Source organism: Facklamia sp. P13055, from assembly GCF_050409445.1.
Lineage (GTDB): Bacteria > Bacillota > Bacilli > Lactobacillales > Aerococcaceae > Facklamia.
This window is the reverse complement of the sequence record NZ_JBNUPL010000011.1, coordinates 1-57,671: the sequence shown is the minus strand read 5'-3', so window position 1 is coordinate 57,671 and position 57,671 is coordinate 1. Positions and strand designations below refer to the sequence as shown.

At 36.7% G+C, this 57,671-nt stretch carries 56 protein-coding genes and 1 pseudogene (1 of these 57 running past the window's edge); 44 read left to right on the top strand and 13 right to left on the bottom strand.

The window, feature by feature from the left end:
* The 10 genes from purK to ACQV2O_RS05670 form a co-directional block, all read left to right on the top strand.
* A protein-coding gene (gene purK, locus ACQV2O_RS05715; RefSeq protein WP_428875219.1) for a 5-(carboxyamino)imidazole ribonucleotide synthase crosses the window boundary here: on the top strand, positions 1-388 show its final stretch. It extends 743 nt beyond the left edge of the window; the window shows 388 of its 1,131 coding nt (coding positions 744-1,131); its start codon lies off the left edge, out of view; its stop codon occupies positions 386-388.
* A gap of 27 nt (positions 389-415) precedes the next feature.
* The gene (purS, locus tag ACQV2O_RS05710) at positions 416-664 is read left to right on the top strand and encodes a phosphoribosylformylglycinamidine synthase subunit PurS (protein WP_428873447.1); all 249 of its coding nucleotides are present in this window, start codon (positions 416-418) and stop codon (positions 662-664) included.
* 1 nt (position 665) lies between these two features.
* A complete protein-coding gene (gene purQ / locus ACQV2O_RS05705; RefSeq protein ID WP_428873445.1) occupies positions 666-1,352 on the top strand; it encodes a phosphoribosylformylglycinamidine synthase subunit PurQ in 687 nt (228 codons plus the stop codon).
* Positions 1,345-3,570, top strand: a complete 2,226-nt coding sequence (gene purL / locus ACQV2O_RS05700; RefSeq protein ID WP_428873443.1) for a phosphoribosylformylglycinamidine synthase subunit PurL — start codon at positions 1,345-1,347, stop codon at positions 3,568-3,570. Before purQ ends, purL begins: the two co-directional genes overlap by 8 nt.
* Positions 3,549-5,039, top strand: coding sequence for an amidophosphoribosyltransferase (gene purF, locus ACQV2O_RS05695; RefSeq protein ID WP_428873442.1), 1,491 nt, complete (start codon positions 3,549-3,551; stop codon positions 5,037-5,039). Before purL ends, purF begins: the two co-directional genes overlap by 22 nt.
* 18 nt (positions 5,040-5,057) lie before the next feature.
* A complete protein-coding gene (gene purM, locus ACQV2O_RS05690) occupies positions 5,058-6,098 on the top strand; it encodes a phosphoribosylformylglycinamidine cyclo-ligase (protein WP_428873441.1) in 1,041 nt (346 codons plus the stop codon).
* Positions 6,099-6,112: 14 nt separating this feature from the next.
* Complete coding sequence (gene purN / locus ACQV2O_RS05685) at positions 6,113-6,679, top strand: phosphoribosylglycinamide formyltransferase (RefSeq protein ID WP_428873440.1); 567 nt, start codon at positions 6,113-6,115, stop codon at positions 6,677-6,679.
* A 1-nt stretch (position 6,680) separates the two neighbouring features.
* Positions 6,681-8,246 (top strand): bifunctional phosphoribosylaminoimidazolecarboxamide formyltransferase/IMP cyclohydrolase, encoded by a 1,566-nt coding sequence (gene purH / locus ACQV2O_RS05680; protein ID WP_428875218.1) that lies wholly within the window; start codon positions 6,681-6,683, stop codon positions 8,244-8,246.
* 15 nt (positions 8,247-8,261) lie between these two features.
* Entirely contained in the window at positions 8,262-9,515 is a 1,254-nt protein-coding gene (gene purD, locus ACQV2O_RS05675) for a phosphoribosylamine--glycine ligase (RefSeq protein WP_428875217.1), read from the top strand.
* 71 nt (positions 9,516-9,586) lie between these two features.
* Positions 9,587-10,480 (top strand): mechanosensitive ion channel family protein, encoded by an 894-nt coding sequence (locus ACQV2O_RS05670; RefSeq protein ID WP_428873436.1) that lies wholly within the window; start codon positions 9,587-9,589, stop codon positions 10,478-10,480.
* A gap of 62 nt (positions 10,481-10,542) precedes the next feature.
* On the opposite strand, the gene ACQV2O_RS05665 is transcribed toward ACQV2O_RS05670, so the two are convergent.
* The gene (locus ACQV2O_RS05665; RefSeq protein ID WP_428875216.1) at positions 10,543-11,436 is read right to left on the bottom strand and encodes a fructose bisphosphate aldolase; all 894 of its coding nucleotides are present in this window, start codon (positions 11,434-11,436) and stop codon (positions 10,543-10,545) included.
* A gap of 69 nt (positions 11,437-11,505) precedes the next feature.
* Positions 11,506-12,069: a 5-formyltetrahydrofolate cyclo-ligase gene (locus ACQV2O_RS05660; protein WP_428875215.1), complete on the bottom strand. Its 564-nt coding sequence runs from the start codon at positions 12,067-12,069 to the stop codon at positions 11,506-11,508.
* 120 nt (positions 12,070-12,189) lie between these two features.
* On the opposite strand from ACQV2O_RS05660, the gene ACQV2O_RS05655 reads away from it, so the two are divergent.
* Positions 12,190-12,867, top strand: coding sequence for a uracil-DNA glycosylase (locus tag ACQV2O_RS05655; RefSeq protein ID WP_428875214.1), 678 nt, complete (start codon positions 12,190-12,192; stop codon positions 12,865-12,867).
* Positions 12,868-12,879: 12 nt separating this feature from the next.
* Here ACQV2O_RS05655 and ACQV2O_RS05650 read toward each other — a convergent pair whose 3' ends face one another.
* Entirely contained in the window at positions 12,880-13,539 is a 660-nt protein-coding gene (locus tag ACQV2O_RS05650; protein ID WP_428873432.1) for a lysostaphin resistance A-like protein, read from the bottom strand.
* 145 nt (positions 13,540-13,684) lie between these two features.
* On the opposite strand from ACQV2O_RS05650, the gene ACQV2O_RS05645 reads away from it, so the two are divergent.
* From ACQV2O_RS05645 to proC, 4 genes are read left to right on the top strand one after another with little or no spacing between them, the layout of a single operon-like run.
* Positions 13,685-15,577, top strand: a complete 1,893-nt coding sequence (locus ACQV2O_RS05645; protein WP_428875213.1) for an ABC-F family ATP-binding cassette domain-containing protein — start codon at positions 13,685-13,687, stop codon at positions 15,575-15,577.
* A gap of 11 nt (positions 15,578-15,588) precedes the next feature.
* Positions 15,589-16,527, top strand: coding sequence for a thymidylate synthase (locus ACQV2O_RS05640; protein WP_428875212.1), 939 nt, complete (start codon positions 15,589-15,591; stop codon positions 16,525-16,527).
* Positions 16,528-16,545: 18 nt separating this feature from the next.
* Positions 16,546-17,034 carry a dihydrofolate reductase gene (locus ACQV2O_RS05635; RefSeq protein ID WP_428875211.1) on the top strand — a complete coding sequence of 163 codons (489 nt, stop codon included), beginning with the start codon at positions 16,546-16,548 and terminating at the stop codon, positions 17,032-17,034.
* Positions 17,035-17,847: a pyrroline-5-carboxylate reductase gene (gene proC, locus ACQV2O_RS05630; protein ID WP_428875210.1), complete on the top strand. Its 813-nt coding sequence runs from the start codon at positions 17,035-17,037 to the stop codon at positions 17,845-17,847.
* 57 nt (positions 17,848-17,904) lie between these two features.
* On the opposite strand, the gene trhA is transcribed toward proC, so the two are convergent.
* Complete coding sequence (gene trhA, locus ACQV2O_RS05625; protein ID WP_428875208.1) at positions 17,905-18,576, bottom strand: PAQR family membrane homeostasis protein TrhA; 672 nt, start codon at positions 18,574-18,576, stop codon at positions 17,905-17,907.
* Positions 18,577-18,763: 187 nt separating this feature from the next.
* Here trhA and ACQV2O_RS05620 point away from each other — a divergent pair, with 187 nt between their 5' ends.
* From ACQV2O_RS05620 to ACQV2O_RS05565, 12 genes are all read left to right on the top strand, one after another.
* Positions 18,764-18,982, top strand: coding sequence for a YozE family protein (locus ACQV2O_RS05620; RefSeq protein ID WP_428873423.1), 219 nt, complete (start codon positions 18,764-18,766; stop codon positions 18,980-18,982).
* A gap of 12 nt (positions 18,983-18,994) precedes the next feature.
* A complete protein-coding gene (deoD, locus tag ACQV2O_RS05615; RefSeq protein ID WP_428873422.1) occupies positions 18,995-19,708 on the top strand; it encodes a purine-nucleoside phosphorylase in 714 nt (237 codons plus the stop codon).
* Positions 19,709-19,731: 23 nt separating this feature from the next.
* On the top strand, positions 19,732-21,213 hold the full coding sequence (locus ACQV2O_RS05610) for a S41 family peptidase (RefSeq protein WP_428875206.1): 1,482 nt from the start codon (positions 19,732-19,734) through the stop codon (positions 21,211-21,213).
* Position 21,214: 1 nt separating this feature from the next.
* Positions 21,215-21,787, top strand: a complete 573-nt coding sequence (gene lepB / locus ACQV2O_RS05605; protein WP_428873419.1) for a signal peptidase I — start codon at positions 21,215-21,217, stop codon at positions 21,785-21,787.
* 26 nt (positions 21,788-21,813) lie between these two features.
* Entirely contained in the window at positions 21,814-22,680 is an 867-nt protein-coding gene (gene ylqF / locus ACQV2O_RS05600; protein WP_428873418.1) for a ribosome biogenesis GTPase YlqF, read from the top strand.
* Positions 22,664-23,449, top strand: coding sequence for a ribonuclease HII (locus ACQV2O_RS05595; RefSeq protein WP_428875205.1), 786 nt, complete (start codon positions 22,664-22,666; stop codon positions 23,447-23,449). Before ylqF ends, ACQV2O_RS05595 begins: the two co-directional genes overlap by 17 nt.
* 138 nt (positions 23,450-23,587) lie before the next feature.
* A complete protein-coding gene (gene dprA / locus ACQV2O_RS05590) occupies positions 23,588-24,454 on the top strand; it encodes a DNA-processing protein DprA (RefSeq protein ID WP_428875204.1) in 867 nt (288 codons plus the stop codon).
* 90 nt (positions 24,455-24,544) lie between these two features.
* Positions 24,545-26,605: a type I DNA topoisomerase gene (gene topA / locus ACQV2O_RS05585; protein WP_428875203.1), complete on the top strand. Its 2,061-nt coding sequence runs from the start codon at positions 24,545-24,547 to the stop codon at positions 26,603-26,605.
* Positions 26,606-26,814: 209 nt separating this feature from the next.
* Positions 26,815-27,747 carry a tyrosine recombinase XerC gene (gene xerC, locus ACQV2O_RS05580; protein WP_428873414.1) on the top strand — a complete coding sequence of 311 codons (933 nt, stop codon included), beginning with the start codon at positions 26,815-26,817 and terminating at the stop codon, positions 27,745-27,747.
* Complete coding sequence (gene hslV, locus ACQV2O_RS05575; RefSeq protein ID WP_428873413.1) at positions 27,748-28,278, top strand: ATP-dependent protease subunit HslV; 531 nt, start codon at positions 27,748-27,750, stop codon at positions 28,276-28,278.
* A 20-nt stretch (positions 28,279-28,298) separates the two neighbouring features.
* Positions 28,299-29,705 (top strand): ATP-dependent protease ATPase subunit HslU, encoded by a 1,407-nt coding sequence (hslU, locus tag ACQV2O_RS05570; protein WP_428873412.1) that lies wholly within the window; start codon positions 28,299-28,301, stop codon positions 29,703-29,705.
* 17 nt (positions 29,706-29,722) lie between these two features.
* Positions 29,723-30,616 (top strand): aldose 1-epimerase family protein, encoded by an 894-nt coding sequence (locus ACQV2O_RS05565; RefSeq protein ID WP_428873411.1) that lies wholly within the window; start codon positions 29,723-29,725, stop codon positions 30,614-30,616.
* A 48-nt stretch (positions 30,617-30,664) separates the two neighbouring features.
* On the opposite strand, the gene plsY is transcribed toward ACQV2O_RS05565, so the two are convergent.
* Positions 30,665-31,273 (bottom strand): glycerol-3-phosphate 1-O-acyltransferase PlsY, encoded by a 609-nt coding sequence (gene plsY, locus ACQV2O_RS05560; protein ID WP_428873410.1) that lies wholly within the window; start codon positions 31,271-31,273, stop codon positions 30,665-30,667.
* 267 nt (positions 31,274-31,540) lie between these two features.
* Here plsY and parE point away from each other — a divergent pair, with 267 nt between their 5' ends.
* The 4 genes from parE to pflA all read left to right on the top strand — a co-directional run bounded on the left by parE (position 31,541) and on the right by pflA (position 39,567).
* Positions 31,541-33,694, top strand: a complete 2,154-nt coding sequence (gene parE, locus ACQV2O_RS05555; RefSeq protein WP_428875202.1) for a DNA topoisomerase IV subunit B — start codon at positions 31,541-31,543, stop codon at positions 33,692-33,694.
* A complete protein-coding gene (gene parC / locus ACQV2O_RS05550) occupies positions 33,694-36,168 on the top strand; it encodes a DNA topoisomerase IV subunit A (protein WP_428875201.1) in 2,475 nt (824 codons plus the stop codon). The genes parE and parC overlap by 1 nt, the downstream gene beginning before the upstream one ends.
* 285 nt (positions 36,169-36,453) lie before the next feature.
* Positions 36,454-38,709: a formate C-acetyltransferase gene (gene pflB / locus ACQV2O_RS05545; RefSeq protein WP_428873407.1), complete on the top strand. Its 2,256-nt coding sequence runs from the start codon at positions 36,454-36,456 to the stop codon at positions 38,707-38,709.
* A gap of 87 nt (positions 38,710-38,796) precedes the next feature.
* A complete protein-coding gene (gene pflA, locus ACQV2O_RS05540; protein ID WP_428873406.1) occupies positions 38,797-39,567 on the top strand; it encodes a pyruvate formate-lyase-activating protein in 771 nt (256 codons plus the stop codon).
* A gap of 83 nt (positions 39,568-39,650) precedes the next feature.
* On the opposite strand, the gene ACQV2O_RS05535 is transcribed toward pflA, so the two are convergent.
* A complete protein-coding gene (locus ACQV2O_RS05535) occupies positions 39,651-39,986 on the bottom strand; it encodes a DUF819 family protein (RefSeq protein WP_428875222.1) in 336 nt (111 codons plus the stop codon).
* Positions 39,987-40,150: 164 nt separating this feature from the next.
* A complete protein-coding gene (locus tag ACQV2O_RS05530) occupies positions 40,151-40,426 on the bottom strand; it encodes a hypothetical protein (RefSeq protein WP_428875200.1) in 276 nt (91 codons plus the stop codon).
* 626 nt (positions 40,427-41,052) lie between these two features.
* Between ACQV2O_RS05530 and ACQV2O_RS05525 the strand changes: the two genes are divergently transcribed.
* Positions 41,053-41,982, top strand: a complete 930-nt coding sequence (locus ACQV2O_RS05525; RefSeq protein ID WP_428873403.1) for a manganese-dependent inorganic pyrophosphatase — start codon at positions 41,053-41,055, stop codon at positions 41,980-41,982.
* Between the two features lie 49 nt (positions 41,983-42,031).
* Here ACQV2O_RS05525 and ACQV2O_RS05520 read toward each other — a convergent pair whose 3' ends face one another.
* Complete coding sequence (locus ACQV2O_RS05520) at positions 42,032-43,744, bottom strand: Rqc2 family fibronectin-binding protein (RefSeq protein WP_428875199.1); 1,713 nt, start codon at positions 43,742-43,744, stop codon at positions 42,032-42,034.
* Between the two features lie 99 nt (positions 43,745-43,843).
* Positions 43,844-45,013 carry a helix-turn-helix domain-containing protein gene (locus ACQV2O_RS05515; protein ID WP_428875198.1) on the bottom strand — a complete coding sequence of 390 codons (1,170 nt, stop codon included), beginning with the start codon at positions 45,011-45,013 and terminating at the stop codon, positions 43,844-43,846.
* 200 nt (positions 45,014-45,213) lie between these two features.
* On the opposite strand from ACQV2O_RS05515, the gene ACQV2O_RS05510 reads away from it, so the two are divergent.
* From ACQV2O_RS05510 to ACQV2O_RS05495, 4 genes are all read left to right on the top strand, one after another.
* A complete protein-coding gene (locus ACQV2O_RS05510) occupies positions 45,214-46,359 on the top strand; it encodes a CapA family protein (protein WP_428875197.1) in 1,146 nt (381 codons plus the stop codon).
* Between the two features lie 80 nt (positions 46,360-46,439).
* Positions 46,440-48,104 carry an LPXTG cell wall anchor domain-containing protein gene (locus tag ACQV2O_RS05505; protein ID WP_428875196.1) on the top strand — a complete coding sequence of 555 codons (1,665 nt, stop codon included), beginning with the start codon at positions 46,440-46,442 and terminating at the stop codon, positions 48,102-48,104.
* 55 nt (positions 48,105-48,159) lie between these two features.
* Positions 48,160-48,516, top strand: coding sequence for a thiol reductase thioredoxin (locus ACQV2O_RS05500; protein WP_428875195.1), 357 nt, complete (start codon positions 48,160-48,162; stop codon positions 48,514-48,516).
* 24 nt (positions 48,517-48,540) lie between these two features.
* Complete coding sequence (locus ACQV2O_RS05495; protein ID WP_428875194.1) at positions 48,541-49,167, top strand: hypothetical protein; 627 nt, start codon at positions 48,541-48,543, stop codon at positions 49,165-49,167.
* Between the two features lie 143 nt (positions 49,168-49,310).
* Here the strand turns inward: ACQV2O_RS05495 and ACQV2O_RS05490 are convergent, their stop codons facing one another.
* Positions 49,311-49,616: an N-acetyltransferase family protein gene (locus tag ACQV2O_RS05490; protein WP_428875193.1), complete on the bottom strand. Its 306-nt coding sequence runs from the start codon at positions 49,614-49,616 to the stop codon at positions 49,311-49,313.
* A gap of 210 nt (positions 49,617-49,826) precedes the next feature.
* On the opposite strand from ACQV2O_RS05490, the gene ACQV2O_RS05485 reads away from it, so the two are divergent.
* Positions 49,827-50,276 carry a hypothetical protein gene (locus ACQV2O_RS05485; RefSeq protein WP_428873394.1) on the top strand — a complete coding sequence of 150 codons (450 nt, stop codon included), beginning with the start codon at positions 49,827-49,829 and terminating at the stop codon, positions 50,274-50,276.
* A gap of 43 nt (positions 50,277-50,319) precedes the next feature.
* On the opposite strand, the gene ACQV2O_RS05480 is transcribed toward ACQV2O_RS05485, so the two are convergent.
* Entirely contained in the window at positions 50,320-51,675 is a 1,356-nt protein-coding gene (locus tag ACQV2O_RS05480) for a putative glycoside hydrolase (RefSeq protein WP_428875192.1), read from the bottom strand.
* A 19-nt stretch (positions 51,676-51,694) separates the two neighbouring features.
* Positions 51,695-52,327, bottom strand: a complete 633-nt coding sequence (locus ACQV2O_RS05475) for a YkyA family protein (protein ID WP_428875191.1) — start codon at positions 52,325-52,327, stop codon at positions 51,695-51,697.
* 128 nt (positions 52,328-52,455) lie between these two features.
* Here ACQV2O_RS05475 and lspA point away from each other — a divergent pair, with 128 nt between their 5' ends.
* The 5 genes and pseudogenes from lspA (at position 52,456) to ACQV2O_RS05450 (ending at position 55,476) form a co-directional block, all read left to right on the top strand.
* Positions 52,456-52,914, top strand: coding sequence for a signal peptidase II (gene lspA / locus ACQV2O_RS05470; RefSeq protein ID WP_428875190.1), 459 nt, complete (start codon positions 52,456-52,458; stop codon positions 52,912-52,914).
* Positions 52,911-53,849: an RluA family pseudouridine synthase gene (locus tag ACQV2O_RS05465; RefSeq protein ID WP_428875189.1), complete on the top strand. Its 939-nt coding sequence runs from the start codon at positions 52,911-52,913 to the stop codon at positions 53,847-53,849. Before lspA ends, ACQV2O_RS05465 begins: the two co-directional genes overlap by 4 nt.
* 22 nt (positions 53,850-53,871) lie before the next feature.
* Positions 53,872-54,600 (top strand): DUF2786 domain-containing protein, encoded by a 729-nt coding sequence (locus ACQV2O_RS05460; protein ID WP_428875188.1) that lies wholly within the window; start codon positions 53,872-53,874, stop codon positions 54,598-54,600.
* A gap of 313 nt (positions 54,601-54,913) precedes the next feature.
* Positions 54,914-55,126 (top strand): annotated as a pseudogene (locus ACQV2O_RS05455) (hypothetical protein); the annotation flags it as partial.
* Positions 55,126-55,476, top strand: coding sequence for a pyruvate kinase (locus tag ACQV2O_RS05450; RefSeq protein ID WP_428875187.1), 351 nt, complete (start codon positions 55,126-55,128; stop codon positions 55,474-55,476). The pseudogene ACQV2O_RS05455 and the gene ACQV2O_RS05450, both read left to right, overlap by 1 nt.
* Here the strand turns inward: ACQV2O_RS05450 and nth are convergent.
* Positions 55,454-56,086 (bottom strand): endonuclease III, encoded by a 633-nt coding sequence (gene nth / locus ACQV2O_RS05445; protein WP_428875221.1) that lies wholly within the window; start codon positions 56,084-56,086, stop codon positions 55,454-55,456. The two genes, ACQV2O_RS05450 and nth, sit on opposite strands and share 23 nt — an antisense overlap.
* A 175-nt stretch (positions 56,087-56,261) precedes the next feature.
* Here nth and ACQV2O_RS05440 point away from each other — a divergent pair, with 175 nt between their 5' ends.
* A complete protein-coding gene (locus ACQV2O_RS05440) occupies positions 56,262-56,939 on the top strand; it encodes a deoxynucleoside kinase (protein WP_428873385.1) in 678 nt (225 codons plus the stop codon).
* Positions 56,920-57,582 (top strand): HD domain-containing protein, encoded by a 663-nt coding sequence (locus tag ACQV2O_RS05435; RefSeq protein WP_428875186.1) that lies wholly within the window; start codon positions 56,920-56,922, stop codon positions 57,580-57,582. The genes ACQV2O_RS05440 and ACQV2O_RS05435 overlap by 20 nt, the downstream gene beginning before the upstream one ends.
* Positions 57,583-57,671: the final 89 nt, after the last annotated feature.

The following is a 57,671-nucleotide window of genomic DNA, read 5'->3' as shown; positions in this document are numbered from 1 at the left end:
CTTAATTGGAATTGTTTGTATTGAAATGTTTCTAGCCGACAATAAAATTCTAGTGAATGAATTGGCACCTCGACCACATAATTCAGGTCACTATACCATTGAAGCATGTCAGTATTCACAATTTGATTTACATATTCGCTCAATTTGCGGTATGACACTTCCACAAAATAAACTATTATCTCCTGTTGTAATGACAAATATTTTAGGACAAGATCAAGAGATGGTGATTGACCAATGGCCAAATCATCCCGATTGGCACCTCCATCTATATAGTAAGGGGGAAGCGCGTCAAGATCGTAAGATGGGACACATCACTCAGCTTGCTCAAAATCCTGAGAGTATTTTAAAAACATTAAAAAAGATTGACAATTGGTCTTATAAATCATAAAAATCTAAAATTTAAGGAGTTGTTCTTATGTATAAAGTAGAGGTATTCGTAACTTATAAGGAATCAATTTTAGACCCTCAAGGTGAAGCAATTAAAGGTTCTGTTCATCGTATGGGAGTTAACCAGGTTAAAGAAATTCGTCAAGGAAAATACTTTGAATTAAAAATTGAAAAAGGACAAGAAAAAATTGAGACTTTAGTTGAGGAAATCTGTGATAAAATTTTAGCTAATCCGGTAATGGAATCTTATCGTTACACAATTACGGAGGTGGAATAGGATGAAGTTTGCAGTCATTCAATTCCCAGGCTCTAACTGTGATTTAGATGCCTTTCATGCTATCAAAGATGTCATGGGGCAAGAAGTAGAATATGTTAGTCATAAGGCTGATTCCTTAGAAGGTTTTGATGCAGTCCTAGTACCTGGCGGGTTCTCATTTGGTGATTATTTACGCTGTGGTGCGATTGCTTCTCATTCTAACGTGATGCAAGCTGTTAAAGCGTTTGCTAATGAAGGCAAATTAGTCATTGGTATCTGTAATGGGTTTCAAATATTAACAGAAGCAGGACTTCTGCCAGGTGCTTTGATTCGTAACACTTCTTTAAAATTTGTGTCAAAAAAACAGCCTCTAGAGGTTGTAAATGCAGGTTCTGCCTTTACAAATGCCTATGAAGAAGGACAGATTATTACCGTTCCAATCGCTCATGGTGAGGGGAATTATGTCGTTTCAGAAGATGAACTTAAATTATTAGAAGAAAACAACCAAATTCTTTTCCGTTATGCAGGAGAAAACCCGAATGGCTCGATTGCAAATATTGCTGGGATTTCTAATAAAGAAGGCAATGTGATGGCCATGATGCCACACCCAGAACGGGCAGTTGAAGAAATAATTAATGGTACAGATGGTATTGGAGTCTTTCAATCAATGATTAATCACTATCAAACAAAGGCGGTGCAACATGGCTAAATTAAAGGAACTTTCTCCTCAAGAAGTAGAAACAAGTAAAATTTACCGTGATTGGGGATTAAAGGATGAAGAATACTTACATATCAAAGAAGATATTTTAGGACGTCAACCAAATTTTACTGAAACAGGCCTTTATGCCGTGATGTGGTCTGAACACTGTTCTTATAAAAACTCTAAGCAAGTACTTAAGAAGTTTCCAATAGATGGTCCACAAGTTCTTCAAGGACCCGGTGAAGGGGCAGGTATTGTCGATATTGGTGACCAACAAGCTGTTGTTTTTAAGGCTGAGAGTCATAATCACCCGTCTGCTATTGAACCTTATGAAGGAGCAGCAACTGGTGTCGGCGGTATCTTAAGAGATATCTTCTCTATGGGAGCTCGTCCCATCGCATCATTGAACTCCTTACGATTTGGGGAGTTAGATAATGACCGTATGCGCTATTTATTCGAAGAAGTAGTCGCCGGAATTGCTGGATATGGAAATTCAATCGGGATTCCAACAGTAGGCGGTGAAATTGCTTTTGATGATTGTTATAAAGGAAACCCTTTAGTAAATGCGATGTCTGTAGGTCTAATTGACCATGCAGATATGCAAGTAGGTCAAGCCCAAGGAATTGGAAACTCTATTGTTTACGTAGGAGCAAAGACAGGGCGCGATGGTATTCATGGAGCAACTTTTGCTTCAGTAGAATTTGACGATGAAGTGGAATCTGAACGCTCAGCTATTCAAGTAGGAGATCCATTTATGGAAAAACTCCTGATGGAAGCCTGTTTAGAAGTTATCTACAACCATAAAGAAGCTTTAGTGGGTATTCAAGATATGGGTGCGGCTGGTTTAGTTTCTTCGTCTTCAGAAATGGCTGAAAAAGCTGGCACAGGTGTAACTTTAAACCTTGACCTAGTTCCTCAAAGAGAAACGGGCATGATTCCTTATGAAATGATGCTTTCTGAATCGCAAGAACGGATGCTTTTATGTGTCAAGCGTGGTATGGAAGAAGAAATTATCAATGTCTTTAAAGAATATGATCTAGACGCTGTAGTGATTGGTGAAGTTACTGGGGATGGTCAATACCGCTTGATGCATCAAGGTAAAGAAGTAGCCAACTTACCAGTTAATTCGCTAGGAGATGGACCGGTGTATAACAATCAAGGTCAAGTACCAGAGCGTATTCGTGAATGGGCAGATAAGGGACAATTCCAACCACAAATTGATAATGCGACCCAAACATTAAAAGATATCTTACAACAGCCAACAGTCGCTTCTAAAAAAGTAGCTTACGATACTTTCGACTCGCAAGTTCGAACCTCTACTTTAGTCTGGCCAGGCTCAGACGCAGCAGTGGTTAGAATTCGTGGCACTAAAAAAGCGATTGCTATGACTGCTGATTATAATTCACGTTACATCTATCTCAATCCGGAAATTGGTAGCCAAATGGCTGTAGCAGAAGCAGCTAGAAATATCGTAGCTTCAGGTGGAAAACCTTTAGCAATTACTGACTGTTTAAACTTTGGAAGCCCAGAAAAGCCAGAAGTCTTTTATGAATTAGATAAATCAGCTGATGGTATTGCAGCAGCCTGCCGTCAATTAGATACACCAGTTATTTCTGGTAACGTATCACTTTATAATGAGACAAATGGTCAAGCAATCTATCCTTCTCCAATGATTGGTATGGTTGGACTAATAAAAGATATCGAAAAAGTAACTACTCAATTCTTTAAAGCAGCTGGAGATGCTATTTACATGATTGGTCATACGACAGATGCCTTTAATGGATCTGAATTACAAAAAATGATGCTAGGTAAGATCGAAGGTCCTTTATTTGACTATGATTTAGCAGCTGAAAAGGCCAACCAGGAGACTGTTGCCGCGGCTATCCAAAAAGGATATCTTGCTTCTGCGCATGACCTTTCTGAAGGTGGATTAGCTGTTGCTTTAGCGGAATCAGCATTTAATACGGACTTAGGTCTAGAAGTAAAAGTGGACCTACCAGCTAGTCATTTATTCGCAGAGAACGGTTCACGCTTTATTGTTTCTGTAAGAGCTGATCAAAAAGCAGCGTTTGAAGCTGAATTTAAAGACCAATTCACTTTAATCGGTCAAGTAACCGATAAAGATCGAATTCGAATTCAAGCCAAAGACCAATTTATTGATGCCAAACGCTCAGACTTGCAACAACTATGGGAGGAAGCTATACCATGTCTTTTAAGAGGGAAGTAATCCGAGGCCAAGAAGTCGTCTCTACTGAAATCACCGATGATATATTCGATTTACCCTATGAAGAATGTGGTCTAATAGGTTTATGGAATCAAAAAGATGCCGCATTTGATGCTTACTATGGTCTACATGCCCTTCAACATCGTGGTCAAGAAGGGGCGGGAATTGCTGTCCTTAATGGCGATGAAATGCTAGCTCATCGTGACTTTGGTTTAGTGAATCAAGTTTTTAATCGCCGTCAAAAATTAGAAGAATTACCTGGAGATGCTGCCTTAGGTCATGTACGTTATGCAACTGCCGGTCTTAATGATATTAATAATATCCAACCCCTTGTCTTTCATTTCAATGATGGACCGGTTGCCATGGCTCATAACGGAAACTTAGTCAATGCTCACACTTTAAAAGTGGAACTTGAGAAAAAAGGCTCTATTTTTAATACCACTTCTGATAGTGAAGTAATTATGCATTTGATTCGTCGCTCTCAAAAAGAAAGCTTCATTGAAAAGTTAAAAGAATCTTTAAAGCAAGTGGTAGGAGGCTTTACTTATCTGTTCCTTACTGAAGAAGAATTAATTGGAGTGTGTGATCCCAATGGGTTTAGACCGTTGATTGTAGGAAGAATGCCTAATGGTGGGTATGTAATGGCTTCTGAGTCGTGCGCTTTAGACCAAATTGGTGCTTCTTATCTATTTGATGTGGAACCAGGTCAAGTGGTTTCCATTAATAATGAAGGTATCCAAAAAGAATATTATACAGAAAGCCGTCAACAAGCTATTTGCTCGATGGAGTTTATCTATTTTGCTCGACCGGATTCGAACATACATGGTATCAACGTACATACAGCTCGCAAGAATTCAGGAAAAAAACTAGCCCAAGAACAGCCGGTCGAAGCTGATATTGTAATTGGTGTTCCCAATTCATCACTTTCGGCTGCCTCAGGTTATGCAGAGGAAGCTGGTATTCCTTATGAAATGGGTCTTATTAAGAACCAGTATATTGCACGAACTTTTATCCAACCAACCCAAGAACTAAGAGAGCGGGGTGTAAGGATGAAGCTTTCAGCAGTCCGCAAAGTTGTCGAAGGAAAACGTATTGTGATGGTAGATGATTCCATCGTTCGAGGGACAACGTCTAAAAGAATTGTTGGCTTATTAAAAGCCGCAGGTGCTAAGGAAGTTCATGTACGCATTGCGTCACCCGCACTTAAACATCCTTGTTTTTACGGTATTGATATTTCGAATACGCGCGATTTAATTGCGGCCAACCATACACTAAAAGAAATTGAAAAGATTATCGATGCTGATTCATTAGCCTATCTCAGTGAAGAGGGTTTAGTTTCGGCTATTGACCTTCAATCAGATGCTCCTTATAAAGGATTATGTATGGCATACTTTAATGGAGATTATCCGACAGCTCTACATGATTTTGAAAAAGAATATCTTGCAGAATTAGAACGCATTGTTGAAGATTAATGATTAGGAGGAAATAAGTTGACGAAGGAAAATGCTTATAGTCGTGCAGGAGTAGACGTGCACGCTGGATATGAAGCGGTTAAAAGAATGAAAAAGCATGTCGAAAGAACCATACGTCCTGAAGTGTTAACTCATTTAGGTGGCTTTGGTGGAGCGTTTGATCTTTCAAAATTTTCATATCAAGAACCGGTTTTAGTAAGTGGAACAGACGGGGTCGGTACCAAATTAATGGTCGCTATTCAAGCAGGAAAATACGATACAATTGGTATCGATTGTGTAGCCATGTGCGTCAACGATGTGGTGGCTCAGGGTGCAGAACCTTTATTTTTCCTTGACTACATTGCGGTGGGTAAAAATGATCCGCAAGTAGTCGAGCAAATAGTAGCAGGGGTTGCTGAAGGTTGTGTTCAAGCAGGAGCCGCTTTAGTGGGTGGAGAAACAGCTGAAATGCCTGGTATGTATGATGAGAAAGATTTTGATGTGGCAGGATTTACTGTCGGAATAGCCGAGAAAAAAGAATTGCTTACGGGTAATCAGGTCAAGGCAGGAGATGTTCTAATTGGTTTAGCTTCATCAGGCATTCATTCCAATGGTTTCTCTTTAGTCCGTGACATCTTCTTCAATCAACATGATTATCAATTATCGGAGCCAGTTTTAGAAGGCGCTGACCAAAGCTTAGCTGAAGCTTTATTAGTTCCAACAAAAATCTATGTCAAAACGGTCATGCCATTGGTTAAGGCCGGTTTAATTAACGGAATAGCCCATATTACAGGTGGAGGGTTTGTCGAAAACTTACCACGGATGATGCAAGAGGATTTAGCTTGTGAGATTAATTTAGGCTCTTGGCCAGTGTTACCAATCTTTAATCAAATGCAAGCTTTAGGAAAAATTGAATCCTTAGAAATGTATGAAATTTTTAACATGGGGATTGGTATGGTCCTAGCAGTAGATGTTGAAAAAGTAGTGGAAGTAAAACAAAGATTAGACCAACTTGGAGAAAACGCCTATGAAATTGGTCAAGTGGTTGAGAAAAGAGATAAAGAAGTTATTTTCAACTAGTAAGGAGGGGAAGGATGAAAGTTGCAGTATTTGCATCAGGGTCAGGTTCTAATTTTCAGGCTTTAGTGGAATCATGCCAGGATCGACCTGACATTGAATTTGTCTTATTATTTTCAGACTATCATCAAGCTTATGCATTGGAAAGAGCAAACAAATTGGGCATAACTACTTTAGTGGCCAGTCCAAAAGACTTTAATACTCGAGAAGACTATGAAAATTTTCTATTAATACAAATGCAGGATTATCAGATTGATTACATTCTATTAGCAGGTTACATGCGTGTCATTGGTCCACCTTTATTAGAAGCTTATCCTGATCGAATACTCAATATTCATCCTTCACTACTTCCTGCTTTTCCTGGTCGGCACGGCATCGCTGATGCCTACCGAGCTGGGGTTAAAGAAACAGGAGTGACTGTTCATTTAGTGGACCAAGGAATCGATACAGGCAGAATTTTAGGTCAGAAGAAAGTTTTGATTGAAGAAGGCGAAAAATTAGTGGATCTTGAGGAAAAAATCCATCAAGTAGAACATCAATTATATCCTCAAGTTGTAAAAGAATTTCTTAAAGGAGTGGAGTAAATTGTCACGTGCATTAATAAGTGTTTCGGATAAAACAGGTCTGCTACCAATGGCGAAAGCCTTAATTGCTCAAGGAGTTGAGATTATCTCAACAGGAGGGACCAAACGTTTTCTTGATGAAGCTGGACTTAAGACAACGGCTGTTGAGGAAGTGACTAATTTTCCTGAAATGATGGATGGCAGAGTGAAGACCTTGCATCCAAAAATTCACGGAGCTTTACTGGCTTTAAGAGATAATAAAGACCATCAACTAGCGGTTAAGAATCACGAAATTGAGTACATCGATTTTGTTATTGTTAATCTTTATCCATTTAAGCAAACAATTAAAAAAGCAGAAGTGACTTTAGCAGAAGCAATTGAACAGATTGATATTGGAGGACCGAGTATGATCCGTTCTGCAGCTAAAAATTATCAATCTGTCACCGTTGTTGTAGATCCAAGAGACTATGCTGTTGTCATTGAAGAATTAGAAAGTCAAGGTCAGACTAAGGCTGTTACTCGTCAACAATTGGCTCAAAAAGTGTTTGCTCACACGGCAGCTTATGATGCTTTGATTGCCAGTTATTTGGCTAATCAAATTGCTGAAGTGGAAGAAGAAGGTCAAATTGCACCAGTTGAATCACTTACCTTAACTTATGATCGGATGTATGATTTAAGATATGGTGAGAATGCTCATCAAAAAGCAGCTGTCTACCAAAAACCAATCACATCTTCTTATGCTATTACTCATGCCAAAGTTTTAAATGGTAAGCCTTTATCTTATAATAATCTACGCGATGCAGATGCCGCTATCAAAATGATCCGCGAATTTCCAGATCAAGCATGTGCAGTGGCAGTTAAACACATGAATCCTTGTGGTATAGCGGTTGCTGAAACAATAGAGATAGCTTTTAATCGATGCCGTCAAGCAGATCCAATTTCTATTTTTGGAGGCATTGTGGTTGTGAATCGGACCTTAACAATTAAATTAGCTGAAACGCTTCATTCCATGTTTCTTGATGTTATTATTGCGCCTTCTTTTGAAGAGGGAGCTTTAGAAATCCTCAAGCAAAAAGTGAATGTGCGTGTACTTCAATTAGACATGGATGACCTTTCAATGGATGCTGAAGAAATAACTTCGATAAGTGGAGGACTTTTAGTTCAAGAAGCTGATAGTTTAGTAGAAGATTCTGAACAATGGCAGCAAATGGGGACAGTTTCAATTTCTAATGAAAAAAGAGCGGCTTTATCATTTGCCTGGAGAGTGGTTAAGCATGTTAAATCAAATGCCATTGTTGTGGCTGATGGTCAGCAGACTTATGGTGTAGGTGCAGGTCAGACTAACCGTGTAGGAGCTGCTAAAATTGCTTTGGATCATGCTAAAGAATTAGGTGCCGACTTTTCTAAGATGGTATTAGCTTCAGATGCCTTTATACCAATGACAGATACAATTGAGTTAGCCCATCAATATGGTGTTCAGGCAATTGTGCAACCAGGTGGTTCCATTGGTGATAAGGAAGTAATTGCCAAAGCCGATGAATACGGTATTGCTATGTTAGCGACCAAAGTCCGTCATTTCCGTCATTAAGAGAAAGAGGTAATCATGAAATTATTAGTTATTGGTAGTGGAGGACGCGAACATGCGATTGCCTATCATTTGTTAAAAAGTCCCCTAGTCGAATCGGTTTTTTGTGCTCCTGGCAATCCAGGTATGAAAGTAGATGGCATAAATTGTGTAGACATCGCTGAGAATGCTTTTGAAGACTTAATCAATTTTGCCAAACAAGAACAAATTGATTGGACTTTTGTAGGTCCGGAAGGTCCTTTATTTGAAGGAATTGTTGACCATTTTACCCAAGCAGGTCAAATTGCTTTTGGGCCAAGTAAAGCTGCTGCTCAAATCGAAGGTTCTAAATTGTTTGCCAAAAAATTAATGCAAAAATATAAGATTCCAACTGCCCAGTATGCTAGTTTTACTGAGCAAGAGGCTGCACTCGCTTATTTGAATAACCAGTCGACTCCGATTGTAGTTAAAGTCGATGGGCCAGCTGCAGGTAAAGGAGTTACCGTTGCTTTAAGTAAAGAAGAGGCAGAGAATGCGATTAAATTAGCTTTTGAAAAAGATCCAGCAAAGCAAAGAATCGTAATTGAAGAATGTTTGCTTGGACCAGAGTTTTCAATCTTTTCAATGGTTTATAAAGGTAAAGTTTGCCACTCTTTGCCAGCTAGAGATCATAAACGTTTATTAGATGGTAATCTGGGGCCTAATACAGGCGGTATGGGAGCATTTGCCCCCGTTGAAGATATCTCAGAAGAACTATATCAAGAAACCCTTCGAACGATTGTAGAGCCTACTTTAGTGGCTATGGATAAAGAGGGGACTCCTTTTAATGGTGTTTTATACACAGGGCTAATGAACACAGCTGAAGGACCAAAAGTGATTGAGTTTAACGCACGTTTCGGTGATCCAGAAACCCAGGTCGTCTTGCCTTTATTGAAAACAGATTTTGCAGAATTGATCAATGACTTGCTGCATGGTCGTGAGACCCAAGTGGAGTGGAGGGAAGAAAAAGCATGCATGGGAGTTATCTTAGCGGCTGAAGGTTACCCACAAAATCCTACACGTGGGATTGAGTTTTCATTAAAGTCTTCTATGGATGAGACTATGAAAATCTACTATGCAGGAATTTCTTCTTACCGCCCACTTGTTTCTAGCGGGGGAAGAATTGCCATGGTTACTTGTTTAGCTGACACAAAGCAATTAGCACAAGACAAAATTTATGAGTATCTATCAAAACAAGCACTCGATCAAATTTATTACCGTAAAGACATAGGGGTCAACTTGCTTAAGCCATAGCATTCCTTTAGAATGAAAATATCGGTTTTCAATCGATTTTCATTTTAAGGATATAAATTAGGAGGTTGGCTATGGACTTTATTTCAGATATCGTCACACAATTCCGAACGGAAATTGATATTATTCAGCTATCACAAGATATTTTGATTAGCTTATTTAAAATCATTTTCTCAGTCATTCTACTTTACACTTTAAAAAAAGTTTTAATTAAAATGATTGAGAGTTACTTTCTGGGTAAAAGGTCTTCACGTATTCGCTTTGCTAAAAAAGCACGCAATCATACAATTAGTCGTTTATTGACTAACTTGGTTCAATATCTTTTTTATTTCTTTTTAGCCTATACGGTCTTAAGTATCATGGGTGTTCCAGTTGGTACTTTAGTAGCTGGGGCTGGAATTGTCAGTTTAGCCATTGGTTTGGGTGCTAAAGATTTAGTCTCAGATGTTGTTAATGGTTTCTTCATTCTCTTGGAACACCAATTTGATGTTGGGGATGCGGTAGATATTAATGGCTACAGTGGAACCGTTTATTCCATTGGTTTAAGAAATACGGTCGTCCGTGATTACAATGGAATTCATCATTTCATTCCCAACGGCAGTATTACTCAAATGTCCAATCTCTCACTCAATAGTATCCGTGTGGATATTGATTTGTTCATTTATCCTGAACAAAATATAGATCAGCTTGAAGCTCGGCTTCAAGAAATCTATTTAAAAGTGCCACAAGATGATCAGTTGATTTTACGTGCTCCAGAATTTTTAGGAGTCTTTCGTGACTCACAAGGACGTTTGATTTATAAAATAAGGATATGGTCCAAGAGTGTTGATGACATGTTAGTCGTTCAAGCTAGATACTATAAAGCTTTTATCCAAGGCTTATCTGAAGCTAAGGTGAAATTAGCCATGGGTAATCAAGAGCGAGTTCAAGTAGCATTAAATGAAGAACAGTTCATGGAAGCAGAATAAATAATAGCCAAATAAAAAGCTGACCTCATTTGAGGTTAGCTTTTTATGTATAAACCTAATATTTAAGCTTTGTTAACTGAAGCATCGTAAATACCATCGATGGCTTCTTTAATAGTTTGATTGAACTCTTCATCACTTTGACTGGCTCTTAAATCTTGTGAAAGAGCACGGGAGAATGAAGCGATGCAGTTAGGTGTTTTCTTCAAGCGGGCATTAGCTTCCTCGGTAGGATATCCACCTGATAAAGCAACGACTCTTACCATATTTGGATGGTTGGCAATTTCTTCATAGGTAGAAGGCTTAGTAGGGATAGTAATTTTAAGCATCACTAATTCATTTTCTTCCAATTTGTTTAAGTGAGCCAGAATCTCTTCAGCTAATTTTGCTTCGATCTTTTCTTTATCTTCTGCATGAATATTTACTTCAGGTTCGATAATTGGAACGAGTCCTGCAGCAATAATTTGTTTAGCAATTTCAAATTGTTGATCAACAACTGCTTTGATTCCGACTTCAGAATATGAATTAATAGTAGAACGCATTTTTGTTCCAAAAATATGACGCTCATTAGCTCTTTCTAACAATTCATCAAGAAGGGTGATAGGTTTCATTAGTTGAACACCATCTGCTTCTTCCATGAGTCCTAAGTCCACTTTAAGGAAAGGAACTACTTTTTTCTCTTCCCAAAGATAGTCAGCTGTTTTTTTGCCTTCAACTTCACGATCGATTGTTTGTTCAAATAAAATAGCGCCTAAGATTTTTTCGTTGCTAAAAGAAGGGGCAGTCATGATACGTCTACGCATTTCATGAACTTTATCAAACATTTCATCTTCATTTGAATATTCGTCCTCGTTTACTCCGTATGCCTTTAAAGCTTTTGGTGTGGATCCACCAGATTGATCAAGCGCAGCGATAAAACCTTTGCCGTTTTTAATTTGTTCAAATTGTTGTGAATTCATTCCATTACTCCTTTACGTTTACTATGCTTATGATAGCTTTAAATCTTAAAATATGCAATCTATTTCATTTTAATCGATAAGGTAAGTGCCTTCTTCAGTCATCACCATATCAACTTGTTTGTCATGGTCTTCTGTAGGAATGTCATCGTATTGTAATTGGGCATAATAAGGTAGAACTAAATAGGCATTTTTAGCTCTAAGTAAGTAACGATCATAGTAGCCTCCGCCATAACCAAGGCGTTCGCCACGGTTATTGCAAGTTACGCATGGCATAATGATAAGGTCGATGTCTTCTGGTTCAAGTCTTTGACTGATTTTTTCTGGCTCTAAGATTCCAAAAGCGGATCTTTCTAGAGGAGAATTTTCTTTATATACTAAGGCTTCCATGACACGACCAGGGAAAACTCGAGGAATACCCACTGTTTTTCCGTCTTTCCATGCTCTTTGAATGATGGGATGAGTGTTCATTTCTTCATCAGTAGAATAATAAACCATCATCTTTTTTGCTTTTTTATATTCATCCAGTTGGAAAAGCTGTTGATAAATTTTTTCTTCGGCAAAGCGACGATATTCACTTGTAAGTTGGGCTCTTTTTGCAAAAATTTCTTTTCTTAATTCTGTCTTACTCTTCATTTTGAACCTCCTAATAAAATGCTTATTATAATTATACCATTAGTTTATAAAAGATAAATCAACTGCTTTTTACTTGTATACTTTTAAATTACAATGATAATAAAAGAAAGAGGTGTTTTTATGTATCAATTAGCTGATTTAAAAGAAATCGCAGCCGATTGGACAGCTTGTTTAGACAAGGTAGAACAATCGCTTGTCCTGAATCAATTAAACAATTATTTAAACCAGGAAGAGGCTGTCATATATCCACCAGCAGTAGAAGTTTTTAAAGCTTTAGAGCTGTGTCCATATTTTGATACTAAGGTAGTTATTATTGGACAAGATCCTTACCATGGTCCTAACCAAGCCAACGGCTTGGCTTTTTCAGTGAATGAGGGCCAGTCAGTGCCTCCTTCTTTGAAAAATATTTTTAAAGAATTATCAGATGATCTCAAAGTCCCTATCCGAAAAGAAACAGACCTGTCAGACTGGGCGAGACAAGGAGTGCTGTTATTAAATCGCGTGTTAACCGTCAGAGCAGGTGAAGCGAACTCTCACCAAGGAATCGGATGGGAATTCGTCACCAACCAAATCATTCAATGCCTTAATCATCATCCAAACTCTCTTATATTTATTCTCTGGGGTAAAAAAGCACAATCACTTGAAAAGTTGATAGATCGTTCCAAGCATCGAGTGATCAAGTCCAGTCACCCGAGCCCCCTAGCAGCCTATCGTGGCTTTTTTGGATCCAAGCCTTTTTCGAAAGCCAATTCCTTTTTAATTGAAAAAGGCTATCAGCCTATCAAGTGGGCACCTTAGCTAAAACTATAACTAGGTGAAAAAAGTAAGCGTAATCCAAGCAATCAAATTATTGATAAAATGAAAACTCATGGATGCCGCTACATTGGCTTGATACTTCCAATAAAAATAAGTGAGACCTAAAGTCAACGGAAGATAGATGACAGCATCTGCTAAAGTAGCCATGTGCGCTCCTGTAAATAGTAAAATCGATAAGATTGTCATTGACCATTTGAACGATTTGCCTTTGTGGACTGAGGGACCGATGATGGCTTGACGAAAGATTAGTTCTTCCACAAAAGGAGCAAAAATAACTAACATAAAGAAAGTAAAATAACTAGGAACGTTCCCAATTAAATCTTGGATGGCTTGTTGATTAGCCCCCATACCCTCCAAGTCTATATAAGGCTCAATTAGACTAAGTAGGATAATACGTACAATGCCAATAATTAAGAAGCAAAGGATAGTTTTACCTAAAAGACTCTTCCAACTAGTTTGCTGGAGTAATCGCTGCCATTGATCCATTGTATATTTTCCATACAAGTACCAAGCAACAAAGCAAATAATTAGCATACTGACTAGTAAAACCCATGGTATCGACTCTTCTGCCACACCTAAGGCAAGAGCAATAGCGGGGGTGATAAGATAGAAAAGGATATAAGTAAAAAGTAATTTCCAAGCTCTATTTTTCATAATAACCTCCTAAAATTTTGATAATATTATTATATCTTATCCTACTAAAAAGACTAGTCTATCTAATGCTGAATGATTTTGATATTTTTCAAGATAAGTTGCTTGTATGCTATAATAAGTTGATTGTAAAAAAGGGGTAGAGACTATGAAAGAACTAAGTATACAAAATCTATCAAAATCATATGGTGTGAAGCAATTGATCGACCAAGTCGATTTTTCAATCCGAACAGGTGATCGAGTGGGGCTTATTGGACCGAATGGAACTGGAAAATCTTCTTTTTTAAGAGTAATTGCAGGAATCGATAGTTATGATAATGGTCAAATTAAAGCCCCTAATCAATACGAAATTGCCTATCTGGAGCAAAACCCTCGTTTAGATCCAGATAAAACCATCCTAGAAACGGTTTATGATTCAAAAGCAGCGGATATTCAATTGTTATTAACTTATGAAAAATGTCGCATGGAGTTAGAGGCTGACCCAACCAATCATTTCTTACAAGATCAATTCACCAAATTATCAGATGAAATGACCTTGAAATCTGCTTGGGAAGTTGAGATATCGGCTAAGTCTATTCTGACCCAATTAAAAATCTATAATCTAAATAAAAGGGTTGGAGAATGTTCAGGGGGCCAGCAAAAACGGATTGGGATCGCTCAAGTCTTAATTGCTGAACCGGATCTTTTAATTTTAGATGAGCCGACCAATCATTTAGACGTAGAGTCAATCCAATGGTTGGAAAAATATTTAGCTTCTTACAAAGGTGCTTTATTACTAGTCACTCATGATCGCTACTTCTTAGAACGCTCGGTCAATAAAATTATTGAATTACAATATGGACGCATTACTGAGTTTGAAGGCAATTATCAGACTTATTTAACTAAAAAGGCTGAATTGATCGAAATGCAAGCCAAACAAGCCCAAAAACAAGATCGGCTCTACTTACAAGAACTCGCCTGGATGCGTCAAGGCGCTCAGGCCAGATCAACCAAACAACAAGCTAGGATTGATCGCTTTAACCAATTGAAGGATTCGATCGGCCTAAGAGACCAATCTCAAGATGCTATTGATTTTAATTTTTCACAACAGCGGATGGGTAATCAAATTATTGAATTAGAAGACCTTACAGTCGAAATTGCTGATAAGATTATCATTAACGGTCTAACTAAGACATTTGTTAAGGGCGATCGTTTGGGAGTTGTGGGTCCTAACGGAGTGGGGAAATCAACTTTCTTAAATTGCTTGGCAGGCTTGCATCCACTTAAAAAGGGTATATGTCGGTTAGGACAAACAGTCAATATCGCTTATTATCGTCAATTAGATGAAGATTTGCCACAAGCTATGCGTATCTTAAGCTATTTAACCCAAGTAGCGGATCAGTTCAAACGTCCAGACGGTTCAAGAGTTTCGGCTGCGCAAATGTTAGAGCGTTTCAATTTTCCCAAAGAGAGTCATGGTTCACTGATACAGTCACTTTCTGGTGGAGAAAAAAGAAGACTTTACTTATTAACCCTCTTAATCCAAGAACCCAATGTTCTTTTATTGGATGAGCCAACCAATGACTTAGATATTGAGACTTTAAATACTTTAGAAGACTATATAGAATCTTTTGAAGGCGTAGTGATTATTGTTTCTCATGATCGTTATTTTTTAGATAAGACAGTCGATCAATTACTGGTCTTAAAAGGAGAAGGGAAGTTTGACTTATACTGGGGAAGCTTTTCAGAATACTTAGAAACTAAGGATAATCATATTGAGAATGAAGCAAAACCAAGTAAGCAAGCCAACAAAGAAAACGCTCAAAAGTCTCAATTAAATAAAAAAAAGCGAATGACCTATCATGAAAAACAAGAATGGCAAGGTCTTGAAGAACGGATAGTCGAGTTAGAAAGCCAAATAGAGCAAAAGCAAAAACTGATGGAAGAACATTCAGAAGATGCTGGTAAGCTAATGGATCTTCATACTGAAATTGAGTTTCTAGAAGCTAACTTACTAGAACTTTATGAACGCTATGACTATTTAAGTGATTTGGACCAATAGGAGGTAGACGGATGAAACAATATCAAGAACTGATCAGTCATATTCTAGACCATGGTGACAAAAAGTCCGATCGCACAGGAACTGGTACGCTATCAACTTTCGGTTATCAAATGCGATTTGATCTCAGTAAAGACTTTCCTCTTTTGACTACTAAACGGGTGCCTTTTGGTCTAGTTAAATCGGAATTAATGTGGTTTTTAAAGGGGGATACCAATATTAAATATTTATTAATCCATAACAATCATATTTGGGATGAATGGGCCTTTGAAAACTATACGCAATCAGCTGACTACAAAGGAGTGGACATGACTGATTTTGGTCGACGTATCCTAGAAGATAAAGAATTTGCAGAAAACTACCAGATGGAGATGTCTAGTTTTCAAGCTAATATTATAGCTAGCAATCAGTTTGCGGCTAAGCATGGTGACTTAGGTCCTATCTATGGCAAACAATGGCGATCTTGGGAGGCGAATGGTGAAACCATTGATCAAATTCAGCAGGTCATTGAATCTCTTAAAGATAATCCAGATTCTAGAAGGCATATCGTAACGGCATGGAACCCTGCAGCTATTGATAAAGCGGTCTTACCACCTTGTCATTGCTTCTTTCAATTCTATGTTAGTAAAGGCCGTTTATCCTGTCAGCTTTATCAACGCTCAGCAGATGTGTTCTTAGGCGTTCCTTTTAATATTGCTTCTTATGCTTTATTAACCCATTTAATCGCCAAAGAAACTCATTTACAGCCGGGTGAATTTGTTCATGTTTTAGGGGATGCCCATTTGTATTTAACCCATTTAAAGGCAGCACGGACACTTTTAGAGCGTTCTCCACGTTCGCTTCCCCAGCTTAACATTTCAGATTTTCAATCCATCGATCAATTGAATTTGAATCAGATTCAGATTGAAAACTACCATCCACATCCAACAATTAAAGCAGCTATCTCAGTTTAGTAAATAGGAGGAGAAATGATGATTACATATGTTTATGCCCAAGATTTAAAAGGCGCAATTGGTTATCAAAAGGACTTACCATGGCATTTACCTAACGACCTCAATTTTTTTAAAGAAGTTACCATGGGACATACTATGTTGATGGGGAGAACGACTTTCGAATCAATGGACCGTAGAGTTTTACCAGGTCGCAAGACGGTTGTATTAACCAGTCAAGAAGATTATGGTCAAGATATTGCACAGCTGAACTTGGTACATAGTGTAGAAGATGTCTTAGAGCTAGCAAAAGATCAAGAATTAATGGTTATTGGAGGAGCAGGTGTTTTCAAAACTTTGATGGACCACGTCGATAAGATTGTGCGTACCGTCATCGAAGGAGAGTTTCCTGCAGATACCTATATGGCGGATATTGATCAAGAAAAGTTCCGTTTGGATAAGCTGGTTGAAGTTCCTGCAGATGCAGATAATGAATACCCTCATCGTTTTGAGTGGTGGGTGAGAAAATAAATGACTGATTTTACCACTTTTAAAGCAATTGGCTGCATTGGTTGTGGCAATATGGGATCAGCGATTATAAAGTCTCTTTCGACTAACTTTTCCAATTTAGACTTTTACTTATATGATAAAGACAATTATAAAAGTCAAAGCTTGGCTAAGGACTGTGGTGAGAGTGTTGAAGCAGTAAATAGTCTTGAAAAACTTTTAGCTTCTGCTCAAATCTTTTTTATCGGAGTCAAACCGAAAGACTTAAATATCTTGTTGGACTCCCTTAATTCTATTGAATTACTTGATTCTAAATTATGGATATCGATGGTAGTGGGTAGGTCATTAAGTAGTATTCAAAAGCTACTTCCTCAAGGGCATCATCTTATCCGCATAATGCCTAATACCCCTGTTGCCATCGGACAGGGTTATGTTTCTTATTGTTACCAGAAAGAAAATTTCAATGACCAAGTAATTAATGAATTTAAGAACTTATTACAACCCTTGGGACATCTTCAGTTGATCGAAGAAAGCTTATTTGATGTTGCTTCTGCTATTGCAGGATCAGGTCCTGCCTTTATCTACCAGTTGATTGAAGCTATCAGTGATGCCGGCGTTTATTATGGCTTGAACCGTCAGCAAGCCATCGATATGGCGGCTAAAACAGTGGCTGGTGCCGGTCAGATGGTCCTGGAAAGTCATCAACATCCTGCTCAATTAAAAGACGCTGTGACCAGTCCTAAGGGTACGACCATTGCCGGTGTTAGAAGTTTAGAAGCGAATGGATTTCGATCGGCTATATTTGAAGCTGTTTCAGCAACCGTAGAGAGAACATAAGAATAAATCCATCTCCTATTCTTTTTAGAATGAGAGATGGATTTTATTGATTGAAGTTTATAGGTATTGAAAAATTGAGTAAAACATTAAACCTGCTCCTAAAATAACAAAGAGGTGCCAAACAACGTGCATCCAGCGATTAGATTTCATAGAATAAAATATCGTACCAAGAGAATAGGCGATCCCACCTAGAGCCAGATAAATTATTCCCCAAAGGTCTATTGATTTAAAGAGGGGATAAATAATTAATAGGCACAGCCATCCTAATGCTAAATAAAGATAGGTCGATAACTTTGGAAAACAGTCGATAGCAAAGACTTCAAATACAATCCCTGCTATTGCCAACATCCAGATGAGAGCAAGAAAGAGATAAGCCAAGTGATTATTAAGAGCTATCATGAGATAGGGAGTATAAGTTCCGGCAATTAATAAATAGATCGCTGAATGGTCCAGTTTTTGTAAAACACGTCGATATTTACTGTGGGAAAAAGAATGGTAGAGGGTTGAATTAGTAAAAAGGGCCACCAAAGAAAAGCCATAAACGATATAGGCAATCATATCGATGCTGGATCTTTGAGCTAATCCTTTTTTAATGAGTATATAAGTCCCAAGCAAAGATAAAGCAGCAGCGATTCCATGAGTGATAGCATTCCAAGTTTCGACTTGTTTGAATGAATGACTACTTCTAGATGGTGTCATTGTCGGATTGGACGAAGATGAATTAAACATTTAATCGGCTCCTTCTTTTATACTAATTCAATTATACTTAAGTTAGGGTTTAGATGAAAGAAAAGTCGGTTTATGGAATAATTGATTTATTTATTAGGATTACAAATGCTATAATAAAAATAATTCCACGAAACCCAGAGTATTTAACTTTATCAAAGAATGATCTTTAAAGAATAGGAGGTCTAGGATGGGACCTAGTTTTTATGAATTTATAATGCGATATGCTGATGAAGCTGCCAATGATCCCATGAGTCGCTTAGCTAATGCAGTCAGTAACGACATTGCTTTTCCCAAGCAAAGTCATGATTTTCAAGAAATATCTGATTATTTAGAAAAAAATAGTCACTATTCAAGACTATTAAGTATTTTTGATGATGCCTGGCACCAATATCAATATGCAATTTAAAGGAGAGATTTAATGAGTACACATATTCAAGCCCACTATGGGCAAATAGCCCCGATAGTTCTGTTTCCCGGTGATCCCTTAAGAGCAAAATATATTGCTGACCAATTTTTAGAAAATGTTATTCAATATAACGAAGTGCGCAATATGTTTGGCTACACAGGAGATTACCACGGTATAAAAGTATCGGTTCAAGGATCTGGAATGGGGATGCCATCAGCTATGATCTATGCAGAGGAACTTTACCGTGACTATGATGTGCAAACAATTATTCGGGTAGGATCTGCCGGTGGTATGCAAGAAAATGTTAAAGTTAGAGACATAGTCTTAGCCCAAGGAGCTACAACCGATTCTTCAGCTTTAAGTAATATTTTTAAAGGACAAGTTTCCTATGCTGCACTTGCTGATTTTCAAAGTCTTGATCACGCTTATCATTTGGCACAAACAAAAGTAGGAGACCGGGTTCATGTAGGGAATGTACTTTCTAGCGATCGTTTTTATAATGATGAGTTAGATAAAGAAAAATTAGCTCAATATGGTGTTCTAGCAGTTGAAATGGAAGCAGCCGGACTTTATGCCGTGGCAGCAAAATATCAGCGCAGAGCTTTAGCTATTTGTACGATTTCTGACCATCTATTAACTGGTGAAGAGACAACCGCTCAAGAGCGTGAACAAACCTTTACAGACATGATGGAAATAGCTTTAGAAACAGCTTTAAAATTGGATTAAACAATAGAAAGAAGGGAGATGAAATGATTTTTAAATGCAAATTTATCAAGAAGCAAAAAAACAACCTTCTTCAGTGGACTCAAGATAAATGGCTTTGCCTTTTTTTAATCTTTTCGCTTTTTGCTTTGGTTATGAATTATAAAGCGCTACCGATTTCAGCTATGGGAAAGCTATTTGGCAGTCCTTCAGTTGAAAAAGAAGATCAATTAACCAAAGAAGATTTAGCGATTATCCAAGAAGTTTATAATTCTTTACAAATCAATTATATTGAGGAATTAGATAAAGAAAAGCTTTTAGAAGGAGCTCTAAAAGGCATGGTGGATGCGGTGGATGATCCCTATTCTGAATTTTTAAACCCTACTGAAATAACGCCTTTTGATGATTCTCTGGAAGGATCCTTCACCGGTATAGGGGTTCAATTTATGTTAAAAGATAGTTTGCCTACGGTTATAGCTCCGATTGACGGAACTCCCGCTGCAAAAGCAGGTATCAAAGCCAATGATATTATTCTAAAAGCCGATGATGTGGATCTTCAGGGATTAGACACCAGTGAAATCGTGCAAAAGATTCGTGGACCCTTGGGGTCTGAGATCACTTTAACGATCAAGAGAGGTCAATCAACCTTTGAAGTAACTATGATTCGAGAAGAAATTCCTCTTACTACGGTCGACTATGAACAAGATGATAAATATGACCAAGTGGGAGTCGTTAAAGTGAGCCAATTTGCTTCATCAACTTATGAGGAAATGGTATCGGCCGTTAAAGACTTACGGTCAAAAGGTGTCGATCGCTTTATTTTTGATTTCCGCTATAATCCTGGAGGAATGTTGGAAACAGCTTTACAAGTTAGTAATATGTTCTTAGATGATGATCAAGTCATTATGCAAACAGATGATCGTCTGAGTGAGCCGTTTGAGTATGTGGCTTCTGACGAGCGCTATGGTGATTTTCAAATTACAGAGCCTTATGTATTATTAATCGATGAAGGCTCGGCTTCAGCTAGTGAAATATTAGCTGCTGCCATTAAAGAAAATACGGATGCCCCTGTGATCGGGGTGACTTCTTTCGGAAAAGGGACGGTTCAAAGAATGATTTCAGAATCCTCATATGGGGAATTAAAATTAACCGTAGCAAAATGGCTTACACCTAGTGGGGGGTGGATTCATGAGAAAGGAATCGAACCTGATCAAGTGGTAGAAGCACCAGAAGTCGCTAATACGATTGTGTTAAATCAAGAAGAAGATTTAAAAATAGGCGATGCTTCCGAATACGTTCAATCAGCTAGTTTAATGTTACAAGCATTGGGTTATCAAGAGGAAAAAACGGCTTATTTTAGTCCTGAAATGGAAGAAGCTGTAAGGAACTTTCAAAAGGACTTTAAGCTAGAAGTAAACGGTGTTATTGACTCAGCAACCAGTGACAAATTGGTTGAAGAAACGCGAGCTTATTTAGAAGCAGAAGACCCACAATATCAAGCAGCTATCGAGGTCTTATTAGGAGAATAAGATGGGGAAATTTTTTAAAACAATTCTAATAGAGTTCGTAAATATCATTTTTGTGATTCTTGCTGCTTTGTTTCTCTTTTTAGCTGTACGTAACTATCTTGCACAGCCCTTTCAAGTTGAAGGTAAATCAATGAATCCCACTCTTTATCAAGCAGACCATTTGATAATGTGGAAACAATTTGATTTAGACCGTTTTGACATTGTTGTCTTTCCTGATCCTATGGGTTCTGGCAGAACCTATGTGAAGCGTTTAATTGGCCTTCCAGGAGATTCGATTGTAGTAAGAGAAGATCAGTTATTCATCAATGATCAGTTGATTGAAGAACCTTATTTGGAGCCGGCCAAATCTAATATGGAGACAAATTATACTGAAGACTTCACTCTGTGGGAAATAACAGGTGATTCGCTTATTCCAGAAGGTAAAGTTTTTGTGATGGGTGATAACCGACCTGGTTCAGGAGACAGTCGCCAATTTGGTTATGTCGATATTGATGAAATTGAAGGAGAAGCTAACTTTATTTATTATCCTCTTGATCGAATAGGAAAAGTAGGTAAACTGCAAGCTATAGAATAAAGAGTCTATTAAAAAGGAGGGATAAATTGAATCAGATTCAGTGGTTTCCAGGCCATATGGCAAAGGCTAAAAGGGAAGCAAAGGAAAAACTTAATTTAGTGGATTTAGTAATTGAATTGGCAGATGCTCGCATACCTGAATCCAGCCGTAATCCTGTGATTACAGAAATTATTAATCAGAAACCTTCAATTCTGGCTTTAAATAAAGCAGATTTAGCTGACCCCAATTTAACTAAACATTGGATTCAACACTATCAAGAACAAGGTCAAATTGCTTTAGCAATTGATGCTCAGCATCAATTGGGTTTGAATGAACTTAAGAAGGCCTGCAAAGACTTAATGGTAGATTTTTTTGCCAAACAAAAAGCTAAAGGGGTAAAACCTAGAGCGATTCGTCTGATGATTTTAGGCATCCCCAATGTCGGCAAGTCAACGCTCATTAACCGCTTTGTCGGAAAAAATCAAGCACAAACTGGCAATAAACCAGGGGTTACTAAAGCGCAGCGGTGGCTAAAAATTGGGAAAGAGTTTGAATTACTAGATACGCCTGGTATCTTATGGCCTAAGTTTGAAGATCCCTTGACGGGTTATCACTTAGCCTTAACTGGAGCCATTAAAGACCAATTAGTCGAAATGCAGGAGCTATCTTTAGTGTTGATCGGTCATTTAGAACAATTTTACCCTGGTTTATTAAAAGAATTTTATCATTTAGAAGACTATCATCAAGAGATGGCTGCGGCTGAAATTTTAACTAGTTTGACACAGACATTAAAACTGGATCAAGACTATACCCAAGCAGCTGAGCGATTAATATTTGATTTTCGTCAACATAAACTGGGTTCGATTACACTCGATCGTCCGATTGAGAGGGTTAACATTGAAACAAACCATTAAAGAAATCAAAGCGCAGCTAAAAACAATTGAAGACCTTGAAGATGTTTACCTCAATCAATTAAAAGAAGATCCTAGAAAAGGAGTTCAAGAGCTAGTAAGACGTCATAAAAGAGTGTTAATTGCTTATAACCAACGTTATCAAGCTTATCAAAAACGCCTAGACTTTGATCGCCAATTATTGGATGCTAACCAGTCTTTTGTGCTTGCAGGAGTTGATGAAGTGGGGAGAGGTCCGATAGCTGGTCCAGTAGTAGCAGCGGCAGTTATTTTACCTCAAGATACCAGTGATTGGGTGGACGTCAATGATTCGAAAACCTTAACGCATCAAAAGCGTTCAGACTTAGCTGAAATGATAAAACAACAAGCTAAAGCTTATGCCATCACAAGCATATCTCCTCAAGCGATTGATCGCATTAATATTTATGAGGCCAGTCGTATGGCCATGAAAGAAGCTGTTCTAAAGCTCAACAAAGCAGTGGATTTTGTTGTCGTAGACGCCATGAAATTAGATTTACAGATTCAACAAAAAGCAGTGGTGAAAGGTGATCAACGCTCACTTTCCATAGCTGCTGCTTCTATTATTGCCAAGGTCCATCGTGACCAGCTGATGGTGGATTATGCAAGATGGTATCCAGAATATGGTTTTGACCAGCACATGGGCTATCCAACTAAGAAACATCTGGTTGCGTTAGAACAATACGGCTACACGGCTATTCATAGACAATCCTTTAGTCCTGTTCAAAAAATTAATAAATTCTATGGTTCGTAAGTTGGCCAAAATTTTAAAGAGCAAGTATTGAAAAATATTTGCTCTTTTGTATGTCTTAAAGCTTTTAATGAGGATCGCAGAGCACTTATGGCCTAATTACTTTGTATCTTAAGGGTAAAAGCTTAAGGAGTGTAGGCCATGATAAAAAGAGAGTTAATCTATTTACAGATGAAAGGCGTTAAATACCGTCATTTGTGGCATTATTTTAAAGTTAGACAAAATCTCTCTCGTCAAGCAAGTGTTCATTCTTTACTTATTAATAACATGTGGTCATTTAAGGAAGAGGCACTCTTCAAGGATTGGGAAAGTTGTCAAGAGATTCTAACTAATTTAGAAAAGCAAGCGATTCTCTTTGGTGAAAAATCCTATCCCTATCGCTGGCTTCAGCTTCCCCAACCACCTATTTTGTTTTTTTATAGAGGAGATCTTAACCTTTTAAATCGACCTTTAGTTGCGATTGTTGGATCTAGAAAACTATCGGCTTATGGAAAAAAAAGCGCACAAAAAATTAGCAAGGCACTAACTAAAGCGAGCTTTGTGATTGTTTCAGGTTTGGCTAAAGGAGCGGATTTTATTTCGCATAAGGCTTGTATGAGTGAAAAAGAAGGGAGAACCATCGCTATTGTTGCCAATGGCTTTGAGCATTATTATCCCAAAGAACATCATCAGCTCCAAGAACAAATAGCAAGCAGTCATTTGTTATTAAGTGAGTACCTACCCCATCAAGCTATTCGAAAGTATCAATTTATTGCAAGAAATCGTTTGGTGGCTGGACTATGCCCCGTAGTGATTGTCATTCAAGCAGCCAAGAAATCGGGCTCATTAATTACTGCTAATTATGCCTTGGAATATAATAGTCAAATTTATGCTTTACCTGGACCCATCGATGACCCGCAATCTTATGGATGCAATCACTTAATACAAGCAGGGGCAAGACCGATTGTCGATTTGGACCAATTAATAGAAGAGATAGCTCTAGATTATCAACGGCAAAAGATAAAATAAAGAGTATTCATTGACATAATTGAAAGTTTAGCATAAGATTGTTACGATTTTGCATGTGAGCAAAGGAATAAGAAAGGGAGTGATTGTTACTTGGCCTATAAATATCTCGTCATAGTCGAATCACCAACCAAAGCCAAAACTATTGATAAATATTTAGGCAAAAATTATAAAGTCGTTGCTTCAAAAGGTCATCTCAGAGATCTACCGAAATCACGAATGGGCATTGACTTAGAAAATAATTTTGAACCGCATTATATTTCAATTAGGGGCAGAGGCGATACCATTAAGGAGCTTAGAAAATTAGCCAATAAGGCTGAAAAAGTCTATTTAGCAAGTGACCCGGACCGTGAAGGAGAAGCAATTGCTTGGCATCTTTCCTATCTATTAAAATTAGATCCGCAAGCGGCTAACCGTGTAGTATTTAATGAGATTACTAAAGAATCGGTTAAAGAAGCATTTAAGCAACCACGACAAATCGATCAAGACTTAGTGGATTCTCAACAAGCAAGAAGAATTTTAGACCGAATAGTGGGTTATTCTATCTCACCTTTATTATGGAAGAAGATTAAAGGTGGTTTATCAGCAGGGCGTGTTCAATCGACCACTTTAAAACTAATTATTGACCGTGAAAAGAAAATCCGCCAATTTAAACCAGAAGAATATTGGAAAATTCCAGCGAACTTTAAAAAAGGACGGTCGAAATTTGAAGCAGAATTCTATGGACTAGACGGTAAAAAAACTGAGCTCAAGAATAAAGAGCAAGTTGATCAAGTTATGAAACATCTTGACCTTAAAGGTGAATTTAATATTCAATCAATTACTGAAAAAGAACGTTTTCGTAAGCCCAATGCACCGTTTACTACCTCTACCTTGCAGCAAGATGCTGCCAATCGTTTGAATTTCCGTACCGGCAAAACCATGATGATTGCTCAGCAGCTTTATGAAGGCATATCTATTCGTCGTAACACCATCGGCTTGATTACTTATATGCGTACCGATTCGACTCGAATTTCACCAACAGCCAAAAAGATGGCAGGAGATTTTATTAAAGATACCTATGGTGAGCAGTATTTGGGAGCAGGACATAAGGTCAATAATAAAGCAGGGGCTCAGGATGCTCATGAAGCTATACGTCCCTCAAATGTCAGTTTAACACCCGAATCGATTAAAGATTCATTAACTAAGGACCAATTCCGTCTCTATGCTTTAATATGGGCACGGTTTGTGGCTTCACAAATGTCAAATGCCGTCTATGATACAATTAAAGCGGATATCATTCAAAATGATGTTCTCTTTCGTGCGAATGGTTCACGCATTAAATTTGAAGGCTTCTTGAAAGTTTATCCAAGTAAATCAGATAAAGATAACTATCTGCCAGCTTTGAAAGAAGGAGATGCAGTTACAGCTGAAAAGATTGATCCAAGTCAGCATTTTACTCAACCACCAGCACGCTATAATGAAGCCAGCCTAGTTAAAATGCTTGAAGAGTTGGGGATTGGGCGACCTTCCACTTACGCACCAACCTTAGAAACCTTGCGCAAACGCTACTATGTTAAAATGGAAGCTAAACGTTTTACGCCGACAGAACTAGGAGAAATTGTCAATGACATGATGGAAATTTACTTTCCAGATATTGTTGATTCTGAATTTACAGCTGGGATGGAAAATAAACTTGACCAAATCGAGGAAAATAAAGTAGAATGGCAGAAAGTTCTGAATGACTTTTATCAGATTTTCGCTAAAGATTTAGACAAGGCAGAAGAAGAGATGGAAAAAATTGAGATAAAAAATGAACCAGCTGGTTTTGACTGCCCAGAGTGTGGCAATCCAATGGTCATCAAAATTGGTCGCTATGGTAAGTTTTATGCCTGCTCCAATTTTCCAGAATGCCGTCATACTGAAGCCATCGTCAAAGAAATTGGTGTAAAATGTCCTACATGCAAAGAGGGCGAAATTATCGAAAGAAAATCGAAGAAGAACCGAATATTTTATGGGTGTTCAAGATATCCAGAATGTGAATTCGTTTCTTGGGACAAACCAATCGGTCGTAATTGTCCAAAATGTAATGAGTATCTTATCGAAAAGAAATCTCGTAAAGGCAAGCAAGTTCAATGTTCTTCTTGTGATTATACTGAAGCCATAGAAAGCTAAGCGAATTTTAAAAAAACTTCTTTAATTCAATCAATTTAGCTAAAACCGAATGCTTCACAGTTTTGTGAGTGTTCGGTTTTTTATCTATTTAGCAATATTAACTGAACTATAAAATTTACTTTTAGCCTGCATTTTGAATATGGCGCTTAATTGGCTATGAATTCAAAGAAAAGGTATAATAAAAAAAGAGGAAATTGAGGTGATAAATGATGCAGGATAAGATTATTAATTTTTTGAATTATTTATTGAACGAACGTCGTTATTCTCAACATACAGTCATTGCCTACCAAAGAGATCTGAACCAATTCTGGCTTTTTATTAAAAGTTCAGGAGAAGTTAGCTTAGAGCAAATTTCCTATCAAGATTTAAGGCTTTATTTAGCCTATCTAAACGAACGCTCGCTTAATCCCAAAACGATTGCCAGAAAATTATCCTCTTTACGTTCTTTTTTTAATTATTGTTTGCGTCGGCATTGGATTGACCAAGATCCAATGGAGTTAATTACTTATAAAGCAAAAGAGACTCATTTACCCTCTTTTTTCTATGAAAATGAAATTGAAAGTCTCATTAAAGTAGCTAAAACTAGTCTTTTAGATTATCCCAAGCGAAACCTCGCCATCCTTGAATTGATGTATGCAACGGGTATCCGCGTTTCAGAATGCTGTCAGATAAGACTAGACCAACTTGATTTTTCCTTGCAAATTCTACGTGTGTTCGGCAAGGGGAATAAGGAACGAATTGTCCCTTTTGGAGATCCAGCTATGCGAGCTTTAAAAGATTATATTGAAACGGAGCGTAAAGAGTTATTAAGTAAATGGTCCATGCAGAATCAAAGAAATAATGATATATTATTCTTATCGGAAAAAGGGAAAGCAATTAACCCTGATCAAGTGCGCCATATTTTGCAAAAAATAGTAGAAGAAAGTCAGCTTAATTTAAAGATTAATCCCCATAAATTGAGACATTCTTATGCGACCCATCTATTAAATCGTGGGGCAGATTTACGTTCCGTCCAAGAACTCCTAGGCCATGAGAATTTATCTTCTACACAAATATATACCCATATAACCGGCGATAAAATGCGATCAGAATACTTAAAAGCTCATCCGAGAGCTCGTAGAAAGAAGCAGGAGGAAGAATAAATGACAACAATATGTGCAGTTAAAAAAGATAATAAATTAGCAATGGCGGGAGATGGTCAAGTCACAATGGGAGAAACGGTCATTATGAAAGGTGGTGCCCGCAAGCTTCGTAGAATTTTTAACGATCAAGTGGTTATTGGATTTGCCGGAGGAGTTGCTGATGCTATTACCTTGTCAGAAATGTTTGAAACGAAGTTACAAGCCCATCAAGGCCAATTAACTCGAGCAGCTGTAGAAGTAGCCAAACAATGGCGGACAGATCGCTCTTTACAAAAGTTAGAAGCCCTTTTAATCGTTATGAATAAAGAAAGTCTCTTATTAGTATCCGGCACGGGAGAAGTTATCGAACCGGATGACGGTATTTTAACCATCGGTTCGGGGGGCAATTATGCCTTGGCAGCAGCTAGAGCCATGCTTAGAACAAGTGAGCAATTAAGTGCAAAAGAGATCGTTTCTCAAGCCCTAGAAATTGCTGCTGAAATTGATGTTTATACTAATAAACAAATCATGGTCGAAAGTTTTGAATCCTAGATTTAAAGGAGAATGTAAGAATGGAATTAAGTCCCAGACAATTAGTTGCAGAATTAGATAAATATATCATTGGTCAAGCAGAAGCCAAACGTTCAATAGCCGTTGCTATTCGAAATAGACAAAGACGGTTACGCCTTGAAGCTGAAATGCAAGATGAAGTAAAACCTAAAAATTTATTAATGATTGGTCCAACCGGAGTTGGAAAAACAGAAATTGCTAGACGTCTAGCCAAGATTATTAAGGCCCCTTTTTTAAAGGTGGAGGCCACTAAGTATACCGAAGTTGGTTATGTTGGTCGTGATGTAGAATCAATGGTCAGAGACTTGGTAGAGCAAGCAATTCGTATCGTTCGTGATGAAATGCGCCAAGAGGTTGAAGATGAAGCACGTGAAAAAGCAATTGATCGAATTGCTAAAGCACTAGTCCCTGGTAAGAAGAAAAAGAAGGAAGTAAAAAAAGATCCTAACAATGCCGGTGGCTTCGTCTTGCCAGATATGGAAGCTTTTATGCGCCAAATGCGTGGTGAAGTAGAAGCAGAAAAAGAAGAAGTGACGGAAGAAGTGGCTTCCAACCGTCGTCATATTCGCCAGCAAATTCGTGAGGGTGTGTTGGATAAACAAGAAGTGACTATTGAAATGGAAGAAAAGAAACTACAGTTAAACTCACTTAATCCTGCTATGGAGCAAATGATGGATATGCAAGAATCCCTCAACGCTTTAAGACCGAAGAAAATGATTCAGCGTACAGTGACTGTCAAAGAAGCGCTTAAGTTATTAACAGTAGACGAAGCAGACAAATTGGTAAACGAAGAGGATATTCATCAAAAAGGCTTAAAACTAGCTGAGAAAAACGGTATTATTTTTATTGATGAGTTAGATAAAATTGCCTCTTCAAGTAATCAATCGGGAGAAGTTTCAAGACAGGGTGTTCAGCGTGATATTTTACCAATCGTTGAAGGTAGTCAAATTCAAACCAAATACGGTATTATAAAGTCTGATCATATTCTCTTTGTGGGATCAGGTGCTTTCCATGTTGCTAAACCTTCTGATTTAATTCCAGAGTTACAAGGACGCTTTCCCATTCGAGTCAATCTTCAGGACTTAACCGCTGACGATTTTGTTAAAATTCTAACCGAACCTAAAAATGCCTTACTTATCCAATATCAGGCCCTTTTAGCTACTGAAGAGGTGACCGTTAACTTTAGCGATGAAGCAGTTCAGAAAATGGCCTACTATGCGGAAACCTTAAACCGCAATACAGATAATATTGGAGCAAGACGCCTACATACGATTATTGAGACAGTTTTAGAAGAATTATTATTTGAAGCAGCAGACACACCAATGGTAATTGAAATTACTGAAAAATACGTCGATGATAAATTAGCAGATAAGGTTGAGAATCAAGATCTTAGCCACTATATCTTATAAAGAAATGGGTGAAGCCTATGGTAACCATTCAAAATAGTTTTTTAAAAGTGGAGATAACTGAGAATGGGGCAGAAGTCCAGTCAATTACTGATCTAAAGACAGACTATGAATTTCTCTGGCAAGCAGACCCTTTCTATTGGTCTCGCAGTGCCCCCATCCTTTTTCCCATCGTTGGGCGCCTACAGGATGATCAGTATCTTTATGGTGGAAAATTCTACCAAATGAGTCGCCATGGGTTTGCTAGAGATTATACCTTTACTGTTCAAAGTCAAACCGAATCTTCTGCAAGTTTTTACTTAAAAAACAATAAAAACACGCTAGAATCCTATCCCTTTGAATTTTCGCTTCAGGTTAATTATGTTTTATATGATCATAAGTTAACAATTACTTTTGAAGTTTATAATCCTTCACTTGAAAAACCTTTATATTATTCAGTGGGTTATCATCCGGCCTTTAATCTCCCACATACAGTAGGAAGAAATTATCCGGAATTCAATCAAGTAAGTTACCAATTAAATCCAGAAGGGTATTATTATCTCTTACAAACTAATAATGATGGCCTAGTCAACTTAGAAAGAGCTAAGTATACAGAAGTGATTAATCAAAAGCTGCGTCACAAACAATTTAGAAATGATGCCTTAATCTATCAAGTGAGTGAAAAAGCTGAACTTATCTTAATGGATGCTATCAATGATGTTGAAATTAAATTTCGTTCTATTGGCTTTGACTATGTTGCTTTATGGTCTCCTTATCCTAAGCGAGCTCCTTTCTTAGCCGTAGAAGCATGGTCTGGCTTACCGGATATTGCCAATGAGCCTGAGCTATTTAAGCATAAACGGGGAATTCATAGTTTAGCCCCCCAATCCATCAGTACTCATGATTTGACGATGGAATTTTTCAAGGGTGAATAAAATTAAAAAGATAAAAATAGCTAAGGAAAATGCCTTAGCTATTTTAATTTATTTTTTTCTAGGATTTAAACCGAAGGTCACTCGACTTTCTTCTCCTTTAAGCAGTCTTTGAATATTCTCTCGATGACGATAGACCATCAAAACAGCCATAAAGGCAAAGCCCCAAGAATATACTAAAGGTTCTCGTAGAATAATCCAAATAGCGACCAGCAAAAAAGAGGTCATGGCAGCAATACTCACAATTGATGTCAATAAGAGAATGGTTATAAAGAGAGCGACCATGGCTAAAGCAATATAAAAGTTAAATGCCAATAGTACACCTACCGATGTCGCAACGATTTTTCCGCCACGGAATTGACTGAAAATTGGATAGGCATGTCCCAGAACAGCAGCAATAGCCGTTAGCATAATAGCTAAATCACTATCCGAGCCTAAGAGCTGTTGGGCCATTAAAACTGGAAGATAGCCCTTTAAAATATCCACAATAATAACCACAATGGCTGCAATCGGTCCAAAATTTCTGCCGATATTCGTACCACCAGAATTGCCTGAACCGAGGGTCCGAACATCGATATTGTGGATATATTTTGAATACCAGACACCTGAGGGAATCGATCCCGCCAAGTATCCGACAATAATCATTAAGATAGCTAACATTTATTAACCTCCTAGTTTACTATCTTCATTCTAACATGATTGAATAATTTTCACCAAGCGAATTTCTTAATTATAAAAATGCAATATTTTTGACTTTTAGGCATCAAAACAACTTTAAGTAAATCAAAAGTGTCAAAGCGGGATTTATTCTGCTATGATAATAGAGTTGGGAAATAGAGCCTTTATACTGAATAGATACTATCGTTAAAAGATTATTCAAAAAACGCATGACTATTTCTTATTAAATAACATTAAAAGGGTGAGAAAATGGCAAACAAAAATTCTAAAGTGAATTTAAGCAATTATAATGATGATGCCATTCAGATATTAGAAGGTCTAGAAGCCGTAAGAAAAAGACCGGGTATGTATATCGGATCGACTGATCAAAAGGGCCTTCACCATCTTATTTATGAAATTGTTGATAATTCTGTAGATGAAGCTCTATCAGGTTTTGCAAATCGAATTGTTGTGTCTTTAGAAGCAGATGGCTCGATTCGCATTACTGATAATGGCCGGGGCATGCCGATTGGTAGGCATGCTTCAGGGGTTCCTACGGTTCAAGTTATTTTCACTGTATTACATGCTGGTGGAAAGTTTGGCCAAGGTGGATATAAATCCGCTGGAGGGCTTCATGGAGTAGGAGCCTCGGTCGTAAATGCTTTATCTTCATGGTTGGAAGTGACGGTTATTCGAGAGGGATACCAATACCATATGCGGTTTGAAGAGGGCGGACGTCCTGCCAGCTCTTTAAAAAAGACTAAGCACAATAATCAATCAGACACTGGTACAAGTGTTCATTTTATGCCGGATGAAAAAATATTTGGATCTTCTGCCATTAACTATGAAACCATTTCCGAAAGGCTGAGAGAGTCAGCCTTCCTTTTAAAAGGAATTACCATTGAAATTCATGATCAAAGAAAAGACATTTCAGAGACTTTTCATTATGAAGATGGTTTACAAGATTTTATTCAATATCTTAATGAAGATAAAGAAGTCATGGGAAATGTGGTGGCTTTTTCAAGCCAATCAGAAGATTTTGAGATTGATTTTGCCATGCAGTATAATGATGGTTATTCAGAAACCATTCTTTCTTTTGCTAATAATGTTCGTACCAATGGTGGAGGCACGCATGAAACGGCCATGAAGACAGCTATTACCAAGGTATTTAATGACTACGGTCGTAAAATGAGTTTGATTAAAGAAAAGGATAAAAATTTAGAAGGGTCCGATATCCGGGAAGGACTGGCAGCCATTGTATCGGTTCGTATTCCTGAGCAATATCTACAATTTGAAGGACAGACGAAGGACAAATTAGGAAGTCCAAAGGCACGTACCATTGTTGAATCTTTTGTAACAGAGCACTTAGGTTATTATTTAGCAGAAAACGGTAATTGGGCGCAAACTATTTTAAGAAAAGCTTTAAAGGCTAGACAAACACGAGAAGCTGCTCGCAAAGCGCGTGAGGCTTCACGTTCTTCTAACTCTAATAAACAACAAGAACGCTTAATTTCAGGTAAGCTTACTAAGGCCCAGTCAAAAGATGCTTCAAAGAATGAACTTTATATCGTGGAGGGAGATTCGGCCGGTGGCTCAGCTAAATTAGGGCGTGATCGTAAATTTCAAGCCATATTGCCTTTAAGAGGTAAGGTCATCAACACTGAAAAAGCATCTTTAAGCGATATTATGAAAAATGAAGAAATTAATACCCTCATCTACACAATTGGTGCAGGGGTAGGGGCTGATTTTGATATTAAAGCTGTTAACTATGATAAAGTGGTCATTATGACGGATGCGGATACGGATGGTGCTCACATTCAAGTACTGCTTTTAACTTTCTTCTACCGCTATATGAAGCCATTGATTGAAGCAGGCAAGGTCTATTTGGCCATGCCGCCTCTATATAAGGTATCAAAGGGAAAAGGTAAGAATGAAAGAATCGAATACGCTTGGACAGATGAAGAACTACAAGCAAAAATTAAAGCAGTGGGACCAGGCTACATCTTACAACGTTATAAGGGGCTCGGAGAGATGAATGCGGATCAATTATGGCATACGACTATGAATCCTTCCTCACGCTTATTGATAAGAGTAACTCTTGACGATGATTCGTTATCCGAAAAGCGTTTATCGACTTTAATGGGTAGTAAAGTAGATCCTCGCCGTAAATGGATTGAAAAAAATGTTCAATTTACCATGGATGAAGAAGATTCTCTATTAAAAGAAAACACCCAAACCAACCACTCTCTAGCACAAGAAGACAAGGAAGCCTTGTTAGTGGCTAAAAACCCAGCTTCAAAAGCATCTGCGAAAACACAAAATACGCTATCAAAAAAAGAGCCGTCTACTGACCTTAATGAAAATCCAAGTAAGGATTTAGTGGATGAAAATGGACAAATTGATTTATTTGGAGGTGATTTATAATGACTGAACTAGAAAATAAAGGAGTCCAAGAATTAAATTTTTCATCGGTTATCGGTGATCGATTTGGTCGCTATTCCAAGTATATTATTCAAGATAGAGCGTTACCCGATATTCGCGATGGTTTAAAACCCGTTCAAAGACGTATTTTATATGCTATGTTTGCCGAAGGAAATACTGCTGAAAAAGCTTATCGCAAATCAGCCAAAACAGTGGGGAATGTGATCGGTAATTATCATCCACATGGAGATTCATCGGTTTATGAGGCCATGGTTCGTATGTCTCAAAGTTGGAAAAACCGCCAACCTTTGATCGACATGCACGGTAATAATGGTTCCATGGATGGCGACCCAGCTGCGGCAATGCGTTATACAGAAGCTAGGCTTTCAAGTATCGCCATGGAACTCTTAAGAGATATCCATTCTCAAACAGTCGATTGGATTCTGAACTTTGATGATACCATTGAAGAACCTCGTGTTTTACCCGCTCGCTTTCCTAATCTACTAGTGAATGGCGCAACCGGTATTTCAGCAGGTTATGCAACCGATATTCCTCCACACAACTTAGGGGAAGTCATTGACGCTTTAATTTATATGATTAAGCATCCCGATAAAATCAGTGTCGACCAGTTAATGAAGTATTTACCAGGACCAGATTTTCCAACGGGTGGTATTATCCAAGGTAAAGCGGGCATTAAAGAAGCCTATCAAACGGGTCAAGGCAAAGTTGTTATTCGATCTAAATTAGAAGTTGAAAAATTAAAGGGTGGTAAGTCTCAAATTGTTGTGAGTGAAGTACCCTATGACGTTAATAAAGGCAAACTTATTCAAAAATTAGATGAAATACGTCTTTCTAAAAAGCTAGAAGGGATTGCTGATGTTCGCGATGATTCAGATATTAATGGTGTTTCATTAGTCATTGAACTAAAAAGAGATGTAGAGGTCGAACCAATTCTTGCTTACCTCTATAAAAACACCGATTTACAAGTAAATTATCACTTCAATATGATAGCCATTCACGATCGTCGACCAGTCCTTTGTTCCTTAGAAAAAATGTTACAAGCTTACCTTGACCATCAAAAAGACATTATTCGTCGAAGAACTCAATTTCTTCTTAAGAAAGATCAAGACCGTCTTCATATTGTTGATGGCTTAATCCGAGTTATTTCTATTTTAGATGAAGTAATTACCACTATTCGCCAATCTGAAAACAAGGCCAATGCTAAAGATAATTTACACCAACAATATAATTTTTCAATGGCACAGGCTGAAGCAATTGTTTCCTTACAGTTATACCGTTTAACTAATACGGATATTGTTGGCCTACAAAAAGAAAAATTTGAACTTAACGAAAGAATCCATATGTACGAGAATATCCTTTCTAATGCCAGTACTTTAGACAAGGTTTTGGTTAAGGAATTAAAGGAAATTAAGAAAAAGTTTAATAGTTTGAGAATGAGTCAATTAGAAGAGGAAGTGGAAGAAATTACCTTGGAAAAGACTCTTTTAATCCCACAAGAGCAAGTCTATGTGTCTGTGACTAAGGAAGGATACTTGAAACGTACTTCGGTTAGGTCATTTACGGCTTCCGATTCCACTGATTTAGGATCTAGAGATTTAGACTATCCATTATTTGTTCAAGAACTCTCGACTCATGATGCGATTGTGATTATCACATCTAAAGGTAATTATATTCATTTACCTGTTCACGAATTACCAGACATTCGTTGGAAAGATCTGGGTTTACATTGGTCTCAGCAATATCAATTAGATAAAGAGGAGTCCATCATTGCGGTGTTTGCGCAAAAAGCTTCGGATAATCCGAGTGAAGACCGAATTGTCATGATGACACAAGCAGGTCGCATTAAACAAACCCTCTTATCAGAATTCTCAACTTATCGATCCTATAAAACTCGGACAATGACTGCAATTAAATTGCAAGATGACCACGATCAATTAGTAGCAGCTCGATTAGCTAAAGCAGACAAGAATTATCAAATCGCCAGTATGACCCACCGCTCCTACGGTTTACGGTTTGATTTAGAACAAGTTTCAATTCAAGGACTAAAAGCACAAGGGGTCGTAGGTATGAAACTGAAAAAGGATGATTATCTTGTATCGATGCTCTTAATCGATCAAGCAGCTTCAAGACCACAAGTCTTCTTATTAACCAATCGAGGAAATCTTAAACGAATGGATAGTGAAGAACTGGCTAGTGCTAATCGCGCCAGTGTTGGAACGCTCATTCTAAAAGAAATAAAATCAAATCCCCATCGGATTTTAAAAGCTTTAGCCTTACAAAAAGGGAATATACCGATTATTATTCAAGGGGATACCGGTAAATCATTAGAGATGATGGCTTTTGATATCAATATTAGTAAACGCCAGAATAATGGCAGTCAGATTGTTGAGCTTGATCAACTAGGTAAGGTGATAGACATCCATCCTGCACGCTTGAAAATGTTAGATGAAGAATAAGATAAAAAACAAGTATCTGAACCAGATGCTTGTTTTTTATTTACAAAATCAACAACTAAAACTCTGTGTACTAAAAGAAAAAAACAGAAAGCAAACAACTGTTATAATCTTATTGCTACAATGAGCACAGAATACACTCTATTATTTTGTTTTTTCTAACAAAACACTGATATGTAAAGCTTAACGCTAATTATATAATTCACAATAACTGTTTACATTGAACTTTTCTTGTGTTATATTATGGGTGTAGAAATTGTCGGATCATTTTAAAAAAGGAGAATTAAAATGGAAATTGCAAATAAAACCGAATTAAATAAAGCATGGGATGGCTTTCAAGGAAGCAAATGGCAAAAAGAAATCGATGTTCGTGATTTTATTCAAGAAAACTATGCCTTATATGAAGGGGATGAAAGTTTCCTAGCAGATGCTACACAAAATACAAAAGATCTTTGGGACCAAGTGATGGACCTTAATAAAAAAGAACGGGAAGCAGGTGGCGTTCTTGATATGGATACTAAAGTAGTTTCTTCTATCACTTCTCATCAAGCAGGTTATTTAGATAAAGACAAAGAAGCAGTCGTTGGTTTCCAAACAGATGCTCCTTTTAAACGTAGCTTACAACCTTACGGTGGAATTCGTATGTCTAAGAATTCCTTAGAAGCTTATGGCTATGAGTTAGATCCAGAAACAGAACATATCTTTACACAATACCGTAAAACTCATAATCAAGGTGTTTTTGATGTCTATACCCCAGAAATGCGCGCTGCTCGCCGCTCTGGTGTTATTACCGGTCTTCCTGATGCATATGGCCGTGGTCGTATTATTGGTGACTACCGTCGTGTAGCCTTATACGGGGTAGAGCGTTTGATGGAAGAAAAGCAAAAAGATTTTGCTAACATCGGAAATGGTACAATGGATAACGATGTGATTCAATTACGTGAAGAAGTTACTGAACAATACCGTGCTTTACAAGAATTAAAAGAATTAGGCGAAATTTATGGCTTTGATATTTCACGTCCAGCTGAGAATGCAAAAGAAGCTTTCCAATGGTTATACTTAGGCTATTTAGCTGCCGTTAAGCAACAAAATGGAGCGGCTATGTCATTAGGACGTACTTCTACTTTCTTAGATATTTATATCGAACGTGACCTAGCTAAGGGCACATTGACTGAAGTCGAAGCACAAGAGTTAGTTGATCATTTCGTGATGAAATTACGTTTGGTTAAATTTGCACGTACACCAGAATACAATGAATTATTCTCTGGTGACCCAACTTGGGTAACAGAATCAATCGCTGGTATAGGTTTAGATGGACGCCCACTTGTTACTAAGAACTCTTTCCGTTTCTTACATACCTTAACAAACTTAGGTCCGGCTCCGGAACCAAACCTAACAATTCTTTGGTCACCATCATTACCTCAAGCCTTTAAAGAATATGCAGCTAAAATGTCGATTATATCTTCTGCTATTCAGTATGAAAACGATGAGATCATGCGTCCAGAATATGGTGATGATTATGCGATCGCGTGTTGTGTGTCTGCTATGCGTGTAGGTAAACAAATGCAATTCTTTGGAGCGCGTGCTAACCTTGCTAAGACATTACTTTATGCCATTAATGGTGGGGTAGATGAAAAATCTAAAGCGCAAGTTGGCCCTCAATATGCGCCAATTACATCTGAATATTTAGATTACGATGAAGTTTTGGCTAAATATGATGATATGATGGAATGGATTGTTGAGTTATATGTAAATACTTTAAATATCATCCACTATATGCATGATAAGTATTCTTACGAATCATTAGAAATGGCTTTACACGATACAAAAGTTCTTCGTACAATGGCAACTGGTATTGCAGGCTTCTCAGTTGCAGTAGATTCTCTATCTGCAATTAAGTATGCTAAAGTTAAAACAATTCGTGATGAAAATGGTTTAGTGATTGACTACGAAATTGATGGAGATTTTCCTAAATATGGAAATAATGATGATCGTGCGGATCAAATTGCTGTAGAATTATTGAAGAACTTTATGACAAAAGTTCGTAAACATAAAACTTACCGTGATTCATTACAAACAACTTCAATTTTAACTATTACTTCAAACGTTGTTTATGGAAAGAAAACTGGTAATACACCGGACGGACGTCGTGCAGGAGAACCATTTGCACCAGGGGCTAACCCAATGCATGGTCGCGATACCCATGGTGCTTTAGCTTCTTTACTTTCTGTGGCTAAAGTACCTTATGAGTACGCTTTAGATGGTATTTCCAATACCTTCTCAATTATTCCTAAAGCGCTTGGTAAAGAAGAAGCCACTCAAAAAGCTAATCTAGCTAATATGTTAGATGGTTACTCGACAAGTGGTGGACATCACTTAAATGTCAACGTCTTTAACCGTGACACCTTATTAGATGCGATGGAACATCCTGAAGAGTATCCACAATTAACAATCCGTGTATCAGGTTATGCTGTAAACTTTATCAAGCTAACACGCGAACAACAATTAGACGTTATTAACCGTACAATGCACGCTTCAATGTAAACTTTAAACAATTAATTAAAAACTTCAGAAAAAGGGACTGAATTTTATTTCAGTTCCTTTTTCTAAAAGTTAGATGGAGGAATTGAAATGTCAGAAGTAGCACAAGCAATTAAAGGCTATGTTCACTCCACAGAAAGTTTTGGTTCAGTTGATGGACCGGGTATTCGCTTTATATCTTTTATGCAAGGTTGTCGAATGCGATGTGAATTTTGCCATAACCCAGATACTTGGAAGATGACGGGTGGCAAGGAATACAGCCCACAAGACTTATTTAATGAAGCCATTCAGTATCGTGCTTTCTGGGGAAATGAAGGGGGAGTCACTGTATCAGGTGGGGAACCCTTATTACAGATGGATTTTTTAATCGAATATTTCAAAATATGTAAGGCCAATGGAGTACATACAACCATAGATACTTGTGGCCAGCCTTTCACTTATGAAGAGCCTTTTTTTAGTAAATTTCAAGAACTGATGATGTATACGGATCTGCTTTTGTTTGATATAAAACATATCGATCGTCAAGGCCATATTAAACTAACCGGCCATCCAAATGATAATATTCTTGAAATGTCACGCTATTTATCAGATATTAATAAAGCCGTCTGGATCCGTCATGTATTGGTTCCAACAAGAACGGATTTTGATGAATATTTATACCGTTTATCCGATTATGTAGCCAGTTTAAATAACGTCTTAAAGTTTGAAGTTTTACCTTACCATATGATGGGTGTTTATAAATACACTGCATTAGGCTATCGATACAAATTAGAAGGTGTAGAACCTCCAACTAAAGAAAGAGTCGAAAATGCCAACCGTATACTGCGCTGTGCAGAATATACCGGCTACCTAAAATCATAATAAAAAAATCTGTAACCATTCAAATTTAATGGGTGGCTACAGAATTTTTTTTAGCAATTTTTTCTAATTAGTAATTAGATCAATTAACCGCCAACTAAGAATTTTGTAAAATAAGCGACAGCAATACCTACATAGTTACCTACAGCTCCTGCTAAAACTCCTAAAATTAAACCACTATCAATAAGAGACTTCCAATTAGCTGCTGCTGCTGTTAGAGAAGCTGTTGGACCACCGACGATACAACCAACAATTGAAAGAATCATGTATCCATATTCTATCTTAAATAGACGACAGATCAGCAAGTGTAAAGTCAAACCTCCAACTAACATTCGAAAAACATAAAGTGTCATGGTTAAGGTAGAACCTACAAATTGCTGCCAGTCAACTGCAAAACTAATAGTTGAAAAAACATTAAGGATAAGAAGAGTCCTAAATCTAAATTAGCACATAGTTTATTATTGAGCTAGACCGATAAAACGGTCGTTAACAAGATTAAACGAACAGCCTTCCAAATAGTCTCCGGCATGTAAGCTTTTGAAAATGCTGTAGTCAAAATATTTATACCAAAACCAATGGTTAATAGCTAAGTAGTTTCTCTAATGGACCACTCTTTATCTGACATCAATGCTTTCGTGTCACTAGTTGAAGGTTCTTCTTCACTTAAATGATAAGGCCAAAACTTTTCCCAAGCTTTTGAAGCTTTAAGCATAGCTGGCGCGGCGAGCATAAAGTTTGTTAAAGGGGTAGCAATAACGTAATCTGACGCGTTAGCAGCCGCAATGGTTTGATGACTAGCATCTAAAACTGTTGCAATAGTCGTTAAGTTAGGAGTACCACCAGTGTAGGTCGCAACAAACATCCCAGCGATCTTTTATCCTTCATCCATATAAGGGGAAAAATGAAGGCTAAGATAGTTGCAATCACCATAAGTGATAAAATACCTGAACTTAAAGCAATCACCGGATTTTTACTTTTTCAACTCAACTAAATCCATACTTAGCATGCAAATAATAATACGGACGGGAACTAGAAGTGAACTTATAGCACTATACACTTTATGACTGATAGGCACGACTCCTGTATTAGAAAAAATAATTCCAATTACAACAACAGTCAGGACCGGTCCTAACGATTTAAAAACTTTGTATCTTTGCAAGAATAACGCAACTGCGATCATGGATAAAACAATGAAAATAAGACCATTAGTTCTAGTTAAAACGCATCCACACAATCATGCCTTTATTATTTCTTTTATAATTCTACCATAAGTAGAAAAACATAATATTAAATTGTATTATCAATATAGCTAATCTATATTAAAGCAAAAGCCTATAATCTAACTAAATAATTATGTAAAAATTTTTGAAAATATTTATTATTTTTATCTTTTTAAAAACTTAATTTAATTATCCTATGTCAATAAGGATTCAAAAATTTATTAAAAAGTGATAAACTTAGACTGTAATTTAATTTAGGAGGATAAATATGACAAAATACTTAGTTTTTGGGCATAAAAAGCCAGATACAGATACTATTGCTTCAGCCATCGCTTTTGCCTATTTCTTAAAGCAAGAAGGACACCAAGCAGAAGCAGTCGCACTGGGTGAAATATCAAGTGAGCCAGCTTTTGCTTTAGAAAAATTTGGTATCCAACCACCAAGAATTATTAATACAGCTGCTAATGAAGTGAGCCAAGTTGCTCTAGTGGACCACAATGAGCCACAACAATCAATAGACGATATTGATCAAGTTCAAATTGATTATGTCATTGACCACCACCGCATTTCAGGCTTTAATACAGCTCAGCCTCTTTATTACCGTGCGGAGCCCTTAGGGTCAACCGCCAGTATTCTTTATAAGATGTTTCAAGAATATGGCTATGAAATTCCAGCAGATATTGCCGGCATGATGTTATCTGCTATTATTTCAGATACCTTGTTATTCAAATCTCCAACAACAACCGAAAAAGACAAGGAAATCGCTGAAAAATTGGCTGAAATAGCCCAAGTTGATATTCAATCATATGGTTTAGAATTTTTAAAGGCTGGAGCTGATCTTAGTAAGCAATCGGATGAGGAAATTGTTGATGGGGATGCTAAAAACTTTGTCATGAACGATCAAAATATTCGTATTGGTCAGACAAACATTATCGGCTTTGACGAGATTTTAAGTCGTAAAGAAAATCTTTTAAAAGTAATGGAAGATAAGCGAAAAGAAATGAATCTTAAACTCTATGTGCTAGTGATTACGGATGTCTTAGAATCCGATTCTATTGGTTTGGTGGTAGGGGCGGATATTAGTGTTGTAGAGGCAGCTTTCAATACTAAAGTTGAAGATCATCAATTTGATTTACCAGGAGTAGTTTCACGTAAGAAACAAGTGGTTCCTCCATTAACAGCAGCATTTAACAAATAAAATGAATTCCAGCCCTCAACTTTATATTAAAGTTGGGGGCTGGAATTCATTATTCTTTTAATGAAAGACGTTTAATAACAGATGCCTGAGGTGTCACATAAAGTGTTTTTTGGCCTTCATAAATAACGAAGCCAGGTTTAGAACCGTTAGGTTTCTTTAAATGTTTAACTTGGACGTAATCAACAGGCACATTAGCAGATTGTGAAAATTTAGAATAATAGGCCGCTAATTGAGCAGCTTCTACAAAGCTTTCTTCACTAGGTTTATCACTTTCGATAATAACGTGGGCACCAGGGATATCCTTTGCATGAAGCCACCAATGGTTTTTAGATGCTTTTTTGAGGGATAAGTCGTCATTTTGTTGATTGTTTCTACCGACATAAATCATGACACCATCACTAGATTTAAAGCGACGGGGTTTAGATTGGTTTTTTGCTCGCTTTTTACTTGAAGAAGGCTTCTGTCCCACATAGCCTTCATTAATTAATTCTTGTTTAATCGATTCAACATCTTCAAGATCAGCTTGCTTAAGTTGGACTAAAATACCTTCTAAATAATCAATCTCAGCGCGGGTTAAGCTTTCTTCACGATTAATATATTTGAGAGCATCCCGATATTTTTGATACTTTTTAAAGTAAACTTGAGCATTTTCAACGGCATTTAATCGAGGATTTAATTGGATATCCATTGGCTCGTCATTATTATAAAAATTAGCCAAGGTCACCTGGTATTCCTTATCATTAATTTGATAGGCAAAGGCATTTAAAAGTTCACCTTTAATGCGATAGTCATCAGCACTTGCTGCAACATGTCGGTCAATTGAAAGTTTTTTCAATTTTTTTTGATTTTTATCAATCACTTGCTTTAATTTATGAATAATATTACCCGATAATTGCTTGACCCTATCTAAATGAACCTTTTGGTGAGAATATGCATAAATTAATTCGGAAAGAGAATCGAAGGCCACTTCTGTTCCTGGTAAATTTGCCAATTTAAAAGCATAGAAATAAACATTTTTTTCCGTTTGATAAAGAGTAGGAGAGGGGAATTCAATGGCTGATTTAACTCTTTCTAAACTGGCCAAACTAGATAGATTCCCACCTTCATCAGACATCCAAAAAGCAATCTCTTGTGCAAGAAGTTTTCCCATTCCTTGTACGCATTGGAAGGCTCTCCCTTCTCTTAGAATCGCTTCATTCTGATGACTAAATTCAAACAATTGAGAATCATTCAATTCAAATAAGTTTACTTGTTGTCTGTTGCGGGGAGGTCGCTTGAATTCTGCTCCTGGAGTGAGTGAACGATAAGCGTTTTGACTATCTGGAACATGCTTAATACAATCAATAATGGTTTGTTTATTCTGGTCGACTAGAAGGATATTTGAGTGTCGCCCCATCAATTCAAAGGTTAGCAGGTATTCTTGGTCAACACCTATTTCATCACGACCGGTAAAATAGAAATCAATAATCCGATCGTTCTCATATTGCTTGATATCAATAATGAAGGCAGATTCCAAGTATTTTCTTAATAACATGCAAAACATAGGGGCCTGTTGTGGATTGGCTGATTTCTCTTGAGTTAAGTATAAAGAAAAATAATTCGGGTGAACCGAGGCGGCTAGGCGATGATTGGTTCGGTTAGCACGTATAACTATTTGTAATTCTTGTTCAAAGGGTTGGTAAATTTTATGTACACGTCCTGCTTTTAATTGTGATCGTAACTCTTCTACTAAAGCTCGTGTAAAAAATCCGTCAAATGTCATCGTCTCACTCCTCAAAAATGTCTGTTATTTATTATAAAACAAATAGGCCCTTTAAGCTAGTAAGGGCCTATTGAAGTGATTTCTTTACATAGAAATGAATTATTTCACTATTGATTTGGCATAGTTAGAAGGACTAATACCAAATTCTTTCGAAAAAGCTCTTGAAAAATATTGGATGGAACCATATCCTAATTCATTAGCGATTTCAGAAAGAGTCATTTTAGATTCATGAATTAATAGCTTACTTTGTTTTAAACGTAAGCTGTTAATGTATTGTTTAGGGGTTTGTCCTGTATATTTATTAAATAAGCTTTGGAGGCTGGAGCGAGAAATATTGAAGACTTCTACCAGATCATTTACTTGATGAAGCTGACCGACATTCTCTTGGAGAAAATCAATGATTGATTGGAACAAGTCATTTTCATAATTTTCTCGCATGGAGGTAGACCTTTCAGTTTCTGTTTTATTCTCACCGTTGTGAATTTGCGTAAGTATTAATTGGAGACTTGTGACCATTTCATCATAATAGAAAGGACATTTATCCTCAGAAATAGCCGCTAAATTGACCAAGCGACTTACAAGTTGAATTTGACGATGACCAAGATGAATTGGCCTTTGAGCGATCGATTCGGCTAAGCCTTGACCAGAAAATAAAATGGAAATCAGTGTAGTCATCCCTTCTTCTTTAAAGGCAATTTGATTTTTTTGTCCTGGAAAAATTAACCAGGCGGAATTTTTTGATAAAAGAATCTGCTTATTATAGCTTACTTCTATCGAAGCTTGTCCTTGATCGACGATAATTAACTCATAGTAATTTTGTGGATGGTTGAGTATCCGTTCACCGCTTGAGTAGACTTGGTAATCAAGACCGAAGACATTTTCAATTTTAAGGCGTTTTATTTCTTTTTCTACCTTTATAGCTTCTTTTAAAGTAATAATTTGTGGTTCTTCATTTTGGCTGGGTTCCAAATAAAGTTTACATTCTGCAGTTAGAGAGAGGGTATTAAAGTATACACCCGCATTAAGCTGAACCGCATTTTGTAAGATAAAAAATTGAAAGGATTCTTTTTTATCTGGAGTATCCGTCATCACTAATAGAGCTAATCCTTTATGTTCAGTTAGGATAACTGGCTTATTAAAACGTAGTAGAGCTTGTGATCGATCCCTTTTAATGGTTACTAAACGATTAAAGGGTTTAATTTGTTGGTGGTTAGTCTTGACGGAGGTAAAATATTTCGAAGTGGTGTTCTTGGTCGATTGCTTATACATGGTAAACTCCTTTCTGCTTCTTATGTCTATTATATCTTAATTAGGATAAAAGCACTATTAATCTTTAGAAGTTAAAATTGTTCTAAAAATTATCTAAATTAACTTATATTTAAATAAGTTCTTTTAATTCAATGAAGCTAGAGTAAGAAGGTTTTGTTTGTTATAATATATTTAAAATTTCAGATAAAGTAGGTAATGTGATGAAAAGAATAAATCGAATTTTGAAGTATGTGTTCGCTATTAACTTCTTTGGGATGATTCTCTTTATTTCTAAGCCATTTTTTACGAGAGTTTATGCAGAAGAAGAGGTTAGGGCTGAAGAAACTCAAGCAGTCAAAGAAGATACTAAAGTAAAATATGTAACCATTCGATCAATTGGCGATATTTTATTACATGATAGTGTTTATTGGAGTGCCCAAACTGGTTCAACGAGTTATCAATTTGATCCAATGTTTAAAGAAGTGGCAAAATATGTCGCTAATGCTGATATCACGACAGCCAATATGGAGACCTTGGTGGCCGGAAATCAAATGGGAGTATCTTCTTATCCTTTCTTCAATGTTCCAGATCAAATTGTCGATAGTCTATTAGCGATGGATGTAAATATTGTTTCAACCGCCACTAACCATACCATGGATTTCGGAGCTAAGGGGGCGCATCTTTCATTAGAAATTCTTAAAAATAAGAAAATGGAATATGTCGGATCCTATTCATCTTGGGACGATTACAACCGTCTACGGATCATTGAAAAAAATGGCATTCGAGTAGGATTTTTAAATTATACTTATGGTACGAATGGTAACCCAATTCCTCAAGAAGAAAGATACTTAGTGACTCTGATTGATGAAGAACTTATCCCATTAGAAATTCAACATTTAAAAAGACAATGTGATGTAGCTATCGTTATTTATCAATTTGGCGAAGATGCTTTTTTACCAGTTGATTCTCAAATTAGATTAACTCAATTGGCTATTGATGCAGGAGCAAACTTTGTTCTAGGAGGACATTCTCACATTATGCAACCCATGAAACGTTTTAACGATCATCAAGGTGCTTGGTATTCTCATGGTAATTTTTTGTCCGGCCAAGTAAGAGCATATGAAAAAGTCGGTGGAATTGGAGAGTATACCTTTAAGATGGATGTTGATGGAAAAGTTACTTTAGATTCTATGCGATTGATGCCAACTTATAATGTTGGCTATCCAGAATGGTCTTTTTATCAAGTAATTCCATTAGCAAAGGCTCAAGAATTTGGTCTGTGGAACGGTGATCGTTTATATGAAGAAGTAGAGCAACGATTCACTAACTATGAAAAAGACCTTGATTTTGTCCCTTATTTAGATTAACTCTATAAAGGATAGCATCTTTTTGCTCTCTATTCTGTATTTACAACTAGTTACTTACAAAATAGAGGATTGGGTGAATTATGAAAAGGATAATAGTTGTTTTAATGCTCTTTACTCAAAGTTTCAGTTTACCGAATGTTCATGCTCAAAAAGGTGAAATGACTTATCTCAAAAGCCAAACCGATAAAAATATGGTATCTTTAGAAGCTTGTCAAATACTTTTAAGAGAGACCCCACTGACTTCTTCAAATAGTCAAGAAATAATCTCAGATAAAGAGTTACAAAATCAATTTGAAGCCAATCAAGTGCGCATGACAGCCATTAATGAACGCTATCAAATTTTGAACCAAGAAATTATTTCTATTCAAGAAGGGCCTAGCAATTCCTTGAACGAGGCAAATCTTGCATTGGAAGAGGTCATTGAAACTCTTTACCAAAATTTATCAATTGAGCAGCAAGATTTTGTTTCCCTATCTGCTCAAGAGCAATTAGCCTTAATCAGTCAAGATGAAACAGTTATAGAATGGCAAGCTTACATTGAAGAGTTGAATCAAATTTTGGATCAATATATTAGTGAACAAGCCGAATTAGAAGCAGAATATCAACAATTACTCTATGATAACGAAACTTTAGGGGATCAAATGCAAAGTAGTAAGGAAACAATGGCCCAACTTAGTCAATGCCAGCTTTATCCTTATTCAACAACTGCTTACCTTATCAATCAAGAAAATATGCAATTAGACGCTTCTGATCTAGCGACTTTAATCGTCTCAATCGATAATTATTTACAAAAGATTGTCCCCAAAGCCTATGCTAAAGTTACTTTTCAACAAATTTATGATCTTTTTAATAAAAAGATGACTGTTGAAGAACTAAATAATAAGCTTACTGACAAGGAAGTGATTGTATTAGATGATTTTACTTTTACCTCTTACCAATATGCAAAAGAATTGAGCTTATTTGATATCGAAGTGATGGCTTACCAAGCCTTGAATAATTATTATATAAATAATAAGGCTGAAGTTTATCACGCTGTTTATAGTAATTTATTAAATCTAAAAGAAAGCCAATTACATTACTTTTATCTAATTAATAGTGAATTATTTGAAAATCTTAAGCATTATCTTGCAAATTATCTTAACCAGCATCAATTAATTAGTGATGAAAACATCCAACAAATTAAAACACTTCATGACCGTTATCAAATGAAATTAGTTTTATATAATGAGAATAATCAGACTTGGTCAGCTAATTTAGGGGCTGATTCGGGCTATTTATTAGAATATCAGGCAAAAGACTTACTTCAAACTCAAACGCCTAATAATGAATCAACAGATATGGCTAAAGAAGATGTAAAGCATGATCAGCCAGTAGATCAGGTCAAAAAGAACCTAAATGATAGAGGGTTACTTAAACTAGAAGATAAGCAAATAGCAAATGAAACGGATAAACAGGATAATTTAGCCTTCTTAAAAGACAAACTAGCCAATAAGACTAAAGGCAAAAAAGCCAGTAATTTAGCTAAACCCTCTGATAAAGATAAAAATATCAAAGACAAGACGCAATCAAATGATAAAAAATCACAACTTTTACCAACTACTGGTGAGCAAAAGTTCTATCTCAATATCGCATGGTCTCTATTGATAATTGGCTTAATCGCCTTATTAATTAACCGCTACTTTAAACAGCTTCAGCATAAAAAGCGAATACAAGATCATCTTTTCAATGAGGAGGATCTATTTTAGTTTCACTATTTAAAAACTTTCGATATAATAAACCTAATCGAAAGGGGCGTTTTATATGGATATAAATGATTTTAATGAAGCAGTTAAGCACTTTAAGCAAATAGATAGTCATGAAGCTTTTGAATTAATAGAAGCAAAAGAAGGGAATCTTATTTTTCTAGGTCGTGAGACTTGCCCATATTGCCGTTTGTTTGTTAGTAAGTTAGCGGAAGCTGCGATTACAAGTGATTTAAATGTTTATTTCTTACATTCACAAACTCAAAATGACCTAGAAGGAACACAAATGTTCCGTGAAAAATATAACGTTGTCACAGTTCCTGGATTAGTTTATGCTGATTCGAATCGTACAGAAACAGTTTGCGATTCTTCTATGAAAGTAGAAGAGATTATTGATTTTGCTAGAGCATACTAGCTCAGTTAACAGAGGAGAGTAACATTGCAAGACAAACAAAAACAAGTAAAAACTCCTAAAAGCCCAATTGTCTGGTTTTTCATTATGATTATTCTATTCTCAGCTACCATGTTGTTACGGCTAAAAAGTGACTCTATTCAAGAAGCAGGTCAAAGTTTTGGAATACAATCTCAAGTTGCTAAGGAATCATCTGAATCCTTAGCACTTTCAACAACAGAAATAACTGAGTCAAGCACTAAGACCAAGCCTGACCAAACTAGTCAAACAACGGTTGAAGAAAGTTCTATTTCATCTCAAGAATCTGATCAAATCAGAATCTCAACAACTATCGAAACGATAGAAAAAATTGAATCCAGTGAAAGTTTTGAACAAGCCTATACTCAATTACCACCAGCTAAAACTTATTCTATTTTTCAATTTAAAAACAATGAAATTCAAGATCGATTTGTAAAACGTGCTTTTGAAGTGATGATTCAACGTCTCATTGATGAAGATAAATTTTTCTCTGCTGTAGATTATCAATTAACTATCGATCCAACATTGGACGATAATATCTATATTTTGCATCTAGAGGAAAAATACGCTGATCAATTAATAGAACGAGGGTATTACCGCTTTGATTATCGTGGAAAGAAAGTTACTACATATTAAGTCAAAAAGCTCGGTACGGATTTAAGTGTCCTTATCGAGCTTTTTAAATCATAATTCTTTACTTAGCCAAACCCATTCCCAAATTTGATCGAATTTACGTTCAAATTTAGGAAAATTTCCTCTGATTATAAAACTTTAGGTTTTTAAAAATCGATCTGGTTTTGTTGATGAATCGGTAGACATGTAAGCAAGTTGATGATTTCTTTGGCTTTTAATCGACTTTCTAGTTCTTGATAGAGTAAATTTTTAAGTGTCCATTCATCATGCTCTGCTAATAAATACATAGCAATATTTGCTGAATGTTGATATGCTCTGCGAGGCGAAAAAGGGTAGGCATAGGCGAAGCCAATTATCTCTTGATCCATAAGAATTAGAAGAACGGCATGACTTTCTTGATAGCGAGTGACTTTTTCTTCAAATTTTTGGTTAGAAGGAACAGGACTTTCCAAAGTTAGCTGACTGTTTTGAATAAAGTCTTATAAATTGTTTGAATATCGTCAATATCACAAGGTCTAGCATCCTTGATGCTTATAAGTGGCATAAGACACCTCCTTTTGATATTCTATAATAAATATTTGAGCTTAAAATCAAAAATCATTGAAAGCGTTTACCTTTATAGTTATAATGAAAGTGTCAATTAAGTTAGAAAGGATGATCAGATGAGTCATAAAGTTTATACCAATTATTGGATGAATCGTCGTGATAATGTTGTGAAAGAACATGGATCTTACGCTACAGAGTCAGAAGCTCTCAGAGGGATAAAAGCTTGGTGGGAATTACAAAAAGATAATTACAAAGATGTTGTGGAAAGACGAACCAATTCAGGAGCTTTAGAAATCACTTACGGGGATAATAATTATTATTATCGTATTGTTGAAAGGGAGATGGATGAGGAACTTCCTTCATTGAAAGTAAAATTAAGGAGTCAAGGAGAAATTGAATCCTTAAGGAAGAAATATTTATTAGAAGATGAGCAAGTTTTATTTGATGAATTAGCCGAGCCTTATCGCGACCGTTTAGTCGAGGCTATGGGAGACGGTAAAAAAGTTCAAGATTACATATACGACCTGCAAGGTCGCATGATACGTCCTCTAAAAGTTGATAAATAATAAAATAAAAGAAGCTGAATATCCAGCTTCTTTTTTGTATGGTTTAGTAATAGTATTCATTACCTGAAGACTCAGGAGCGTAATCTACGCCTTCGTTAAAGATACCAGATGGATTCCAAAGAAGAAATTCAGTAATTCCATTTTCTTCCAAAGCAACAATTTGTTGTTGAACTTGAAGAGGTCCATATTCTTGATAGGTACCAGGTGCCAGATTCCAGTCAGTAAAGTCTTGTAACCATGGACGACTATTTGCCGCATTGGTAATATTTTTTAGGATGAGGTTTTCAGAATACATATATTGATCAACTAAGTTATAAGGTTCTAAGTCAGGAGCCGGTATACCAAAAAATCCTAAACCCCAGTGAGAAGGGTAGATCATAGAAGAAATCGTATCGACTCTTTCAGCAATTTGTTCAAAATTTTGACCGATTCCACGTACATCAGGAGCGTCCCCAGCAATTGCAGTATATCCAAAGATATCAGCTGAAACATCTGCGCCATATGGGGCTAATTTATCATTGGCTTCTTCTAAGAAATCATTAATGGCATAAACCCTTTCTTGTCCAAATTTTTCAGGGTCATCGGTTACATAGGTTTGATAGTTACCAATATTATAATCTAGTTGATCTGAGAAAGTTTGGAAACCTTCAGGGAAACGAACATAGTCAAATTGAATATCTTTAAAACCTAATTTAGCAGCTTCGATAGCAATAGTAATGTTGTAGTCCCAAATTTCTGGAAGGAATGGATTAATAAATTTAGCACCATTACCATCCTGCCAAATTTCTCCTGTTTCACTATCTTTAAAGGAATATTCAGGTTTGGCTTCAGCCACTAGTCGATCTTTGAAAGTTACAATGCGAGCGATTGGATAAATTTGACGTTTTTCTAATTCTTTCAAAAGTTCTTTAATATCTACATTGTTATAAGAATTTTGATTAACTAAAGGATTGTCTGTTTCTAATTTTGTTTGAATAACCCCCTCATCATCCTTAAAATCAATAACCACTGCATTTAAGGCGGTGGTTTCAACATAATCTAATAGGTAGTTTAGTCGTTCAGGATCAGAAAAAACAGAAGGAGCAAGATAAATGCCTTTAACACCTTCTTCAGGATAGGTAATATCGATGCCTGAATCATAAAAGAGGACAGAAGGTAGTTTCTCAGGTGCGGTAAGAATGGGATTATTGTGAGGCGATAAGCCCTCATAAGTATTATTTTCTCCTTGATTAATGCGGTTGTTGAATGCCACTACTTCTTCATCTGAATAGGCTAAGACTACTTCTGGAAGTTGGACTTTTTTGGCTTCTTTTTTATCTTCTACTTTTGGTTTACATGCTACTAGCAAAAGCATTAAAAAGGAAAGTAAAGTCAATTGTAAAGTGCGTTTTTTATTCATTTAAATCACCGCTTTCTAATTATTTGCCTGTAAGATTAACAAGGTAGACTTTTAAATTAACTAAGAGTGTATTTAAAGGTTCAAAGTATTCGAGAATTTGATCTAAGTTCATATTATTTTCCGTATATAAAAGATTAACATTATCAAAAACAGCGAAGAAACTCTCATGATCAATTTCTTCACTAGTGATAGATTGATAAGACTGATCTTCTATTTCAATGTTTTCAAGATAATTAGAAATATAGATATCTGTTTTATCACATAGATTGGTCGTATATTCAATAACTCTTGTTATTTGATCTTTGGGAAGTTGATCGTTTTCTGGTATGTCTTTAAGCTCTTGGCATAATTCAAGTAATTGCTGACGGCTTTCTTCCATTTCAGCTAATAAATCTTTGCGCTTTGCGATGTTTTTGTTAAGAGGATTATCACTCTGTCCAAAGCCGGATAAATCTTCACTTAAATTAATGGTCGCTTCAAAATCTTGTTGAAGATCCAATTCACGGTTTTGAATTTCACTAATATTTCCAATAATTAGAGTAACATTGTCTTGGATGAGACCAACAGTTCGTTTAGCTCTTTCTAATGAGTTTCCACAAGCAATAATGAGAATAGATAGGCTTAGGAGGATTAATATTTTTTTTGTTTTCATCGTTTCTCCTTGTCATTCATTTATAGTTTATCTAAATTGAACTTTTTAATACATCTAGTATATAATAATAGGTATTGTAAACACAAATATTATAACAAATTAGAATTAATTTGGACAAGGAGGATTAAATGACGACCACTTTTATCATAACGGCTATAATCGTAATACTGGATCAAGCTTTAAAAATATGGACCCAAAATCATTTAACGCTAAATCAAACGCTAGAAATTATTCCTGATTTTTTTCAGTTAAACTATATTCATAATACAGGAGCGGGTTGGGGCTTATTTGCCGGCCAACGTTTTTTCTTAATAGGGGTAACTTTTTTAGTGATTTTCTATTTAGTTTATTTAATTTGGAAAAATCGCTACCATAGCCCTTGGACTAAACTTGCTTATGCACTTTTATTAGGAGGGGCAGTTGGCAACTTAATTGATCGTTTAGTGAGAGGCTATGTAGTAGATATGTTACAGATTCGTCTGTTTGATTTTCCAATTTTTAATTTGGCAGATGTGGCGCTTACTCTAGGCGTTATTTTATTGATTATAATGGTTATATGGACCGAAGAAGGAAGTGATTTAATTTGACAGAAGCATTAAAGCTCTCTAATAATGAAGCAGATCAAGACCGTTTAGATAAAGTTTTGACTAATTATTATCCAAATTTTAGTAGATCGCAATTACAAAAATTAATTAAAGAAAAAAGAGTAAAAGTTAACAATCAATTTTTAAAAGCTAACGCCATTTTAAAAGGGGATGAGATGATTACGATTGATTTTCCTGAAAAAGAAGCCAGCCCTGAAGAATTCGAGTTGATTGCTGAAGTGATGGAGTTAGAGATTATCTTTGAAGATGACAGTTTTTTGCTTGTTAATAAACCAGCTGGGATGGTTGTCCATCCTGCTAAAGGACACACTAACGGAACTCTAGTGAATGGCCTCTATCATTATTTAGGAAAAGCGCTATCCCAAGGCTTTCAATCTTACCGACCAGGAATTGTTCATCGAATTGATAAAGATACCTCTGGTTTATTAGTAGTAGCAAAAAATGATCAAGCCCATCGTCACTTAAGTCAACAATTGGTGGATCACACCATGGGGAGGACTTATGTCGCTTTAGTTAATGGGCAAGTTGAAAGCGACTCCGGACATATTGAAATGCCTGTTAAACGTGACCCATCCAATCGCTTAAGATGGCATGTGGATCCCTCGGGTAAAGAAGCTATTACTGATTTTCAAGTGCTGGAACGTTTTCAATACGCCACATTAATGCAATTAAAGTTACAGACTGGTCGGACTCACCAAATTCGCATCCATATGGAAGCTATAGGTCATCCAATTATAGCCGATCCACTTTATCGCAGAAATCTTCAAAATTTACCGGGGGAATTAGCTAATCAAAAAGACGGGCAACTATTACATGCAAAGGCCATTGATTTATTACATCCTGTTACAGATGAGCCCTTACATTTTGAATGTCCATTGCCCTTAAAGATGCAAAAAATTATAAATAGTCTAAAATAGTTAGAAAAGGAGGGAAGTAGAGATGTCTGAGACTAATCAAAAGATTTTAGCTAAGATCCGAAATTTATTGACTTTAGCTGAAGATGGCGGAAATGATGAAGAGAGCCAAACTGCTTTGCTGATGGCTCAAAAACTGATGTTAAAACATAAAGTCTCTCAGCAAGAAGTTTCTGATAAAAAAAGTCCAGAAATCATTTTACGCTCCTTATCAGTCTATAAACGCTTGTATTGGTGGGAAAAAGTTTTAGTTAGGATTATCGCCGATAATTTTCGTTGCATGTTTTATATCCAAAGTAACCGATTACCTCATCAGCATTCGGTTCAACGCAAAATTGTTTTAATGGGTTTTCCAGAAGATGTGGATCTTGCTTTTCAAATGTTTAATTTAGCAGCGGATACAATGAAGTATTATTCTAAAATTCATCTAGCTGAATTAAGTGAAGAAGATTTAAGCAGCAATCCTCTATCTCAGTTGAGAAAATCCTATTATCAAGGATTTATGGACGGACTTAAGGAAAAGTTTGATATCCAACGTCAAGCCATGATGAATGAAAATGAAAAGTATGCCCTGATTATTCAAACGCCAGAAGCTGTCAAAGAAAAATTTAACCGAGAAATAACGGGTTCACTCACATTTAATCAACCTTCCTTTTCGCGATCTAACCATGCCTATCAAGACGGCTTTCAAAAAGGAAAAAATGTCAATCTCACCCAAGCTCAGATAAATCACCAAGCAGAGTCCAATCATTAAAACAATTTTATAATTGGATATTTACTATGATTGAAGCCAATCGGCGTCTCTTAGCCAAATGATTAATTGTAGAATGGATCTTTTTATATGAGCAAGTCAAATTCCGACGATTTATTCTGCTTTAAAAATTGGAGATTCGGTTTTAATTGATGATGGGGTAATTACTACAAAAGTGAGTAAAGCAAATGATAAGTATGCTGTATTAGGGATAAAAAAGTAAAGAGAAGATCCAAGCGCCAAAAAGCTGAAAAAGGGACTTCACTTTCCTCAAACAATTTTTGAAACAGATATTTTAAATTAAAAAGACAAGCAAGGTATCGCTTTTGCTTGTCAATGTGCCGATGTAATTGCTTGCTCATGCATTAGAACTGCTCAGGATATTAAAGAAATTCAAAAACAACTTCAAATTGAATTAGGTAAGGCTGCGAGTTATATGCCAATTATGGTTAAAATAGAAACCGTCCAAGCCATTACGAAGCTAGCTGAAATTATCTTACAACTGCGAGCTAGCAGCCTTTCGCTTTAATGATCGCGCGTGGCGATTTAGCTGTTGAAAGAGTTTATATTCGCTTAGCCGAACTTCCACAGCCAATCATGTGGATGGCTGAAGCAGCTGATGCCCCCGTCGTTTGGGGCACAGAAGTCTTCGATAAATTAATTAAAACCGGTGTGCCGAGTCGCTCTGAAGTAACAGATGTTACTGAGGGAGCTCGCTCAGATTGTGTCATGATAAACAAAGGCGATTATGCAGTGGCAACGATTAAAATGCTTGATCCTATCTTTAAAAGAATGCAAGGTCGCCTCGACCAAAAGACACCACAACTTAGCGTTCTAAATCGTGCAAATCTAGGGTCTACTCCTCCTCTTGACAAGTAAAGAGTTGAGGATAGTTATGGCACTCTGGATTGCGCGGATGACAAATTCTCCTACCGAATAGGATTAAAGATTGATGGGCTTGAGTCCATTGGTCTTTATCCAAGACCTCCATTACACGATTTTCAACTTGACGAACACTCGCACCAGGATCAACAATCTGATGATGGAGGCAGATACGATGGATATGCGTATCCACTGCAAAGGCAGGAATTCCAAAGCCGACACTCAAGACCACGTTGGTTGTTTTACGACCAACTCCGGCCAGGGCTTCAAGATCTTTACGATTACCAGGAATTTCACCTTGATGGCGTTCCATTAATTGATTGGCACATTTGTGGAGATATTTTGCCTTGTTGCGATACAAGCCGATTGTTTTTAAATAAGGCATTATCTCTTGCGGGCTCGCTTTTGCAAGTTCTTTAGGACTAGGGTAGGCGGCAAATAAGGCAGGCGTCACTTTATTAACCGCTACATCGGTTGTTTGAGCACTCAATAATACAGCTACTAATAATTGATAGCGGTTTGAGAAATTTAATTCTGCTTTAGCATCTGGAAATAGAGCAATGATTTCTTCTAATACATGACGTGCACAGTGGTTAGTTAGCATAATAAAACCCTTTCTAAAAATTAATCAATTATCAGTCTTTAATGACTATCATAAGTAATCTCTGTCAATTTCTCAAATATCTTTTTACAGATAAAAAGATAGTCATCCACAAGATTTTGTGTTAGTATTAAAAAAACGACACTACATCTTGTGTTATTTTTTAATTTAGGAGGAAACCATGGCTATGATAGTTATTGGAGGAATGATTGGAGCTGGCAAAACAAGCTTAGCGACTTTTTTAGGTAAGGCCTTAAAGAGCCAGGTGTATTACGAAAATGTAGATGATAATCATATCTTACCCTTATACTACACCGCAAGTGAAGAAGAACAAGAAAGAAAAAGGTATCCATTTTTATTACAATTAGACTTTTTGTCCAGTCGTTATCGTGATATCAAGAAAGCTTTTTATCACCCACATAATATAATAGATCGTTCCATTTATGAAGATTGGTATTTTGCCAAGGTCAACCATCAAGCGGGTAAAATTTCGGACGAAGAATTTATTATTTATGAGAAATTATTAGACAATATGATGGAAGAATTAGAAGATTTACCCAAAAAAGCACCCGATCTGATGGTTTATTTACATGGATCTTTTGAAAGCATTTTAAAAAGAATCAATCAAAGAGGTCGCGATTTTGAACAAGACCCTGAATTAATCGAGTATTATTATCGTCTATGGCAAGGTTATGATGATTGGGTAGATAACCATTATCATGCTTCCCAAGTTTTAAAGATATCGATTGATGAATTGGATGTCTTAAATAATCCTGCTGATGCAAAAAAAGTGATACAAATGGTTATTGTTAAACTAGAAGAGCTAGGGGTTCCTGCCGATGGATATGGACAAGATTAAAGACTTTAGCAAAACTTATTTAAGACAAGAAAAAAGTGGGCATGATTGGTTACATATCCAACGGGTGGTTGCCAATTGTGAGCAAATAATCAAACATATACAAGAGCCTATTAATGTTGATGTTGTTTTGGCAGCTGCTTATACCCATGATTTATTAGATGAAAAAATAAAAGTTGATTACCTCCTTACGGAAAAAGATGTAAGACATATACTTAAAGAAGCCCAAATGTCTCTGGAAGAAATAGAGCAAGTCTTACGTATTATAAAAAACCTCTCTTTTGCTGCCAATTTAATAGAAAAACAACACTTAACATTGGAAGGCCAAATTGTTCAAGATGCCGATCGCCTAGATGCAATCGGTGCGATTGGTATTGCTAGAACTTTCTACTACGGAGGTAGCAAGGGGCATAGTCTTTATGATCCGAAAGCTGTTCATACTTCGGCACAAGCTGTATGCTCCAAAGAAACTTATCGTCAAGTAAGAAACGTACGCCAGCATTTTGATGATAAGTTATTAAAGCTCAAAAACTTAATGAATACTAAAGCTGGGCAGGAAATGGCTAAAAATCGTCATCAGTTAATGATTGACTTTCTACAAGCTTTTGATCAAGATACCCTCTCAAATACCAATCAATTGAGTTAAATGGCCTGGGCAGTTGACTATAAAGTTTTCAAGATGTCAACCGTAAATGAAAATGTCCTGAAATTTTAAAAATTTGCGGGATAAAACTA

Bases quoted from the DNA above. Each gene is read 5' to 3' on its own strand.
- purS (WP_428873447.1), top strand. From the start codon at position 416: ATGTATAAAGTAGAGGTATTCGTAACTTATAAGGAATCAATTTTAGAC.
- purQ (WP_428873445.1), top strand. From the start codon at position 666: ATGAAGTTTGCAGTCATTCAATTCCCAGGCTCTAACTGTGATTTAGAT.
- purL (WP_428873443.1), top strand. From the start codon at position 1,345: ATGGCTAAATTAAAGGAACTTTCTCCTCAAGAAGTAGAAACAAGTAAA.
- purF (WP_428873442.1), top strand. From the start codon at position 3,549: ATGTCTTTTAAGAGGGAAGTAATCCGAGGCCAAGAAGTCGTCTCTACT.
- purN (WP_428873440.1), top strand. From the start codon at position 6,113: ATGAAAGTTGCAGTATTTGCATCAGGGTCAGGTTCTAATTTTCAGGCT.
- purD (WP_428875217.1), top strand. From the start codon at position 8,262: ATGAAATTATTAGTTATTGGTAGTGGAGGACGCGAACATGCGATTGCC.
- ACQV2O_RS05670 (WP_428873436.1), top strand. From the start codon at position 9,587: ATGGACTTTATTTCAGATATCGTCACACAATTCCGAACGGAAATTGAT.
- ACQV2O_RS05665 (WP_428875216.1), bottom strand. From the start codon at position 11,436: ATGAATTCACAACAATTTGAACAAATTAAAAACGGCAAAGGTTTTATC.
- ACQV2O_RS05660 (WP_428875215.1), bottom strand. From the start codon at position 12,069: ATGAAGAGTAAGACAGAATTAAGAAAAGAAATTTTTGCAAAAAGAGCC.
- ACQV2O_RS05655 (WP_428875214.1), top strand. From the start codon at position 12,190: ATGTATCAATTAGCTGATTTAAAAGAAATCGCAGCCGATTGGACAGCT.
- ACQV2O_RS05650 (WP_428873432.1), bottom strand. From the start codon at position 13,539: ATGAAAAATAGAGCTTGGAAATTACTTTTTACTTATATCCTTTTCTAT.
- ACQV2O_RS05645 (WP_428875213.1), top strand. From the start codon at position 13,685: ATGAAAGAACTAAGTATACAAAATCTATCAAAATCATATGGTGTGAAG.
- ACQV2O_RS05640 (WP_428875212.1), top strand. From the start codon at position 15,589: ATGAAACAATATCAAGAACTGATCAGTCATATTCTAGACCATGGTGAC.
- ACQV2O_RS05635 (WP_428875211.1), top strand. From the start codon at position 16,546: ATGATTACATATGTTTATGCCCAAGATTTAAAAGGCGCAATTGGTTAT.
- proC (WP_428875210.1), top strand. From the start codon at position 17,035: ATGACTGATTTTACCACTTTTAAAGCAATTGGCTGCATTGGTTGTGGC.
- trhA (WP_428875208.1), bottom strand. From the start codon at position 18,576: ATGTTTAATTCATCTTCGTCCAATCCGACAATGACACCATCTAGAAGT.
- ACQV2O_RS05620 (WP_428873423.1), top strand. From the start codon at position 18,764: ATGGGACCTAGTTTTTATGAATTTATAATGCGATATGCTGATGAAGCT.
- deoD (WP_428873422.1), top strand. From the start codon at position 18,995: ATGAGTACACATATTCAAGCCCACTATGGGCAAATAGCCCCGATAGTT.
- ACQV2O_RS05610 (WP_428875206.1), top strand. From the start codon at position 19,732: ATGATTTTTAAATGCAAATTTATCAAGAAGCAAAAAAACAACCTTCTT.
- lepB (WP_428873419.1), top strand. From the start codon at position 21,215: ATGGGGAAATTTTTTAAAACAATTCTAATAGAGTTCGTAAATATCATT.
- dprA (WP_428875204.1), top strand. From the start codon at position 23,588: ATGATAAAAAGAGAGTTAATCTATTTACAGATGAAAGGCGTTAAATAC.
- xerC (WP_428873414.1), top strand. From the start codon at position 26,815: ATGCAGGATAAGATTATTAATTTTTTGAATTATTTATTGAACGAACGT.
- hslV (WP_428873413.1), top strand. From the start codon at position 27,748: ATGACAACAATATGTGCAGTTAAAAAAGATAATAAATTAGCAATGGCG.
- hslU (WP_428873412.1), top strand. From the start codon at position 28,299: ATGGAATTAAGTCCCAGACAATTAGTTGCAGAATTAGATAAATATATC.
- ACQV2O_RS05565 (WP_428873411.1), top strand. From the start codon at position 29,723: ATGGTAACCATTCAAAATAGTTTTTTAAAAGTGGAGATAACTGAGAAT.
- plsY (WP_428873410.1), bottom strand. From the start codon at position 31,273: ATGTTAGCTATCTTAATGATTATTGTCGGATACTTGGCGGGATCGATT.
- parE (WP_428875202.1), top strand. From the start codon at position 31,541: ATGGCAAACAAAAATTCTAAAGTGAATTTAAGCAATTATAATGATGAT.
- parC (WP_428875201.1), top strand. From the start codon at position 33,694: ATGACTGAACTAGAAAATAAAGGAGTCCAAGAATTAAATTTTTCATCG.
- pflB (WP_428873407.1), top strand. From the start codon at position 36,454: ATGGAAATTGCAAATAAAACCGAATTAAATAAAGCATGGGATGGCTTT.
- pflA (WP_428873406.1), top strand. From the start codon at position 38,797: ATGTCAGAAGTAGCACAAGCAATTAAAGGCTATGTTCACTCCACAGAA.
- ACQV2O_RS05530 (WP_428875200.1), bottom strand. From the start codon at position 40,426: ATGTTTGTTGCGACCTACACTGGTGGTACTCCTAACTTAACGACTATT.
- ACQV2O_RS05525 (WP_428873403.1), top strand. From the start codon at position 41,053: ATGACAAAATACTTAGTTTTTGGGCATAAAAAGCCAGATACAGATACT.
- ACQV2O_RS05520 (WP_428875199.1), bottom strand. From the start codon at position 43,744: ATGACATTTGACGGATTTTTTACACGAGCTTTAGTAGAAGAGTTACGA.
- ACQV2O_RS05515 (WP_428875198.1), bottom strand. From the start codon at position 45,013: ATGTATAAGCAATCGACCAAGAACACCACTTCGAAATATTTTACCTCC.
- ACQV2O_RS05510 (WP_428875197.1), top strand. From the start codon at position 45,214: ATGAAAAGAATAAATCGAATTTTGAAGTATGTGTTCGCTATTAACTTC.
- ACQV2O_RS05505 (WP_428875196.1), top strand. From the start codon at position 46,440: ATGAAAAGGATAATAGTTGTTTTAATGCTCTTTACTCAAAGTTTCAGT.
- ACQV2O_RS05500 (WP_428875195.1), top strand. From the start codon at position 48,160: ATGGATATAAATGATTTTAATGAAGCAGTTAAGCACTTTAAGCAAATA.
- ACQV2O_RS05485 (WP_428873394.1), top strand. From the start codon at position 49,827: ATGAGTCATAAAGTTTATACCAATTATTGGATGAATCGTCGTGATAAT.
- ACQV2O_RS05480 (WP_428875192.1), bottom strand. From the start codon at position 51,675: ATGAATAAAAAACGCACTTTACAATTGACTTTACTTTCCTTTTTAATG.
- ACQV2O_RS05475 (WP_428875191.1), bottom strand. From the start codon at position 52,327: ATGAAAACAAAAAAAATATTAATCCTCCTAAGCCTATCTATTCTCATT.
- lspA (WP_428875190.1), top strand. From the start codon at position 52,456: ATGACGACCACTTTTATCATAACGGCTATAATCGTAATACTGGATCAA.
- ACQV2O_RS05460 (WP_428875188.1), top strand. From the start codon at position 53,872: ATGTCTGAGACTAATCAAAAGATTTTAGCTAAGATCCGAAATTTATTG.
- ACQV2O_RS05450 (WP_428875187.1), top strand. From the start codon at position 55,126: ATGATCGCGCGTGGCGATTTAGCTGTTGAAAGAGTTTATATTCGCTTA.
- ACQV2O_RS05440 (WP_428873385.1), top strand. From the start codon at position 56,262: ATGGCTATGATAGTTATTGGAGGAATGATTGGAGCTGGCAAAACAAGC.
- ACQV2O_RS05435 (WP_428875186.1), top strand. From the start codon at position 56,920: ATGGATATGGACAAGATTAAAGACTTTAGCAAAACTTATTTAAGACAA.